Here is a 48,659-nt window from a genome sequence, read left to right on the forward strand (position 1 = left end):
TCAAACTCTCCAATAAAGTTAGTTTGTCTAGCATCTAAAAATAAAAATTGACGTTCACGTTGTTTGTTTCGTTCAGTTTTCAAAGAACTACTTAGTCGCTCATTTGCGACTTCCTTATGTTAACATCTTCATTTTTCGATGTCAACTAAGTTTTTCATTTTTTTTGTCGTTTTCTGCGTTTCTGCATCAGCGACGGTTATTAATATATCATGTAGAAAAATGAAATGCAATAGTTTTTCTAATAAAATTTTTAACTTAGTAAAAAAGCATAAAAACAGCAACTTTCTTCTATATAAGTATAGTTTTTTAATCTGGCATCCACTTAACGAGCAATAATCTCGCTTTCCTTTTAATAGAAGGTTTCCCTCCCCTCAAATAAAGAAATAAAAAAAGCTTTGGAGAAATCTCCAAAGCTTAGTCTTGTTTATGGCGCATAGCTGGGAATAATAGTATGTCACGAATAGATGGTGCGTTTGTTAATAACATAACAAGACGATCAATACCGATTCCTAACCCACCCGTAGGAGGCATACCGTACTCAAGAGCTTCGATATAATCATCATCCATCATGTGAGCTTCGTCATTACCTTGCTCGCGCTCTTTTAGTTGAGCTTCAAAACGTTCTTTTTGATCGATTGGATCATTTAACTCAGTGAATGCATTTGCATGTTCACGTGCAACGATAAATAACTCGAAACGATCTGTGAATCGTGGATCTTCGTCATTCTTTTTCGCAAGTGGCGAAATTTCTACCGGATGACCGTAAATAAATGTTGGTTGGATTAATTTATCTTCTACTTTTTGTTCGAAGAACTCATTAATAATATGACCAACTTCCATTGTATTCTTAATTTCCACATTATGTTCTTTTGCAAGTTCACGTGCTTCTTCTACACTCATTGGATTCCAGAAATCTGCTCCAGAGTGTTGCTTAATTGCATCTACCATATGAAGACGTGTCCATTCTGGCTCTAGATTAATTTCATAATCACCATATTGGATTGTTGTTGTACCCAATACTTTTTTCGCGATATGAGCAACCATATTTTCTGTTAGTTTCATAATATCATTATAATCAGCGTACGCTTCATATAATTCAATCATCGTAAACTCAGGGTTATGACGAGTTGATACACCCTCATTACGGAATACACGGCCGATCTCATAAACCTTTTCTAATCCACCCACAATAAGACGTTTTAAATGAAGTTCAATTGCGATACGCATATATAATTCCATATCTAACGCATTATGGTGTGTAGTGAAAGGACGAGCAGACGCTCCACCTGCAATCGCGTGCATCATAGGCGTTTCCACTTCAAGATAACCGTTGTCATCTAAATATCTTCTCATTTCACGAATGATTTTACTACGGGTAACGAACGTTTCACGGCTTTCCATACTTGTAATTAAGTCCAAGTAACGTTGACGATAGCGTTGTTCAACATCTTTTAATCCATGGTATTTATCCGGTAATGGACGAAGGGATTTCGTTAAAAGTGTAAATCCTATTGCTTTTACTGAAAGTTCTCCAACGTTTGTTTTGAACACTTTACCTTCAATACCTACTAAGTCACCTAAATCTGCTGTCGTAAATAACTCGTACTCTTCATCTCCAACAGTATCTTTACGAACATAAATTTGAACTTGCCCCTGTAAATCTTGAATATGGGCAAATCCCGCTTTTCCTTTACCGCGTTTTGTCATAATACGACCAGCGATCGAAACAGTGATTTCTTTCTCTTCTAATTCCTCTTTAGAGAATTCTCCATATAGACTTACTAAGTCAGTTGTTGAATTTGTGCGTTCAAATCGTTTACCGAACGGATCGATTCCTTGCTCACGTAAATTATGTAGCTTTTCACGACGAACAAGCAATTGGTCGTTTAATTCTTCGTGGTTCATGTTATCCATGATATTAATATCACTCCAGCTCTATTAATTTTTACAATATATACAGTATAGCATTTTCTACTCAACTAGAAAAACTGCCAGCAACTAACTGGCAGTTCTTCTTTCTTTCACGTAATTATAGGAAGTGTATAGAAGAATGTCAATCTCCTATGCCCCCTTATTAACCAACATAAATTGTTTGTTGTTTCGCTTCTACTTCTTCTACAAATGCACCTAATACATTCGCAAGGTCTTCACGTGTGTCGCAAGTATTGATACCATTACGCACACTCGCATTACCACGAACACCTTTTAAATACCAAGCTGCATGCTTTCTCATCTCTCTTACGGCAACATTTTCGTTCTTTAAATCGATAAGACGATCTAGATGCAACATACATACATCAATTTTCTCACGCACTGTTGGTTCCGGCATTAACTCACCTGTCTCTAAATACTTTACCGTACGATAAATCATCCACGGATCTCCAAGAGCAGCGCGACCAATCATAACACCATCTACACCAATTTCATCAAGCATACGCTTTGCATCTTGTGGTGTTTCGACATCACCATTTCCGATAACCGGAATATTTACAGCCTGCTTTACTTGTTTAATAATATTCCAATCCGCTTTACCTTCATACATTTGCACTCGTGTACGCCCATGAACCGCTATCGCTTGTCCACCAGCACGCTCAACAGCTCTAGCATTTTCTATTGCGAAAATATGTTCTTCATCCCAACCAATACGCATTTTAACTGTAACTGGCTTTTCAACAGCATCTACAACCGCCGCTACCATCTCATATATTTTATTTGGGTCTAAAAGCCACTTTGCTCCTGCATCACACTTAGTGATTTTTGGTACCGGGCACCCCATATTAATATCAATAATGTCTGCTGTCGTATATTTATCTACGTATTTCGCAGCATCCACAAGAGTTTCTTTCTCTCCACCAAAAATTTGTAAACTTAATGGCTTTTCTCTCTCATCGATATATAGCATATCTAATGTTCTTTTGTTATTAAGTAATATTGCCTTATCACTTACCATTTCAGCACAAACTAAACCTGCACCAAATTCTTTTACCGTCAAACGGAATGCAGAGTTACACACTCCCGCCATCGGTGCTAGTACAACTGGATTTTTCATCTCAATATTTGCAATCTTTAACACCCGACTTACTCCTTCCTTTACGGTCACTTTGGCATCAATTCGTCTATTGAAACGTTTAATGTTTTAGCGACTTCTACTACAAAATCTTGGGAAGGTGATCTATTGCCCCTCTCAACTTCACCTAAAACCGATACAGATACCCCTAATTCTTTCGCAAAACCTTCTTGCGTATAGCCTTTTAGCTTTCGAAAAGCACGAATGCGTCTTCCCCATTTTTCTGCTTCCATACCGTTACTCCCTCTCGCCTTTTCATTTCTTCTACTTGTGAACGTGAAATGTCTTGTTTTATATCTTGATTGATTTCTAACAACGGAACGATAACAAAAGCTCTTTCGAACATCCGCGGATGCGGAACAATAAGATTCTCTGCTTCAATATTTTCTTGATTATATAGTAAAATGTCAAGGTCGATGGTCCTCGGGCCCCATCTGATTTCCCTTTTTCTTCCTAGGTCATTCTCTACCCTTTGTGTTACTTTCAATAATTCTTGCGGTGATAAATTGGTAGAAATTTTTATAACTAAATTTAAAAAGCAATTTTGGTCAGTATAGCCAACCGGATCAGTTTCATATACAGACGAAACATCATCAACTTGGATATGCTGGTTTTTATTTAAAAACTGAATTGCTTCAGTTAAATAAGTATAACGCTCCCCAATATTGGAACCTAATGCAATGTACGCTATATTATTCATGGACGCTCTCTCGTAATTTCTACCGCTACAGCACGATAATGTCCTGGTATCGGCGGATCCGGTTTAATTACCTTAATTGTACACCGTGAAATACTCTCATATTGTTTCAATATATCTGTAGCGATATTTTCAGCGATACTCTCTACAAGCTTATACGTTCTATCTTCAACCACTTTTCTACATAGTTCGAAAAGCTCCCCGTAATTGACAGAATGCTCTAAGTCGTCACTTTCTCCTGCGCGTTTTAAATCCAACTCCACCGTTAAATCTACTTTAAATCTCTGACCTAATTTATTCTCTTCTGGGAATACACCATGATAACCGTAAAACTCCATATCATGGATATAAATTTTATCCAATTACTTTACCCCCTTACCAATCATCGCGTCCATCATCTTAGCCATACGCGCCATTTCTTTCACATCATGAACACGGATAAACTCACAGCCCTTTTCAACACCAAGACAAACGGTAGCTCCTGTTCCTTCAAGACGTTCCTCCACTGGCAAATCTAACACATGGCCAATAAAGGACTTTCTTGAAGTACCTAAGAGAACTGGGTAACCCAGTACATTTAACTGTTCTAAATTGCGCATCGCTTCTAAATTTTGCTCAGGTGTTTTCGCAAAACCGATACCTGGGTCTAAAATAATATTCTCATCTCGCACACCAGCATCTTTAGCAATTTTAATACTTTCATACAAATCAGCAATCATATCGGCCATTAAATTGCGGTAATTCATATTATCTCGGTTATGCATTAAGATAATGGGCACATCATAATAGGCTGCAACTTCAGCAATCCTCGGTTCCGCCTTCGCTCCCCAAATATCATTAATAATATGAGCACCAGCTTCAATCGCTTGTTTCGCAACCTCAGCTTTATACGTATCAATAGAAATAGGTAGCTTTACTTCTTTTGACACTGCCTGAATCATTGGAACAACTCGCTTTATTTCCTCTTCTACTGAAACTTTAGCGAAACCCGGACGGGTAGATTCGCCGCCAATATCAATAATATGGGCACCTTCACTTTTCATTTCTTTCGCATGTCGCACCGCAGCATCTACTTCGTTGTAACTCCCGCCATCAGAAAATGAATCTGGCGTTACATTTAAAATCCCCATAATTAATGTCTTTTCATTTAAGTTCAATGTATATTCGCCGCAGCGCAAATCATAATCCCACTTCAAACTACACATCTCCTCTTCGCAATTCATTTCTGCTCCACAATTTCTCTCTCTGCACTCCATAAAGATCCATAAGTCTTTTTGTAACCACTCCCACTTTACCCGGGAAATCTTTCTCCTCTATACGATAAAGGGGGACAATCTCTTGAATAGAGTTCGTTACGAACACTTCATCCGCTGAAAGCAATTCATCTTTTGTAAAGAAACCTTCCTTTACTTCTATATCTAGCTCTTCAGCAGCCTTTATAATAAACGCACGAGTGATTCCGTTTAAAATCCCTGTTTCTAATGAAGGAGTATATAAAATATCTCCTTTAACAAAAAAGAGATTCGAAACAATACCCTCTGCAACATAACCTGTTTCGGTAAGAAAAATACCTTCCTTATTCACAACATTTCCAATTTCGCGTTTCCCTAAAATATTATTTAAATAATGATGGGACTTCAAGCGAAATGCACCCTCTGGTGTATTTCTCACTTGCTTTAAAATAACTCCTTCTTTTTCCACTACATTCCCTGGAGCTGCTAAAGGTTTTATAAAAACAATAACAGACGGTTCTTCATATACTTCCGTTTGTAATCCTATTTCATCTATACCCGCCGATACATTTAAGCGCACATATGCATGCTTTAACCCATTCTTAACAAGTAGATTCTTTAAAATAAGCATCACTTCATCTTTTGTCATTGTCCATTTGATTTGCAATATATCGAGCGCATCCATTAAGCGTTCATAATGATCATCCAATAAAAAGAGATGACCATTATAAATACGAAATGTCTCAAAAACCCCAAGTCCATATAGGTAACCGTGGTCATAAGGAGAAATTTTCGCTTCACTCGCTTCTACATACGCGCCATTTACGTAAATTAACACGATGTCACACTTGGGCTATATTTGCGAATGAAATTCTGTAGCAATTCTTTCCCGTGAGAAGTCATAATAGATTCCGGATGGAATTGTACCCCTTCAATCGGCAACGTTTTATGACGAAGCGCCATAATTTCACCTTCTTCAGTCCAAGATGTTATCTCTAAACAATTCGGTAACGTCTCTTTTTTAACGATAAGAGAGTGATAACGTGTCGCGGTAAATGGATTTGGGATATCAGAAAAAATCGTCTGCCCATCATGATGCATTAAAGATGTTTTTCCATGCATCAAACGCTCTGCCCTGACAACATCCCCTCCAAATACTTGTGCAATTGATTGATGTCCAAGACAGACCCCAAAAATCGGAAGCTTACCTGCAAAATATTTAATAACATCCATACTGATTCCCGCCTCATTAGGACTACATGGACCTGGCGAAATCATTAAAAAATCCGGTTTCATATTCTCAATATCCGAAATAGTAACTTCATCATTACGCCTAACAACAAGCTCTTGTCCAAGTTCTCCAAGAAACTGCACTAAATTAAATGTAAAAGAATCATAATTATCAATCATTAATATCATTTCTCTCACCTAACCGTTTCTTCGCTACTTTCTTTTGCACGCCATAAAGCGATTGCTTTTTTTAACGACTCTTTATATTCATTTTTTGGATTTGAATCAATTACAATACCCGCTCCAGCTTGCACATGCGCTTGTCCATCTTTAGCAAGTAGTGTTCGGATTACAATATTCAATTCCGTATCTCCAGAATAACCAATCCAACCAATTGACCCTGTATAAATTCCTCGGCGAACAGGTTCTAATTCTTCAATAATTTCCATCGTACGTATTTTCGGGGCACCGGTAATTGTCCCACCAGGAAATACAGCCTTCACCAAATCGAAAGCATCTTTATCTGCTTCCACCTCACCACGCACATTAGAAACAATATGCATAACGTGTGAGTATTTTTCAATCACCATAAATTCATCTACTTCAACAGTGCCATATTTACAAACCCGGCCCAAGTCATTTCGTTCTAAATCCACAAGCATTACATGCTCTGCTCTTTCCTTTTCATTTTCAATTAATTCTTTCGCTAATTCTTCATCCTCTTGCTCACTTGCTCCTCGAGAGCGCGTACCAGCAATCGGTCTTGTACTCACTTCTTTTCCTTGCTTTTTAATTAGCAATTCAGGCGAAGCACTAACAATTTGAAAATCTCCAAACTCCAAGTAACCCATATATGGAGATGGATTAATTTCACGAAGACTTGTATATATTTCTAGTGGATGTGTTTGTAATGTTCTTTCTTGTCTTGTCGACAAGTTTACTTGAAACACATCACCCGCTCCAATATATTCTTGAATACGTTCAACGGCCTTCATAAAGCCCTCTTCCGTAAAAGCGACTGCTTCATTTTTCTTTTCAGGAGATTCAAACGGCATAGTCACTTCGGGGGCTCCTTTCATCCAAAGACCCTTCCATTCATTTAATCGTTCTTCTGCCTCTTCACACTCATCTACATAATGCGTAATAATCCATAATACTCTCTCCTGTTGATCATACACAAACACGTCATCAAATAACAAAAAGAATATGTCAGGTATATTAATATCATCCTTCGCAAGAGAAGAAAGTTTTTCAATATAACGGATACAATCATAACTAAAGTATCCAATTGCCCCACCCTGAAAAGGTGGGTACTCCGGATTATAATCCGTTTTCCATTTCTCCATATACGCTTGCATTAAATCTAACGGATTCCCTCGCTTTATTGTTTCCTTACCACTTTCACTTATATGTAACGTCTCATTCTTACCCTGAATTACCGCTACTGGATCCAGCCCAACAATATTATAACGACCACCACGTCCACTTTCTAACAAAATATGTTGCGGCTTATCCTGAGAAAGAAATTTATATTGCTTAAAGAAATCTAACTGATATGGAATAGAAAGCGCTAAAGATTTTCTTCGTTGCATATCAACACCCCGTCTTCTGTTATCCCACCCTCTTAAGCCAATCAAATCAAACTACATAAAATTATTTATATAGAGAATGATTATACTTGAGGGCTAGTGAAAATAAATTAATTATACTACTTCTTATTTTACATGAAGTTTTCTAGTCATTCACTCTTTTCCTTTTTCCAATCAAAAAAGAAAAAGCATCCTTTTTTAAGGATGCTTTTCAAATCACATTCACTTATGACTCAAATTGATAAAGTGGTGTACTTAAATAACGTTCACCGTTACTTGGGATAATAACAAGTACCTTTTTCCCTTTACCTAATTTCTTCGCAACTTCTGTCGCTGCATAAACGACTGCTCCCGAAGAGATACCAACTAAAATACCTTCTTCTTTAGCCACTCTTCTCGCATATTCGAACGCTCGCTCCGTTTTCACTTGAATAATTTCATCATATACCTCTACATCCAATGTCTCCGGAACAAACCCCGCTCCAATTCCTTGAATCTTATGTGGTCCTGGCTTTCCACCAGATAATACTGGTGAATCCGCAGGTTCTACCGCGTAAATTTTGATATCTTTATAAGCCTCTTTCAGCACTTCACCGGCACCTGTAATTGTTCCACCTGTACCAATACCTGCGATAAACGCATCTAATTGATCCCCCATCTGTTCAACAATTTCTGGACCTGTTGTTATACGATGGATTTCTGGATTCGCTTGATTTTGGAACTGTTGTGGTATAAAGTACCCATGTTCTTCTGCTAATTCAGTTGCCTTTCGAATTGCTCCGCCCATTCCTTCAGGTCCTGGAGTCAATACTAATTCAGCACCGTAAGCGCGTAATAAATTACGACGCTCAATACTCATTGTTTCTGGCATTACTAAAATTGCCTTATATCCTTTAGCAGCTGCTACCATCGCTAAGCCAATACCTGTGTTACCACTTGTCGGCTCAATGATTGTATCGCCCTCTTTTAATAATCCTTTATTTTCAGCATCTTCAATCATAGCTAACGCGATACGATCTTTAACACTGCTCCCCGGATTCATAAATTCTAATTTTAAGTATACATCTGCGCTGTCTGATTCTACGATGCGGTTCAACTTAACGATCGGCGTTTTCCCGATTAATTCTGAAACTGATTGTGCCACTCGCATTCCTGTCACTCCTAACACCGAGTATTTTTATTGGTTTTATCTATATTTAGATTTTGTCAGAAAATTCCCTGTTTGTCAATCTATTTGGGCGGCTGATTCTCCACCTAAACTTCTTTATTACAGCTTCTCAATTAGACTTGTAATATCTTCTTTAGCGAATTTATGTCGTTCATTACAGAAGTGACAGTGAACTTCCGTCTCTTCTTCTTCTGCACGAATTTGTTCTAACTCCGCTTTACCTAAACTAATTAGTACACTTTCAATACGCTCACGTGAACATGTACAATTAAATTGAACATCCATTGTTTCTAGCACTTTCACTTTATCTTCTCCAAGCACTTCATACAGTAATTCTTCTGGAGAAAGACCTTGTTCGATTAATTGTGATACTGGCGGGATTTGTTGAAGACGCTCTTCAATAAATGAAATTGTTTCTTCCTGCGCACCTGGCATAATTTGAAGAATGAATCCACCCGCCGCTAATACGCTATCATCTCCATTTACAAGAACACCAACACCTACAGAAGAAGGTGTCTGCTCAGAAACCGCGAAATAATATGTGAAATCTTCCCCTAGTTCTCCTGAAACAATGGGAGATTGACCAATAAACGGTTCACGCATACCGATATCTTTAATTACCGTTACAAATCCTTCTGTACCTACCGCTTGATATACACGTAATTTTCCTTGTTCCGTTCCTTCAAAATCAACATGCGGATTCGTTACATAACCACGTACATCCCCATTTGCATGAGCATCGACTAAAATAGGACCAATCGGGCCGTTACCCTCTACTTTAATCGTTAACTTCTGCTCGCCTTTTAACATAGCACCCATCATTGTACCCGCAGTTAAGGAACGACCAAGTGCCGCTGAAGCTGTTCTCCATGTATCATGACGCTTTTGCGCCTCACTTACTGTATTTGTTGTACGTACACTATAAGCACGAACCTCTCCATTAAACGCTAACGCTTTTACTAAATAATCTTTCATACTTATTTATTCACCCTTCTCATGTTGTAAATTTGCATTACGCTCATATAACATATACAAACCTTTTAACGTTAAAAACGGATCTACAATATCAATTACATTTGATTCTTCTGAAATTAATTTTGCTAATCCACCTGTTGCAATAACTTTCGGTTCTTGCTTAGCTTCTTCCTTCATACGCTTAACAATACCTTCCACTTGTCCAACGTATCCATAAAGAATACCTGATTGCATTGCACTTACTGTATTCTTCCCGATAACACTACCCGGTTTTGTAATTTCAATACGAGGAAGCTTTGCTGCCCTGCTATATAAAGCCTCTGCCGAAATCATAATTCCTGGCGTAATGACGCCACCCATATAATGCTTCTCTTCGTTAATATAACAATATGTAGTAGCCGTACCAAAATCAACAATAATAAGCGGACTTCCATATAAGTGGATTCCTGCTACTGCATTTACAATTCGGTCCGCGCCTACTTCACGTGGATTTTCATATTTAATATTCAAGCCAGTTTTTATCCCAGGCCCCACTACAAGCGGTTTAATTTTAAAATACTTTTCACACATACGCTCTAAAGCGAACATAATTGGCGGTACGACTGAAGACACAATAATACCTTTCACATCTTCAAAAGAAAGACCTTCATGCTCAAGTAACTGCTTTACAAGCATCCCATACTCATCTTCTGTTTTATGACGATCTGTTTCCATGCGCCAATGCTGACGAAGTTCTCCCTCTTCAAACACACCTAGTACCGCATTTGTGTTCCCTACATCCAATACAAAAATCATATTCTCACCACTTATCTTATTTAATCTATATTTGCGCAGTATGTATAAAACTTATAAAAACATCATATCACACATACTTATATAATCATTTTTTCTATACTCATCATTGTACAAAAAGATTACTCTCTATTTCAATTTTTAATAATAGTTTCATTCAATTTTTTTTGCCACTTAAATTCATTCCACAAAAAAAAGGAGTGACTATTGTCACTCCTTTTTTCTTACTTATCTTCTGTATCTTCATCGTCTTTCTTCATATTGATGTTTACTTTCACATCATCTGAAGATGTTGGACGCTCAGGTAATCTGCCATAATCATATAAATGATTAATTTGCTCTGCATCTAATGTTTCTACTTCAAGTAACGTTTTCGCGATAATATCAAGCTTATCTCGTTTTTCAGTAAGAATTTGTTTCGCGCGAGCATAACAGTCTTTAATAATTATTTGCATTTCCACATCAATTTCATGCGCGATTGCATCACTGTAGTTTTGTTCTGAATGGAAGTCTCTTCCTAAGAATACCTGACCACCTTGTGAGCTACCAAATTGCATCGGTCCAAGCTTATCACTCATCCCGAATTCTGTAACCATACGTCTTGCAATACCAGTCGCACGTTGGAAGTCGTTGTGAGCACCTGTACTTGCTTCACCAAATACAATCTCCTCAGCTACTCGGCCACCAAGTAAACCAGTGATTTTATCAAGTAACTCTGGTTTTGTCATGAAGTAACGATCTTCCTTCGGAAGCATTACCGCATATCCACCAGCTTGACCACGAGGGACAATTGTTACTTTATGAACGATATCTGCTTCATCAAGGACAACACCAATTACAGTATGGCCAGCCTCATGGAATGCAACGATATTACGTTCTTTTTCAGAGATAACGCGACTTTTCTTAGCTGGACCTGCAATAACACGATCCGTCGCTTCATCGATGTCACTCATATCAATTTTCTTCTTATCTTGACGCGCAGCTACTAAAGCAGCTTCGTTTAATAAGTTTTCAAGATCGGCACCAGAGAATCCTGGTGTACGAGTTGCAATTGCTCTTAAGTTGACATTCTCATCAAGCGGTTTATTACGAGCGTGTACCTTAAGTACAGCTTCACGACCATTTACATCTGGACGATCTACTGTAATTTGACGGTCAAAACGACCTGGACGTAATAACGCTGGATCAAGAATATCAGGACGGTTTGTCGCAGCGATGATAATAATACCTTCATTTGCACCGAATCCATCCATTTCAACAAGCAATTGGTTCAACGTTTGTTCACGCTCATCATGACCACCGCCAAGACCCGCGCCACGTTGACGTCCTACTGCATCAATTTCATCAATGAAAATGATACAAGGAGCATTTTTCTTTGCATTTTCAAATAAATCACGTACACGGGATGCACCGACACCGACGAACATCTCTACGAAGTCAGAACCACTAATAGAGAAGAACGGAACGCCTGCTTCACCTGCAACAGCACGTGCTAGTAAAGTTTTACCTGTACCTGGAGGTCCCACTAATAGAACACCCTTCGGAATACGGGCACCAACTTCAGCGAACTTACGAGGGTCTTTCAAGAATTCAACTACCTCAACAAGTTCTTGTTTCTCTTCATCCGCTCCAGCAACATCTCTGAAACGAATTTTTTTCTTTTCATCATTGTATAGCTTCGCCTTACTTTTCCCGAAGTTCATAACACGGCTACCGCCGCCCTGAGCTTGGTTTAATAAGAAGAAGAATAAAATGAAGATAATGACAAACGGAATGATAGAAGTAAAGAACGTTACCCAAGCACTTGTTTCTTCTGCTGGTTGATACTTAACTTCAGCCCCTTGCGCTTTATCATTAATTTTCTTTTGTAATTCCTCAGTATTTGGTGCATAAGTAACAAATTGTTCTCCTTGGCTAGAAGTCTTGAATTGTCCCTTTACCTCAAACACACCATTTTTCGGTTGAAGCTGCACATTACGCACTTCACCTTTTTCAAGTTGAGTAATGAATTTATCGTAGCTAACTGATGTCGTTTTTTGCGTCGAACCATTAAAATAGCTCACGATTCCAATTACTACTAAGAATATCAGTAAATAAAAGATGGTATTACGGAAGATACGATTCATTCCTAACCTCCTCTCACGGCATAAACACTATAGTAAATCGTAACATAAAAAAAATTTCCTATACAATTGTAACGCCTATATTTAATTAATTTGAGTAAACACTTGGTTTTAATACTCCTACATAAGGAAGATTACGGTACTGCTCTTTATAATCTAATCCATATCCTACAACAAATTCATGAGGAACAGTAAATCCAACATAATCTGCTTTCAGATCAACCTTACGGCCTGTTGGCTTATCTAATAAAGTAACAATTTTTACAGATTTCGCTTTACGATATTTAAACAGATCCACTAAATAGCTTAGTGTAAGACCGCTATCAATAATATCTTCAACGATTAAAATATCGCGACCTTCTACCGAAGTATCAAGATCTTTTAAGATTTTTACTTCGCCTGTCGAAACTGTAGAGTGACCGTAGCTAGATACAGCCATAAAATCCATTTCAAGATATGTATCTGTTCTCTTTAATAAATCTGCCATAAATGGCATTGCACCCTTTAGTACACCAATCGCAAGAGGTACTGTATTTTTGTAATCCTCTGCAATAACTGCACCTAGTTCGTGCACCTTTTCTTGTATTTGTTCTTCAGAAATTAATACTTTTTCGATATCTTGATTCATCATTTCATTATCCTCCCGGAAGACTCCTTGCTTTTGTAGTGAATAATCATGTATTTACCCTTCTTTGCTAGCTCTTTCGAAGTAGCAAACGCAGATCGTTTCAACAAGGGTACCCAAATAATATTTCCACTTGCGTCACAAACGATCGGCCATTCTTCTCTTTTTTCTTTTGGTACTTTTGCTTCGATAAAAACAGCTTTTATCTTTTTTGTACCATCCATACCTTGCATTGACATGCGATCTCCATTTTCCCTAGACCGAATACGAAGTGGATACGATATATCATTATACTTAGCAACAAATACTGTTTCATTCATGTTACTCGGTATATCTTCGCTCACCTCTGTTACAAGTTTATCCCCATTCGGCAATATAATTGTCCCAGGTACTGATAAATCTTGCGAAAAAGGAGAAACAATTTCTTGTTTAAATCCAAAACCACATTCTTCGTATGTGCGAACAATTTTCAAACCACCTGGAAAATCTAGTGAACCTGAAGGTTGTGCCCGCTTAAAAAATTCAATCACCTTGTCAATATGTATAGAAGAAAGCGAAGATGGAATCTTATATTCATAAAGATAGTTTAATATTAGTTGAATCCCTCTTCTTTGTAAAGGCATAGACATGGATTCAAAGGCAGGAATTGATAAGCTAATTTGTTTATCGCTTTTTTTTGTAATTACTTTATTCATTTTCTCAAAAGCTAATTCCTGCAAATAAGCCTCATCCTCTTGCATCTGCACGCTAAATTTTTGAAATTTCTCATGCATTTGTGGATTTTCTTCTTTCAAATAAGGAAGGACATATTTACGTAATCGATTCCTTGTATATACTTCTTTTTTATTACTCGGATCTATACGCGGAATAACTTTTAATTTATTACAGTAATCAACAATTTCTTCCTTAGTTACCCCAAGTAACGGCCTAATTAAATATCCATTATGAAAAGATCGCTTCACTGCAATTCCTGCGTATCCTTTCGGAGTACTCCCTCGTACAAGGCGCATTAAAATTGTCTCTACTTGATCATCTCCATGGTGACCAAGAGCTACATATCTCGCATCATATTTCTTCATTATTCTTTCCAAAAATGCATATCTGCATTCTCTAGCTGCAACTTGTGCATTCATTCCATATTGCTGTTGATATTGCGACACATTAATCCTTAGCGTTTCACAAATAACTCCTAGCTCTTTGCAAAGACCCTGTACAAACTGTAAATCCTCATAAGATTCATTACCTCTAAACATATGGTCCACATGTGCTACTACAATTTCTAGCTGTTTTTCTGCCCTTTTTTCTAACAAATAATATAAAAGAGCCAAAGAGTCAGGACCACCAGAAACCCCTACAACAATTGTTGAATGTTTCTTTAATACATCATGCTTCTTTACAAAGTCATCTACTTTTTCAACAAATGCATCTTTCAACTTCGCAATCACCTTTCATTAAACAAGAACAACAACATTAGTTACCTTGTATATAATGGTACAACTTTTACAAACATTGTGCAAAAAAAAGATGTACAAAATCCATATTTTTATCTTACATCCCTCCTGTATATTTAATAAAGTAATCACATTACCTTTTTAATCAAAAAAACCTAGGCATCTACCTAGGTTTTTTGATTATTTTATTGCGCCTGCATTCCTACTATTGGAATCGTAGCCCACTTCGGCATATTTTTCTTTACTTTCGCCACCACAATAGTCATATCATCATTTATATAACCATCACCAGAGCGAATTACTTCTTCCATAATAATATCAGCGATTTCCTGTGGGTCCTCTGTTTGTAGTTCTTTAATTTTACGTTTTATCCATAATTCGTGATTCTCCACATGTTGCGCTCCCTCAAAGATGCCGTCACTCATCATGATAAGAAGATCACCCGTTTTTAATTGCTCACCAACCACATCAACTTCAACATCTTCAATGATTCCCATCGGCAAATTACTTGCCTCAATTTTCAAAATATTATTTCCGCGTTTAACAAAACTCGGCGTCGATCCAATCTTTAAAAACTTCGCACTCGCATCCCGCAAATCTACCATAGCCAAGTCAAGCGTTGTATACATCTCCTCTGTCGTCCTTAAAGAAAGAATCGAATTGATGGACTTAATCGCTATTTCTTCATCAATACCTGATTGAAGTATCTTTTGTAATAATTTTACCGTTTCCCTACTCTCCATATGAGCCCTTTGTCCATTTCCCATACCATCACTAATCGCAAGTGCATATTTACCAACGCTCAAATCCATCATCGCGTAGGAATCACCTGAAATAAACCCACCACCTTTTGCAGCTGTGGCCAATCCTGTATCAAGAGAATACGTCTTCGCTGAACCAAATGATATTAAACTGTGCCCATTTGGATATGAGGATTTCTCTTCATGCTTAACGACGATATTCTCTTTTAAAATATCTGAAAGCATTGGAGCAACCAACTTCTCACATTCCCCATGTTCATTAGATGCAGCCGGAATCAACATTTCAATATCAATACTTCCTCTATCTAAACAATAAATATCAACATGCTCCACTTCGACACCAAAATCACGAAACGCTTGTAAAATTTGCTCCTCCTGCGCTTGATGGTTCTCTCTTTCTCGTTGTATCTCCTTAGCGAAATCCTCCATCACTTTTGATACACCTAGTAATTGCTCCGCTACAATTCTACGATTTTCCTTCATTTGTTTTCTTAATTTCTGCCCCTCATAGAAGTGATCTAATTCACCCGCTACTAAATCCGTTACTTTCTTCCCTCTCACACAATGCTTGTCCCATTCACGAACTAACTTCCGATTATGCTGCAGCGTTCCTTCTTCTGTTTCACTCATTATTTGTTTCATATAATCGTATGTTTTATCAAAATTAACTACCCAACATTGATCCTTCTTAAAGCATGTTTGACATGTTTTTGCAGTAATTGTACTTAAAAATAAATCAGCTTCTGTTTCTTTATCTTCCTCCTCCACATACCCGTATACAGAAAAGCTATTAGACAAAGCAGCAAATACATTAGCAAATTGATTGATTTTGTTTGCTGTAACATCGCGCACTCTTCTTAAATATTGTTGTTGATCCTGTGAATGTTCCTGTGTACCCGGCATAAATTTAGCAATACGATCCATAACAAGCTTCGGTGTTAATAAGAAGAAAACAATCGCTACACCAGATTCAATTAAAGTTGTTACAATACTTGTTTGCTTGTCTACATATAATGTAATTAAGCTTGTACCAATTAATAAACCTAAACTAACTCCTATACGCTTCCCTTCTTTTAACAATCCCCCAAGCAATCCTGAAAAGGCAAGGAGACTAAGTTGAGACAAGCTCGCCACATTTGCTAAACTTAATATTAACCCAGTGACAACCCCTACCGTGGACCCTGTAGCTGCCCCTGCAATAAAGGCAAATACTAATACTAAATATCTAGTGAAAATATGTTGAATAGAAGCATCATAAACAAACCAATCCGTTGTGCCCGTTAAAACAGATGCTAGTAATATAATTAAACAAACAATTTCTTCTGTTTCTAACGCTTGTTGCTTCCCTTTCCTTTCCACTAAAAGCGGAACACTTTGTAAAAATATCATCGTTAATACGAAGCTAAGCCCCGCTTCGATCGTACTGACGAGCAGATCATACATGGTGACGGTTTGCTGTGCAAAATATACAACAACTAAATGTGCGGTTAATGCGGAGATAAATACTTGGAATGGTACAAGTCCAACAGTTTTACGTGTAAACCGACTAAAGAAGATATTATAAATAAAGAAGGTAAAGATAGATGCAAAAGTAAAAAATAAATTATCTATTGAAACTGAAAGTGCTCCCCCCATTAGGGCTAAGAACGCGAGCGGCATTTTATCTCGCTTCATAACATAAACAGCAGCAAAAAACGGCAATGCAAACGGTAAAATGTTTGTTAATATATATGCTCGTCCCAAAAGAAAACCAATAACAGCAATAATGAATCCCCATCTAAAGAAAACTTTTTCAAACTTCATTCGCAACTTACTCGTCCACTTTATTGTTCCAAGCTGACTTTCATTCATCGCCAATGCACTTGTATTCATAGTATTCCTTCCTGCTTTAGGCATATTTTTAACACCACCTGCATAGTTTAATTACTGTTATTATAAAAGATGATTATTGGTTTTTTTGTCAAAACAACAGTTTTGACTTTTATAATCGTTCGACTTTTTATTCGAAATAAATCTACATATATACATAGTATTTAATTTATTTAAAGAGAGTTGAAAGAATCTTCAGAAAATATAGGGTGATTTTGTAGAAGTATTGTACGTCTTAATTTATATTTAACAAAAAAAGACCATGCAAATTTGCATGATCTTTTTAGATGACCCGTACGGGATTCGAACCCGTGTTACCGCCGTGAAAGGGCGGTGTCTTAACCACTTGACCAACGGGCCGTTAAATTAAATATAGCGGCGGAGGGGATCGAACCCCCGACCTCACGGGTATGAACCGTACGCTCTAGCCAGCTGAGCTACACCGCCATGTCGTCGTATTTAACGGACAATTAGTATATTACATCAGATATATTTTAAAGTCAATACATCTCAAAAACTTTTTTAAAAATATATTCTCTCACATAAAAAAGTACCCGAGTAATTACTCTGGGTACCTCTCTATATGTTAAGAATTAAACGGACTTATTATCCGCGACGTGCGCCACGGCCACCACGTTTAGATTCTGTGTTACGCTTTAAAGAAGTTAAACGATCTTCACTATCTTTTAAAAAGCGTGCCATCTTTTGCTCAAATGTTTCTTTTGGAGCTCGTTCGTTACCGCCACCGCGGTTATCTCTGTTGGAAGAACGATTATTACGTTGTGGACGTCCAGAACGTTGTTGATCACCACCACGTTGGTATTCACCGCGTGGACGATCTCCTTCTGTTTTTTCACGTTCTTTCGCTTTCTTAATAGATAGGCCAATTTTGCCATCTTTTTCAACATTGATAACTTTTACTTCTACTTGGTCGCCTACTTTTAAGTGATCGTTAATATCTTTCACATAATTATCAGCAACTTCACTAATATGAACAAGACCTGTTAAGCCTTCTGGCAGCTCCACAAAAGCCCCAAAATTTGTAATACCTGTTACTTTACCCTGTAACTTGCTGCCTACCTCGATTGACATAAAAAAAATGCTCCTCCTTAGTGGTTAAAAAGTCAAATTTTACTTTATTATATATAATCCTAAAATACAGTGTCAATAAGACATACTCTACTTAGAAACAGGAAAAATTATCTCCCCTTTTCCGGAGAAGAAATAATCCCTTCTAGCAATCTTTAAAACGTACTCTTCATCATTCAACTTTTGAACTTCATCTTTTAGATTCTTTTCTTTTTTCGTTAATGAATCCAGTTCTTTTTTCATGTCCTTAACTTTTGCTTCTTTTGCTTTAATGGAACTGTTTTGTTGATAAAACGTCACACTAATACTAGCAATAATTGTAAAAGCAAAGACAAGAAAAACCGCTAAACGGCGATAAAGTCGCTTCCTGTTCTCATCCGTTTGTATTATATGTTCTTTAACAGGATTTGGACTCTGTTTGTCGATTGTTCTTTGTCTCAGTTCCCTCATTTCCGAGGTCCCCCTAACTTCTTTTTTATACGCACCCATAATTGGAAGATATGTCCCTTCAATTTTGCTACATATTGCAGGAACCCTACATGCTTCATTATAAAAAGTTTAACACGATTAGGGAGAAGTTTCCATATGAGCGAAGCAATAAACCGAACAGGCGAGAAAAAAACTTTCCATATGAAAAGTAATATCCAAATCACCATTTTCCATAACACATGTCCAATTGAAAGCAGTATACGAAATAAGAATAATATAAATGCAATAAATAGCTGTGCTATAATAATAACAGGTTTTATCATGAGTAGCTGTATAATTCGAACAAAAAATTGTGTTGTTTGTACAAAAATATAGATGAGAAAATTTAACATCTTCATGTATAGTGCTTTCAATAAGCTTTGATATGCTGCAAAACCACATAGTAACGCCAAAAATACATATATACGTAGTTCGGCTTCATTTACACGCAGTAATACATAAAAAACGAATAATGCTTGGACAATCCAAAATAGTATATCATGTATAAATACAAGCCAACGTTTACGCTCTTGGCGCTTTAAAAACCGTTGGTATGTATCTAAAGAAGCACCAATCCAAGCACCCATTCCAATCATCGAAAGCATTGTATACAACTGAATTGTTAGGCTCATTTAAACAGCTTACTAAAGAAGCCTTTAGTTTTCTCCCCTTGGTTCTCATCAATATACAGCATTTCATGAACTTTCCCTTTAATTGATACAATACCCTTTTCTACATCTAAATTCTTCATTTGCAAATTTTGACCACGAATTGTTAAAAAACCCATTACAGTCTCGAGTAAAAACTCTTCGCTATCAAAACTCTCTACCTGCTTTACACCGGTAATATCAATTACACGCCTGCCACGCATAATAATATCATGCTCTACCGAAACATTTTGTTGATTAGAAGACATAGGTGAGTAACCATTATTCACGAAAATCCCCCCATAGCTTTATACTAGCTAATAGTAATGTATGAAGGGCTAACCTATTTTAGAACAAGCCTTCTTCCGCTTTCACCTTTTCCTCACGAACGAGACTATACATGTTTGCTGCATCTTCTTTTTTAGTTGTTTCTTTCAATTCATTTACTTTCACAGTTACTATTTTTTGCCCGAAACGAATTGTTAATTCATCCTCTACCTTCACATCTGAACTCGCTTTTGCCACTTGGCCATTAATCGAAATTCTTCCTTGGTCAGACACTTCTTTTGCTAATGTTCTTCTTTTAATTAAACGTGATACTTTCAAAAATTTATCTAGACGCATATCAAATCCCCCTATTAACGCTCTGTTTGTTTTGCCTCTTCCCATAAAATATCTAACTGTTCTAATGATAAATCTTGCATTTCCTTATTCATTTCAGCTACTTTTGCTTCCATGTATAAAAAGCGATCCATAAATTTCTCATTAGTTGAACGTAACGCTTCTTCTGGATCTAATTTATAATGACGAGCTATATTCACAAATGCAAATAGTAAATCACCAAATTCACCTAGCATCTTTTTCTCATCCATGTTTACAACTTCTTGTTGGAATTCTTGCCATTCTTCTAAGGCCTTCTCTATCATCGGCTGCACATCAACCCAATCAAATCCAACCTTTCCAGCTTTCTTCTGAATTTCATAAGCACGCATTAGTTGTGGCAAGCTTTTTGGAATACCCGCTAAAACAGATTCTTTCACGAATCCCTTTTCTTGTTTTTTAATTTCTTCCCAATTTGCAATCACTTCATCAGCATTATTTACATCCGTATCCCCAAACACATGCGGATGACGACGAACCATTTTCTCAGCTAAAGTCCGAATAATATCATCTATAGAGAACCAACCTTCATCCTCTCCAATTTGGGCATGAAGCATAACTTGTAATAATATATCACCTAGTTCTTCTACTAAATGATCATCATCCTCTTCATCAATTGCTTCTAGCACTTCATACGCTTCTTCAATTAAGTATTTCTTTAAAGATTGATGAGTTTGCTTTTTATCCCATGGGCAACCATTCGGTCCACGAAGATCAGCAATAATTGCTCTAAGCACATCAAACTGCTGATATAAGGACGCACGTTCCTTAACTGGCGGTACATACACACTCGTTAAATTATTTAATTCTGTTTCGTGATCTAACATGTATAACGATACCTTTTTCACTTGCTCGAATGAAGTCCCTGCAGCTGTTACGATATACACTTCGTAATCATCTGGCAAAATCTCCATTAACGTTAGCTTCACATCTGAAGCAACGAATGCATCATACACTTGGCAAAAGATTAAATGTTGACGTAATTCTAATTGTCCTCTTTCAAATGATGTAGCATCAATTAATTGGAACCCTTCAATCGGATCAATTTTTAGACTTGCAAACATCGGATCAAGGAAACTTTGTCCACCTTCAATTCGCACTTCAATATTTGCTGCTTCTCCTTTTTCCAAAAGTAGCTGAACTGTTCTTTCTGCTACAAGCGGATGACCTGGAACAGCATAAATAATTTCTGCGCCTTTAGCTTGTTCTAGCAATGTATTCGCAATTGTTTCATATACGATTTCAAATGTATCATGTGCCTCATATACATTATCAAAGGCCGTATACTTTATAGCTTCTTTCTCCAATTCTTCTATAACTGGGTGCTCCTTCGTTCTAACAAACATATGGTCTGCTTCTTTTATCTTTCGATATACACCCATTGTTAACTGATCTAACTCACCAGCACCTAATCCTAAAATAGTAATGATTCCACTCACAACCAGTCACCTCTATCCACTCTTCTTCAATGAACCTTCTTTTTTCTCTTGTTTCATAACGGTTCCTAATTCTTCTTTTGTAAATACACGTAATTTTAAAATTAAAAACATATATGCTAATCCACCGATAGCTACACCTAACAGCGCTTCAAGCGTCGCAATTCCTCTATGTCCTGTATCAATTACTAATCCGGACATTCGTAACATACGCATAAAGATTATTAATACAAACCCCATACCGATACCACTAATAGCTACACCTAACATATTCCGCCTATCAATAAGCGACTCCGATACAGCTCGCATAAGTAACACACTATTTAGCAAGGCAATTACAATAAGCGCAACTAAAGTTGCAATTGCAGCTCCCTTTACACCAAAATACGGCATTAATATATAGTTTAAAACTAACTTCAAACAACCTCCAAATACAACGAATATTGCTGGTTTTAATGTTTGTCCCACTCCTTGCAAAATGGAAGCAGTTGTAATTGACAATGAACTAAATAAAATAGATAAAGATAAAATCGATAACACATCTGATCCATCACTATTTTCAAACAACATAATATTTGTAGGTTGAATAATACAAGTTAATCCAATAGCAGCTGCAGATCCAATAACAAATGTTATTTTCATTGCTAACTTTACCTTTTCTTGAATAAATGAAAGATCTCCTCTTTCTTTCGCCGCTGTAATAATAGGAATAAGTGACAATGAGAAAGAAGTTGTCACAACAGTACCTAATTGCATAAGCGGGATACTTCTATCATAAACACCTTTTAGTACCTTTGCATTTTCAACTTGCTCTCCCGCACGAATAAGCAAAGTATACAAGGAAATAGAATCCGCCATTTGTATAAAAATAAGGACTAAATTACTAACACAAATCGCTAATCCCTGCCAAAAAAGGATTCGAACAATCCCTTTTTTATTTCTAATTTCCTTCCATCTTTTGAAGAAAATAGCATGGAAATCATGACGCATATAAAGTAAAAGTACGATAATCCCAATAAGCCCGCCTGCAATTGAACCTAGCATGGCACCCGCACCAACTGTATATAAATCAAATCCATGAGCAATAAGGAATAGTGATAAAAATACAATAATAGAAACACGAATCGTTTGTTCAATTACTTGCGAAACAGCCGTCGGCATCATATTATTGAAACCTTGAAAATATCCTCTCGCTACAGATAAAAATGGCATTAGTAGGAATGAAAACGAAATAACACGTAATAATTTATCTAAATGTATATCGCCCATAGCCGATGCAATTGTTTCGGCCCCAAAGAATAATGTGAAAAACCCTATAAATCCAATTCCTAATAAAAACCAAAAAGATACACAAATAATTTCTTCTGCTTCTTTTTGTTTTCCTCGTTCTAATCTTTCTGCGACCATTTTTGAAATAATAATGGGAAACCCATAAGTAGCTAAAATCAAACAAAATCCATAAAACGGATAAATTTGTTGGTAAATATAAAAACCAACATCACCCGCTATATTTTGATATGGAATACGGTAAAAAGCGCTTAATACCTTCGTAACAAAACTTGCGATTGTTAATATAATAGCCCCACGCCAAAAGGCTTGGTACTTCTTCGCTTCCATACAAGAAAACTCCTTTTTCTATTCTCACCCCTCGTATTATATCACAAAGAAAAAACTGGCTCTCCTTCATATTCCTTACATTCACTGACTTCTTTCAACAGCAAAAATATTCAATGAAAAAAGGTAGCAAAGCGCTACCTTCGTTCAATATACTTATATCTCCAAGTAGTTAATTTCTCAAATAGAAATATCATAATTAGGAAAGATTGCTACTTATAGAAATTACACTTCGCTACTGCTCCATTTGTTTCGCTAAAAAGCTTGCAGCTGTATTTACTGATTTATGCTCTACTTCACTTATAATAGCCTCTTTAGAGAAGATAACGACAGCTCCGATTGGATCTCCATTTGCAATAATCGAGCCAATTGTATAAGAGCTCACTTTTTCTGTTACTCCATCAATAATTGAAATTTCGCTTTCATCTGTCATAATTACAGACTTACGCTCTTCCATTGTCTTCTCAATTAAATCGCCAACACTTTTATTTAAGTATTCTTTTTTAGATGCGCCTGCTACTGCGATAATAGAATCACGATCGCATACAAGCACATTATGTCCTAAGCTATCGTATAAAGCTTCCGTATATTCCTTTGCAAAATTACCTAGTTCACTAATTGGAGAATATTTTTTCAAAATCACTTCTCCATCGCGATCAACAAATATTTCTAGTGGATCTCCCTCACGAATACGTAAAGTTCTACGAATTTCCTTCGGAATTACTACCCTGCCTAAATCATCAATTCGACGTACGATTCCAGTTGCTTTCATTCTAATGCTGCCTCACTTTCTACTGATGATCAAAGTGGTGAATTTACCTGTTCATGTAAAAATCACCAACTATTAAACATAGTATTTTACACATTAGTTCTTCTATGCACGTCGAATTGTATTTTTTATCTTATATTAGGCATTTATTACTTCTTTTTTTACATCTGGCAAGCCTTTTAATAAATTTTCAGCAATTGTTAACCATTTCGACGTCTCTAATCCATTCGTTTTCATCACAATTTTCAATTGTGACCCCTCCATACCAAGACCGATCATACGGCCAAAACTACTTCCTAGCATGAATAATTTTCCACCATCTATATTTTGGCTCGCTTGTTCAGAAAACAGGAATGTTACTTCAAATTTATTTTGCTTAATTAACTCAATTTTTTCTTTCATCGCCAACACTTTAATGTTTGCAATTTGTAATAAATAACCAACTTCTTGTGGATAATCACCAAATCTGTCGATCATCTCTTCCTGCAACTCTTCAATATCTTCAATTGCAGAAATACCTCTAAATTGTTTATACATCATAATTTTTTGTTTACTATCTGAAATGTACGCATCCGGTAAATACGCATCTACTTCTAAATCAATTTCAACATTAACGGTATTTTCAACTCCGTCTGTTCCTCTACGTTGCTCAATTGCATCTTTTAACATTTGAGAATATAGATCAAATCCGACAGAATCAATAAATCCATGTTGTTCTGCCCCTAACAAATTACCCGCACCACGAATTGATAAGTCTCTCATCGCAATTTTGAAACCAGATCCAAGCTCTGTAAACTCTTTAATTGCTTGCAGACGCCTCTCTGCAACTTCCGATAACACTTTATCACGTTTGTATGCAAAGTATGCATACGCGACGCGATTAGAACGCCCAACACGACCACGAAGCTGATACAACTGCGATAATCCCATACGATCTGCATCAAATACAATTAATGTATTTACATTCGGAATATCTACACCCGTCTCAATAATTGTTGTACTTACAAGAACATCATGCTGCCCTTCTAAAAACGATAGCATAACAGACTCTAATTCACCTTCATTCATTTTCCCATGTGCGTATGTTACACGAGCATCTGGAACTAACATCGAAATTTCATCTGCTTTTCTTTCAATATCCTCCACACGGTTATATAGGAAGTAAATTTGACCGCCTCTTGCTAACTCTCGCTCTATCGCTTCTCGCATTAACGCTGGATTATACTCTACTACATATGTTTGTACTGGGAAACGATTCTCTGGTGGTGTCTCAATAACAGATAAATCGCGCACACCAAGCATAGACATATGAAGTGTACGTGGAATCGGAGTTGCCGTTAATGTTAACACGTCAACATTTGCTTTCAATTGTTTAATTTTTTCTTTATGTGTAACGCCGAATCTTTGTTCTTCATCAATAATAAGAAGTCCTAAATCTTTATAAGTAACATCTTTAGATAAAATACGATGCGTTCCGATTACAATATCCACCGTTCCATCTTTTAAACCTTTAATCGTTTCATTTTGTTGTTTTCGTGTGCGGAATCTACTTAGTAACCCTATATTAATCGGGTAATCTTGAAAACGCTCCCGAATTGTTTCATAGTGTTGTTGTGCAAGGATTGTTGTTGGTACTAAAATCGCAACTTGTTTTTCATCCATAATTGCTTTAAATGCCGCACGAATAGCTACTTCCGTCTTTCCATATCCTACGTCACCACAAAGAAGCCTATCCATCGGACGTCCGCGTTCCATATCTTTCTTAATCTCTTCAATAGAACGTAATTGATCCTCTGTCTCTTGATATGGGAATAAAGATTCAAACTCTTGTTGCTCTGCCGTATCTGGTGTATATGCATAACCTTTCGAAGCTTCACGCTCGGCATATAATTTAATTAGGTCATCTGCAATGTCTTGTACAGATTTTTCAACTTTCGTTTTGACCTTCTTCCAATCATTTCCGCCTAATTTATAAACTTTTGGTTCCTTACCTTCAGACCCTACGTATTTTTGCACTTGATCAATTTGTTCAATTGGAACGTATAACTTATCATTACCTTGATATTTAATATTTAAATAATCTTTATGAACACCATTAATCTCTAATGTCTCAATACCTAAAAATTTACCTATACCATGATTTACATGAACTACATGGTCTCCAACTTTTAATTCCGAATAACTTTTAATACGTTCAGCGTTAGATAACTTTTGCTTACGTTGTGATTTTTTAACCTTCTTATGAAAAAGCTCCTTTTCAGTAATGACAACAAACTTTTGCATCGGCATTTCAAAGCCTGCATGTAAATCACCTACAGCAATTTGTAACCTTCCAGGCAATAAGATATCTGTCGCCTCTACAATGTCTGCATCAATATCATAATCACTTAAAATATGTTGTAGTTTTTTTACACGTTCATCATCTGTTCCAAGCACAACGGTCGTAAAATTACCTTCATTCCATCTATCAATTTCAGTTTTTAACAAATGCATCTGTCCGTGGAAATCTTGCATCGTTTTACATGTCACATTTACAATATTTTGAGGATGTGTGTGTGCTATATGGCGTAAGAATAACGTTAAATATACAAAACTTCTTTTTTTATTATGAAGAAACTCCTCAAACGAGTGGGAGAAAGATAAATCCTGAATAATTGTTCCTTCGCCAAGAAGTGAGATATACCATTCCGCTTCTTCTGTTTCAAGATGTGATGCTGTTTCTTGAATACGGGAAATCTCATCTAAAATTACAACACCATTTTCTGGTAAATGATCTATCAGACTAGCAGGTTCTTTATAGAAAATAGATAAATATTTAAACATTTGTTCTATACTCTGCCCGTTTTTCAACATTTCAATTTCATGACTAACCGTCTCAAGCACAGTAGTCTTTAATTTATCATCGGAAAGCTTTTGCATCGTCTTAGTCAAACCTTCTTCAAGATGCTTAATTCCCGATTTCAATTCTTCCTGTGAAAATAAAAACTCTGTTGCTGGACCGAACTTAACACTTTCCTTTTTATCTTGAGAACGCTGTTCATCCACATCAAACAATCGAATAGAATCGACTTCTGTATCGAAGAATTCAATACGAAACGGTAATTCTTCCGTTAATGGGTAAATATCTAATATTCCCCCGCGTAAACTGAACTCTCCTGGAGCTTCTACCATTGACTTACGCTCGTAGCCAATATGATGTAAAGTATGCAAGAGTGCATCTAAATCAATCTCTTGCCCTAGATTGATTTCAATTTGCCTTTGCTTCCATAATTCTTTTATTGGTAAAAACCTACGCAGCCCTGCAACTGGCGCTACAATAATCCCATTCTCTCCTGCAGCTAAGCGATTTAACACTTCAATACGCTGTGCCTTCAATTCTGGACTTGCAACACCAACCTCCGATGCTATCAATTCATTTACCGGATATAGCCAAACATCTTTTTCACCAAGTAACGCCACTAAATCTTCATGTACTTTTTGTGCCTGGTATAAATTGTGCGTCACGATAAGTTGTGATTGCTTTGTCTTTTTATATAAAGCTGCCATTAATAATGAACGAGAGGATGTTGCCATACCCGATACAAGTTGTTCTTTCAACCCATCTTCTAGCCCATTAATAACCGATTGTATTTCTTCATTTTTATAAAATTGCTCTAATAAACCTATCATTTTCAAAACTCCTCTCAACATAAAGAGCAAGTTACTATATTTTATGCAAATATTTTGGAAAAAGAAAACAGAAAAATGCTTTGGACACGCCAAAGCGACAACATTTTATTGCAGAAATTTTTCATATTCATAATACTCAGGATAAGATGCGAGCGTTTCTTGACACGATTCACAAATCGTTTTTATATATATATTTCCATTCTCATGAAAATGAATCATATCCACTACTTCTTGCTCTGTTAGTTGAAACAAAACGTCGCTATATACTTTTTCTGCGATAATGGAGCCCACATTACTTCCACAATGTCTACAGTAATAATAACCTTCCATACTAGCCTCCTAAATATCCAATTGCTACTAGTATGGGATAAAACAAAATAAAATATTCCAGATTGTGCGCTTAACTATTAAAAGTATTCATGATTTGGAGAAAAGGTTTATTTAACCATTCCTCACATGCATCTGCTGCATTTTCAATGGATTGATTAACGCCAGATATTTCTTCAGATGTAAAACGTCCTAATACGTAATCCACTACTTTTATCCCATTTTTCGGACGATCGATTCCCATGCGGATACGTTGAAATTCTTGTGTTCCTAAATGTGAAATTGTTGATTTCACACCATTATGTCCACCCGCACTACCTTTCATGCGAAGGCGTAATTTACCTACAGGAATATCTAAATCATCGTACATAACAATGAAGTCCTCGACATCAATTTTATAATAATCCATGAGTGGACGGATACTTTCCCCAGATAAATTCATATATGTAAGTGGCTTTAGTAAGATTACTTTTTCCCCATTAACAAAACCTGCGCCAAATACCCCTTTAAACTTTTGTTCATTCAAAGAAATACTCCAACGTTTTGCAAGTTCATCGATTGCCATAAATCCAATATTATGCCTTGTTAATTCATATTCTCTACCTGGGTTCCCAAGTCCTACTATTAATTTCATTCTTGTACCACTACTTTCTTTTTTCGATACGAAAAGACGTAACCAAGCTTGGTTACGTCTCATTCTATCCAATTAATTGAATAATACACTTACAGATTCTTCTTCGTATACACGAATGATTGCTTCTCCGATTAATGGAGCAACTGAAAGTTCATGTACTTTATCAATTTTCTTCTCTTCTGGTAATACGATAGAGTTCGTTACAACTAACTCTTTAATATTCGAATTTTGAATACGCTCAATTGCTGGACCAGATAATACTGGGTGTGTACAGCAAGCATATACTTCAGAAGCACCGTTCTCAACAAGAGCGTTTGCTGCTAATGTAATTGTACCAGCTGTATCAATGATGTCATCAATTAAAATTGCTGTTTTGCCTTCGATGTTACCGATAATGTTCATTACCTCTGATACATTCGGACGAGGACGACGCTTATCAATAATAGCGATTGGCGCTTTTAGGCGATCCGCCATTTTTCTAGCACGCGTTACACCACCGTGATCAGGAGATACGATTACGATATCTTTAAGGCCTTTTGCTTCAAAGTAGTCTGAAAGAATCGGTACACCCATTAAGTGGTCGATCGGGATATCAAAGAATCCTTGAATTTGCGGAGCATGTAAATCTAGAGTGATTACACGAGTTGCACCTGCTGTTTCAAGCAAGTTTGCTACAAGTTTCGATGTAATTGGTTCACGAGAACGCGCTTTACGGTCTTGACGCGCATAACCATAGTAAGGAATAACAATATTAATTGTTTTTGCAGATGCACGTTTTAATGCATCAATCATAATAAGTAATTCCATGATATGTTCGTTTACTGGGAAGCTTGTAGATTGAATAATGAATACATCGCAACCACGGATACTTTCTTCAATGTTAATTTGAACTTCTCCATCACTAAAACGATCAACAGAACATTTTCCTAGTCCTACTCCAATATGCTTTGCGATTTGCTCAGCAAGTTCCTTATTAGAGTTTAAAGAGAATACTTTCAAATTAGAATTTAGATATTGAGTCGACATCTAGATTAACCCTCCACATTATGATTTTTTCTTATTCAGCAATTGATCAACATAGTCTTCTTTGTTAACTTGACGTGCACGTGCTACTGATAATGCTTTTGATGGAACATTCTCTGTTATTGTAGAGCCTGCTGCCACATAAGCACCATCTTCAACTGTTACAGGAGCAACAAGGTTTGAATTACATCCAATAAATACCCCGTTACCAATTACAGTTTTAAATTTATTCTTGCCGTCGTAGTTCACCGTAATTGAACCACAACCAAGATTCACGTCTTCTCCAACTTGTGCATCCCCGATATAACTTAAGTGTGAAGCTTTACTTCTATTACCAAAAACAGTTTTTTTGATTTCTACGAAGTTTCCAACGCGCACTTCATCTCCAATAACTGAATCTGGGCGAATATGTGCAAATGGACCAACTGATACTTCTGTACCAAGTTTGCTGTCATGTACAGTAGATTGACGAATTACCGTACGATCTCCAATTTCACTATCGCGAATTACTGTATGCGGTCCAATTTCACAATCAGAACCAATTACAGTGTTCCCCTCAATAACCGTTCCTGGGTGAAGAACTGTATCACTACCAATAATTGCATCCGCAGAAATGTATGTGTTACTTGGATCAATAATTGTAACACCATTTACCATGTTCTTTCTGTTGATACGATTTTTCATAATAATTTCCGCTTGCGATAGAGCGACTCTGTCGTTAACACCTAACGTTTCATCGAAGTGCTCTGTTTGATAAGCTGATACAATATGACCTTCATTTTTTAAAATTTCAATAACGTCCGGAAGGTAATATTCGCCCTGTACATTATCATTTGAAACTTTAGAAAGTGAAGCAAATAAAGCTTTATTATCAAAACAATACGTACCTGTATTGATTTCTTTAATAGCTAATTCTTTTTCATTTGCATCCTTATGCTCAACAATCTTTTCAACATGACCATTCTCATTACGAACGATACGGCCATATCCAGCAGGCTCTTCTATGTACGCTGTTAGTACCGTCGCCATTGCTCCCGCTTCTTCGTGTTGCTGAAGCAATGCTTCCATCGTTTCAGCAGTTATTAGAGGTGTATCACCACAAATAACTAAAGTTGTTCCCTCTTCATTTGCAAGTACACTTGCAGCTTGATCGACAGCATGAGCTGTACCAAGTTGTTCTGCTTGTAATGCAAACTCACTTACGTTTCCTAGCTGTTCTTGTACCTTTTCAGCACCATGTCCAACGACTGTTACAAGTTTCTGCAATCCTAATTGAGATACTTCATTGACTACATGTTGTACCATTGGTTTTCCACATACAGGATGCAGCACTTTGTATAGCTTGGACTTCATACGTGTGCCTTTACCTGCAGCTAGAATCACTGCAAATCTGTTTGACATATAGACCCTCCATCGCAACCTATTTATCCATTAACGATATTATCCTAAATCATCATATATTTCAAGAAACACATTATAACTATTAAATTTTACCATAATTCTTATAAGATGTTTTACTCTTTAGTATCTTTTTTAAGGAATAAGCTATACTATTTTAAATGATTTTGAAAAAATTAGAAGTTTTTCATCTTTATTTTTTCAAAATATGAATTTTTATAATTAGAAACGTGTATTATTCAAAAAAAAAAACAAACTCCTGTAAATGCTTACAGGAGTTTGCTACAAAATTATAAGACTTTCTTTCAAAAGCCCTTTTCATTCGAATTTTACGAAGCGCCTGCTTCTTCAAACTCAACCTCTTCTAACTCGCCTAAACGATGATACTCTGTTAAAACCGCATCTTGAATTTTAGAGCGTGTATTAGAATTAATTGGATGTGCAATGTCACGGAATTCTCCATCTGGAGTACGTTTACTTGGCATTGCTACAAATAATCCATTATTACCATCAATTACACGAATATCATGAACAACAAATTCATGGTCTAGAGTAATAGAGGCAATTGCTCTCATGCGGCCTTCTGTGTTTACGCGGCGTAATCTTACGTCAGTCACTTCCATCTTGTGTTCACCACCCTTTTCTAAATAAGCGATATATTTGTATAAATTCCACAAAATTTCTATTTTCCCTTTAATTTTTTAAAAATTTTTAAGATAAAAATTTTTATTGTAGTTGAATATAAGGATTAGTAGAGGTTATCACTTACAAAGAGTTACTTAACTAGGGCAATTACTTCGATTTCAACAGAAACATCTTTCGGTAATTTTGCTACTTGTACACAAGAACGCGCTGGTTTATGAGTAGAGAAATAAGAACCGTATACTTCATTAACAGCATTAAAATCATCCATATCCTTCAAGAATACTGTTGTTTTTACCACTGTATCAAATGAAGCACCTGCTTCTGCTAATACCGCTTGTAAATTTTCAAATACTTGCTCTGTTTGTACTGTTACATCTCCTGTTACAAGTTCTCCACTTGCCGTTAACGGAATTTGTCCTGAACTATAGAACATATTATTTACAATAATCCCTTGTGAATATGGTCCGATTGCCTGTGGTGCTTTGCTTGTTTGAACAACTTTCATACTTTTCACCCTTTTATTATTTATTTTTACTCTTTAAAAATAGTGTACCAAAGGCAGTTTGTCCATCTATTTTGTAATTTATAAATAGGAATAAAAAAAGGTAAAGCTATCTGCTTTACCTTTTTACTCAGCCTCTACAAGCCCTTTATCAAATGGTGCAAGTGCATAATTCCCCTTTTCCACTTGAATCGCTTTTTCTTTCACATCAACTTCTGACAGACGAATTAATGATACAAAGTTATTAATAAGTCTTTCTTCAATATCCGTAGACTCTACTAATACGCCAATCCCAACAACATTAGCTTTAAACTCTTCTAGCATGCTCATCATACCTTGAATGGTTCCGCCAGCTTTCATAAAGTCATCAATAATTAAAACATTGGACCCTTCTGGAAGGCTACGCTTTGCTAAAGTCATCGTTTGGATTCGCTTAGAGGAACCTGATACATAGTTAATACTAACAGTGGGTCCTTCTGTTACCTTATTATCTTTTCTCGCAATTACTACCGGTACATCTAAGTAGTTCGCTACTGCATAAGCAAGCGGAATTCCTTTTGTCGCTACCGTCATAACCGCATCAATTGGTTGCCTAGCAAAAACAGAAGCAAATAAACGACCTGCGCCATTAATCTGGCGAGGATTACTTAAAAGATCCGTCATATATAAGTAACCGCCAGGCAAAATACGGTCTGGGTTTTCAAATAAGCTACAAAGCTCGTTAATAATCAGATTTGCCTCTTCTTCACTTATATAAGGAATATATTTCACTCCTCCTGCTGCTCCTGGTACCGTTTGCAATGTGCCGACACCTTGTTGTTCAAACGTTTGCTTAATAATAACTAAATCTTCACTAATGGAAGATTTAGCCGATTGATACCTTTCAGCAAAAAAAGTGAGAGAAACTAGCTGACGAGGATTTTGTAACAAGTAATACGTCAGATCGACCAATCTTGTACTTCGTCTAATTTTCATACTCTCACCTCAAATCACGAATATTCTAAACAAATCATAACGTATTATACGTCTTTATTCAAGCGTTTCTCGCTCTCCTAATAAACGCACTGCATATACTTGCTCGCAAAATCCTTTTAACCCGTTATATATGCGGTGCATTCGCGAATCATGGTGTACAAGACCAAATACAGTTGGGCCACTTCCACTCATTAATACGGCATCTGCTCCAAAGCGTTTCATCTGTGATTTAATACGTGCAACCTCGGGATGCATCGCAAACGTCACATCTTCTAAAACGTTACCAACAGTATCACAAATTCCTTTATAATCGCCATGGTTAATGACTTCAACCATTTTATCTACATTTGGATGAGTAACACGATTTAATTTTAAATTTCCGTACACGTCAGCAGTAGATACACCAATGTGGGGCTTTGCTAAAACAACCCAACAAGAAGGCGGAGTCTTTATATGTTCAATTTCTTCTCCTCTTCCAGTGGCAATAGCAGTTCCACCATATACACAGAACGATACATCTGATCCAATTTCTGCGCCAAGCTTTGCTAATTCATCGATTGTTAGCCCTAAATTCCATAACTTATTAAGGCCACGTAATGTCGCTGCTGCATCACTACTTCCACCTGCTAATCCAGCGGCTACTGGAATCGTTTTTTCAATAGTAATAGACACACCTTTTTTTACATTAAACTTCACTTTTAATAATTTCGCTGCTTGATAAGCTAAATTGCGTTGGTCGTCTGGGACATACCGATTATGAGACAAAATTTCAATACGGTCTTCTGCTAATTCCGTTAGCTCTAAACGATCTGCCAAGTCGATTGTTGTCATAATCATTTTCACTTCATGATATCCATCTTGTCTTTTTCCCAGTACATCTAACGACAGATTAATCTTTGCTGGTGCTTTCACTAGTAGCTTCAATCTATTCACCCACTCTATGTACTCAATCTTTTATCGTTTATTTTACCATAAATTTATAGTAAGACGATGACACTTCCCTAATTATATCGAAAAGCATTCAGAATGAAACTACTTATGTCAAATGATGGCACCTTTTAGCGTGCAAAAAGCCGAGGAATCTCTCCTCGGCTACCGTAGCATAGAAAGTATCTTACAACTACTGGTTTCGTTTCATTAATTGCTGTTCTGCAATTTCTATAGCACGTTTCACCATATTACCAGCATCTTTCGCACGAATTCCGCCCCATCCTTCTTTCTGAACAACATCATAAAATCCAAGCTCTTTTGCAAGCTCTTCTTTAAATTGATTTGACATGACTCCTCTTCGTCTACTCAATGCAGAGTCCCTCCTTATTTTGCTACGGTATAATTAGTATGCAAAATAATATAGCTTTTCATTTATGGGAATATATGTAACAAAAAATACATTAATTATAAAATACTTCATTTTGAGATTCATCGTAAAATGTTAGCTCTACTGTCTCTGTTAAAACATCTGCATAACTATAAGATACACGTTGCAATGCATCTTCTTGCTGGTCTAATTGTACAACAAACACAGAACGATACGTTTCTGCAAGTACACCTGATTGCTCCACAGTTTTTCTTCTCCCACTATTTGCCTTTAACATAAGTCGCTGTCCAAGATGGTGATCTAATTCGCTTTTAATTTCATCTAAACGTTTTGACATATACTTTGCTACACCTCGCTGTAATTTAGATTGAACACTTAAAACACGATATATCTATCCCAATTATTAACCGCAATTCACAGACAATATCATTATAAAAGCATCATGCGTTCAAATAGATAGAAGAAATACTATATTCTAAAAGTATCATTGTATAGTCTGCACGTTCTTGCCGCTTTTTATCCAGACTCATTTAAATCATTTCCACATAAAAAAGCAAGATACGTATGTACCTTGCTCATTCGTCATAATGTTGAAAGGGCAATCCTGTTCGTAAAATCCCTCTTGTTTCAATTCCGCCTAGTCCCTTTTCGCCAGTAATTGTATTACGCACAACGTCCCATACATTTACTCTTTCCATAAATGAAGTGAAACTAATTTTGCCAACTACATATACAGGATCTAGAGCATGAATATTAATTCTAGACGGTGAACTAGCAAAATTAGCACCTGCCCGAATCAACGCCTCAAAGTGTGATTGACAAGCCCCAGCAAAAATAACGAGTTGATCTAACGATGGATACTTTTTCCGCACTTCTCGAACGGCCTGTACAAAATGTCTAGAATGTCTATATGCTGCTAAATCTCCCATAACTCCTTTTGACTTTGTATATGCATCATGTCCTGTAATAACTAAAATGTCTGGGCGAAAATGATCTATTAAGTCTACTACCTTTTCATGCATCTCCGTTTCCTTACAATGAATACCTTGAACAGGAACGCCTATTTTATTATATAAATCTAAGCACTTGCGCAAATATAAAGGATCTCCATCTATATGCAATACACGTCCTGGCATTTGAAAATAATTCACTTCACTTGTATATCCACCAGTTGAATTATGTTCATGTCTTTGTTTCATCAACACGTAATCTTGCTGAAACAACCGGTAAGTACGCTCCATCGTTTCTTTTTCACGCTTCACTCTATTTTTATGTTCTCGTTGATCTATACTAACTAAATCTGCAAGTGGTGCATCCGCCACAAGTCTAATTTCCTCTCCAAATAATATTGCCATATCGCCTTTTATTTCTATAATACGAAAAAGAATATCCCTATTATGAGAATATCGTTCAACTAATTCTCCAACATGTAAATCCATTCTCCTACCTCCAAACTCCAAACTCGTTAGGCCATCTTACCTGTTTTTAAAGTATGAATTTAGGAAAGGAAAGGTGACAAAAGGGACAGCTCAAGTTGAACTGTCCCTTTCATATTCTTATGACAATTTATGAAGAATTAATGCATTACTTAATGTTGCAAACTCTTCGATAGATAGCGTTTCGCCTCTTCGCTTCGGATCAATTCCTACTTCTGTCAAAATTCGATCCAACAGCTCTTTATCTTTCGGGAAACCATTTAAATTATTTGATAAATTATTCATTAAAGTTTTACGACGCTGTGCGAAACTCGCTCGTACTACTTCAAAGAAGAAAGTTTCATCTGTCACTTCTACAACTGGTTTAGGACGCTTTAGAAGACGGATAATCGCAGAATCAACATTTGGTTGTGGCACAAACACTGTACGCGGTACAGTCATAACTGTTTCTACCTCTGTATAATACTGAATGGCAATTGATAAAGAACCATACTCTTTCGTTCCTGGTTTAGCAGCTAAACGATCCCCAACTTCTTTTTGCATCATAACAACAAATCCACGAACCGGTAATTTTTCTTCAAGCAATTTAAATAAAATTGGCGTTGTAATATAGTATGGTAAGTTAGCTACTACCATTACATCTTGTCCTTCTTCAAATTGCTCACTAAACACTTCATGTACATCTGCTTTTAGTACATCTTTATTTATAACTGTAACGTTGCTATATGGAGCTAACGTCTCGTCTAAAATTGGTAATAATCTCTGATCAATTTCAAAAGCCACTACTTTTTTAGCACGCTTCGCCAATTGCTCTGTTAACGCACCGATACCTGGTCCAATTTCAATTGCGCCACTTTCTGAACCGATTTCTGCGTGATCAACGATACGATTTAATACATTCGTATCAATTAAAAAATTTTGTCCTAAACTTTTTTTGAATGAAAATCCATACTTTTCAACAATGTCTTTCGTACGATTTGGTGTTGCGATATCCTTCATTTTTTTTCCTCCTGTATTACTTGCTTATAAGCTTCTGCAAATGATTCCTTTGAAACCTGAAACATTTGTAAACGTTTATGTAACTGTTTTGCGTTTGTATAACCAATCTTTAATAGCTTACCCACTCTTTCTCTGCGACTCTTTGCCATTTCTCCGCCCACTAAGCCCGCATCGACTAGATCACTCCAACTAATTTCACTTGTGTAAGCTTCCATTTCTTCATGTATATTCTCTAAAGCACGGCGAATCGACTCATTAGAAGCATGTTCGATTCCAACACCTTTTTTCCTTTTAGCAAGTGCTTCTTCCTTCGTTAAAAAAGCATGCTTACATCCAGGAACCTTGTCAGAAATAATTTTTCGAATACGCTCTCCAGGATAATCCGGATCTGTGAAAATAATAACGCCTCGTTTTTGCTGCGCTAATTTAACTTGCTCAATAACGTGATCACCGATTGCTGAACCGTTCGTTTCGATTGTATCCGCATCAACAGCACGTTTAATCGCAACTGTATCATCTTTACCTTCTACAACGATAATCTCTTTAATTTTCATGCTTGCCTCCACACTCTTTTCATCTCTACTTAGTAAAACAAAAAAATGACGACTTTTCCATTATTATTTTCCCAATCGTACATTTTAAAAAGTAGAAGAGAAAAATCTTTGTTCACTATCCTTATTGTAACACTTCTATCTCCATCTTAATTTATCCGCAATATTTCTACACTTATGTTATGAGTAAATAGTGGGTTCTTATCACTTCTACTATCTCTCTTCTCAAAAAACAAAAAAAGAATGGGACTCCCCATTCTTTTTTATTCAACACCAAATAAGGATTTGGCATTCTTTGTTGTTACTTCTGCTACTTCGTCATAAGAAATTCCTTTTAAATTCGCAATTTCTTCTGCTACCAGTTTTACATAACTAGGTTCATTTCGTTTCCCTCGAAATGGGTGTGGTGTTAAATACGGGCAATCTGTCTCTATCAATAATTTTTCTAACGGAATCTCCATAGCAACTTCTTTCGGTTTCTTGGCATTTTTAAATGTTACTGGCCCACCTAATGAAATTAAAAAGTTCATATCGACACATCGCTGCGCTACTTCTACACTACCGCTAAAGCAATGCATAATGCCCCCTACTTCAGCTGCATTCTCTTCCTCTAGGATATCAACAATATCTTGAGTTGCATCGCGGTTATGTATAATAATCGGTAATTTCACCTTTTTCGCTAATGCAATTTGTTTACGGAATACTTCCTTCTGTATTTCTTTTGGAGACTTATCCCAGTGATAATCTAATCCCATTTCCCCAATTGCAACTACTTTAGGATGAGCCGCTAATTCTTCTAACCAAGCTAAATGTTCTTCTTTCATATCGATTGCATCAACAGGATGCCATCCAACTGCAGCGTAAATAAAATCATAAGCCTCTGCTAATTCAATTGCTTTCTTTATCGTTACTTCATCAAATCCAACAACAACTGTATATGTAACTCCCGCTTCTTTCATTCTCGCGATAACTTCTTGCAAATCTTCTTCAAATTGCTCTGCATTTAAATGTGAATGTGTATCAAACAACATAATAAATAACTCCTTTTATATTGAAATCAATTCTCTCATAGAAAAACTACACTCTTTCTAACTTAACGATAACAATACTTCAATTTTAATGCAAAAAATGGAATGTAAAAAGAAAAAAGACGCTTCACCAATGTTACACGTGAAACATCTCTTTTCTTGTCTCAATTACTTGATTTTTGTACCACTTGGTAAATTCTGGTCAATTGATGCTAATGACAATACGCCATTCTCTTCACCTGCTAAAATCATACCTTGTGATAATTCACCACGTAATTTTACAGGTTTTAAATTCGTTACACAAATAACCTTTTTACCTTTTAGTTCTTCTGGGGAATAGAATTTAGCAATCCCAGAAACCACTTGGCGCTTCTCTGTACCTAAATCAAGCTGAATTTTTAACAACTTATCTGCTTTTTTCACAGGTTCAGCGGATATTACTTCAGCTACTCGTAATTCTACTTTAAAGAAATCATCAATTGTAATTTCTTCTGCCTTTGGTTCTTCTGCTTTTTTCTCTTCTACTTTAGGAGCAGAACCTTGCATTTGTTCTTTAATATACCCCACTTCTACTTCCATTTCCAAACGAGGGAAGATTGGGTTTCCTTTTTCTACTCTTGTTCCAGCTGGAATACATCCAATTGTAGATAGGCTTTCCCAAGATTTATGCGCCTCTTCAGTAAGTCCAAGTTGAGCAAACATCTTACTTGGTGCTACTGTTAGGAATGGCATAAGCATAATACCTGTTTGACGAAGTACCTCAGCTAAGTGGGCCATTACAGACGCAAGTTTTTCGCGATCATTCTCATCCTTCGCTAATACCCACGGCTGCGTTTCATCAATATATTTGTTCGTACGGCTAACTAATTGCCAAATGGAACTTAGCGCTACAGAGAATTCCATATTCTCCATTGCCTCTTCTACTTTTTTCAATGTATCTTTGGCAAATGTCACTAACGTTTCATCGAACTCAGTTACATTTGCTTTAAATGCAGGGATTTCTCCGTTAAAGTATTTATCAATCATAGCTACTGTACGATTTAATAAGTTACCTAAATCATTCGCTAAATCAAAGTTGATTCGTTCAACAAATCCTTCTGGTGTGAATACTCCATCAGATCCAAATGGAACTTCGCGAAGTAAGTAGTAACGCAATGCATCTAATCCGTAACGATCAATTAGTGTAACTGGATCTACTACGTTTCCTTTTGACTTACTCATTTTTCCATCCTTCATTAAAATCCAGCCATGAGCAAAGACTTTCTTCGGAAGTGGTAAATCTAAAGCCATTAAAATAATTGGCCAATAAATTGTGTGGAAACGAACGATTTCTTTCCCAACTAAATGGACATCTGCTGGCCAGAATTTTTTATACTTCTCTTCATTTTCTGTTCCATATCCTAATGCAGTAATGTAATTAGACAACGCATCTACCCATACGTAAATAACGTGTTTTGGGTTACCTGGAACACGAACTCCCCAGTCAAATGAAGTACGAGAAACAGCTAAATCTTCTAATCCTGGTTTAATGAAGTTATTAATCATTTCATTTTTACGGGACTCCGGCTGAATGAAATGTGGGTTATCTTCATAGAACTTTAATAGTCGGTCTACATATTTACCCATTCTAAAGAAATAAGACTCTTCGCGAACAAGTTCTACAGCGTGACCACTATCTGGGCTTTTTCCACCAACTACTTTGTCACCTTCCATAATTGGATCTACTAATTGATGCGCTGTATAGAATGTTTCATCTTGTACAGAATACCAACCTTCATATTCATCAAGATAAATATCGCCTTGATCTACTAGCTGCTTGAAGATTTTCTCAACAACATCTTTATGACGATCTTCAGTTGTACGAATAAAATCATCATAAGAGATATCCATCTTCTCCCAAAGTTCTTTAATCCCTGATACAATGTTATCCACATATGCCTGTGGTGTAACATTTAGTTCTTCTGCTTTCTTTTGGATCTTCTGTCCATGCTCATCAGTTCCTGTTAAATAATGAACATTGTATCCTTGCATACGCTTATATCGTGCCATCGCATCTCCTGCTACTGTCGTATAAGCATGTCCAATGTGTAACTTTCCACTTGGATAATAAATTGGGGTAGTAATATAAAAGGACTTATTTTCCTCTTTCATCGTTTTGGACCTCCCGAATAACCTCATATGTATTTATAAACAGTATATCAAAAACTCATATATAAAGTGAAACTTTAATCCGTGGGGAGGGTTCATCCCCCATGGATTATTAGCCCACACCAATCGGGCTTTTACGAGCAGCCCGACTCCCACTTAACTTCTTTGCTCCGGCTAAATTTTAAAGTGGGAGTCTTACTGCTCGTTAATGCGGGATAAAAACGAGTTAATGCTCGATATCTTTATCATCTATTACTCATATTCAAAAAAAATATACAATATATTTCCCGAAAAGTATAAACATTACAAAAAAATAATACAAAACAATTGTAGAAATGACTTACATTCTATCATATATAAGAAGTATAAAAATCTATAAATCTTTTTTAAAAATATAGAATTTAATAATTGACGGAAATGTAAATGATTGGTATCATATGTCCATAGGGTATTTTGTCGAAAAATGACGAATCAAAAAAATAGACTCGAAACTTATAAACTATTTATTTAGGAGGAAAAGAATTATGAAATCTACTGGTATCGTTCGTAAAGTTGATGAATTAGGTCGTGTAGTAATTCCAATCGAATTACGCCGTACTTTAGGTATTGCAGAAAAGGATGCTCTTGAAATCTACGTTGATGATGAAAAAATCATCTTAAAGAAATATAAACCAAACATGACTTGCCAAGTAACTGGTGAAGTATCTGATGGTAACCTATCTTTAGCTGAAGGTAAAATTATCTTAAGTAAAGAAGGCGCTGAACAAGTCTTAAACGAACTTCAAGATTATATCGAAACAGCAAAATAAGCTTCTCAATTATGAGAAGCTTATTTTTTATCCACATGATAGATTTGATATACGTCTCGTTTCGACAAATCTCGATCTTTAGCGACTGTTTTTATCGCTTCTTTTGAATTCATACCTTTTTCATTTATATAATGTTCAATATGATTATATACTGAAATAGCTTCCCACCATTGTTCTTCTGGAGTAGGTTCTTCTGTTGAACCTGCTACTAAAATACAAAACTCACCACGAACTTCATTTTGCTTCGTCCACTCAATCGCTTCTTCAATTGTTCCACGAATAAACTCTTCAAATTTTTTCGTTAGCTCACGACATAATACGATTTCCCTATTTCCTAATACTTCTTGCATAGAGATTAAAGTATCATCTAAACGATGTGGCGCCTCATAAAACATCATTGTAGTTGGAATATAGCGTAGTTTTTCTAATTCAAGCTTACGTCCCTTTTTATTTCTTTGCAGGAAACCATAGAAATAAAAATGTTTTGTCTCAAGTCCTGATGCAATCAATGCTGTAAGGGCTGCATTTGCCCCAGGAAGCGGGATAACATGATATTGTTCTGCTACAGCCTCTACAACGATATCATAACCAGGATCTGAAATACATGGCATACCAGCATCGCTCACAATGGCTACAGTCTTACCTTCTTCTAACTTATCTAAAATTTTCCGTCCACTTACTCCTTTATTATGCTCATGATAACTCATAACTGGTGTTTCAATTTCAAAGTAATTACAAAGTTTCTTCGTTTGCCTTGTATCTTCCGCTGCAATAATGTCTGCCTCTTTTAAAATTCGGATTGCACGAAATGTCATATCCTCTAAATTTCCGATTGGAGTCGGTACTAAATATAAAACTCCCTTTTCATTTTGCTGAAAGCTTTTTTGCTGCCACATAGCGTTCTCCTTTTTGCATATATTCTTCTTTTTTTTTCCTCGTTAACTGCTTAAAGTGATACTCAGCTTGCATAGCCGTTCGTTTATCCTCGTGATCCTCTACATATTTTAAAACAACTGGAAGTCTAGCGCGTGTATATCTAGCACCTTTTCCACTATTATGGGTCTGAATCCGTTTTTCTATATGATTCGTGTATCCAGCATAATAACTTCCATCAGAACACTCCACCACATAAAAACAATGCTTATTCTTCTCCATATAAAATTGAACGAAGCTCCTTTGTATATTCATTGTTTTCTTCATATACAAAAAGAGGTGGTAAGATTTTTAAATCAGCATTCCCATCCTTAATTCCTTCAATTAACAATGTATTCGCTTCTTTACCAGCCTTAGGATAAACAAATCGCACACGTTTCGGTTCAATTTTGTATTTACGCATTAATGTGACGATGTCGAGCAAACGACCTGGACGATGTACAAATGCTACTTTCCCACCCTGTTTCACTAGCTGGCTACTTGCGTATACAACATCTTCTAGTGTGCACATAATTTCATGACGAGCTATCGCTAAATGTTCATTCATATTCTTCTCAGAAGTTTGTGGTGTTTGAAAATAAGGAGGATTACATGTTACAACATCATATTGATGACGTCCAAGTTTCTCCGGCATATCTTTCAAATCTCCATGGATTAAATGAATTCTTTCTGCTAAATTATTGTATTGAACGCTTCTTATTCCCATATCATATAAGCGCTCTTGAATTTCTACACCTGTAATTTTCCCTTTTGTCCTTGTACTTAATAAAAGAGGGATAACTGCGTTACCTGTACACAAATCAAGTAAATTACCTTTTTGAATTGGCACCCAAGCAAAATCTGCAAGTAAAACAGCATCCAAAGAAAAATTAAATACTGATGGACTTTGTACAATCTTCATATCTTGCGCTAATAAGTAATCTAAACGCTCATCTTCATATAAATTCATATATTGCTCCCTTTCTTACACTTAACCTACCCTATTTCATCTTCTATTAATGTAAAAATAAATTTCATTCTACTCTCATGTATAAAAAATTACCTTTCCAATTATATTGGAAAGGTAATCTCACTTTTTATTTAAAAATGACAGACAGAATAAACAATCTCCCTCTTTACGTACACTTCCATAATGTAGATTGCAAATATGAAAACCTTCTTGATATAGTCTCGCTAGATTATCGTAGCCTTCACCAATATCTGTCTTCGCCTTCATTTCTTTGCGTTTTTGAGTTTTTTGCTTTTCCTTGTTCTGCACTTCTTCAAAACGATGTCGCAAATTTTCATTTTCCATTTTTATATGTTGGTTTTCTTCCAATAATTCTGCAAGATGTTGTTTTAATTCTCCCAACTGTTTGTATAAATGTCCAATTTGCTCTTCCATACTAGAAACCGATGCAAAAATATCCTTTTTCTCCACAAGCACCCACCTCATTAATCTGTGGTTTGACTCGAAACGACCCCTTTATTCATTAATTCATCTAACGTATATTCTACTATCCGTTCCTTGTCTACTAGTTCCACTTGAATTAATCTTTCTAAAATATTTAATCCGATAACACGGCCAGTACCGTGCGGTGTTTGTATACGTTGATCTAAATCAGGAAGTTGTTCCTTTGCTGCCTCATATTCATCATTCTCATATTTTAAGCAACACATTAAGCGACCACATAAACCAGAGATTTTTGCAGGATTTAATGATAAATTTTGATCCTTTGCCATTTTAATGGATACAGGTTCAAAATCTCCTAAAAAAGTAGAACAACAAAGCATACGACCACATGGACCAATACCACCAAGCATTTTTGCTTCGTCACGAACGCCGATCTGTCTCAGCTCAATTCTTGTCCTAAAAATTGCCGCTAAGTCTTTCACTAGTTCCCGGAAATCAATCCGACCATCCGCAGTAAAGTAAAAAATAATCTTATTACGATCGAACGTATACTCTACATCTACAAGCTTCATATCAAGATTATGTTCTCCTACCTTTTGTTGACAAACTTGATATGCTTCTTTCGCAGCATGCCTATTCTCTTCAACAATGGTACGATCATTTTCATTTGCAATACGAATAACTTTTTTTAGCGGTAATACAACGTCATTTTCATCAACTTGCTTTTTGGTAATAACTACTTTTCCGTACTCAATACCTCTTACCGTTTCTACAATTACAAACTCATTTTCTGAGATATCGAACTGATTTGGATCAAAGTAATATACCTTTCCGGCCTTCTTAAAGCGAACACCTACTACATCATACAAAACGGTCATCCCTCCTGCAACCGCAACACTAACTGTTCGAACACAAGCTGCGCATTTACATTAGCGTTGATTCTATTTTTTGCCTCTAATATATTAAAGAGAGCTGATACAATGCGCTTCTGAGCATAAGAAAAAGATTCAAACATCTCTTTCTGCTCATGAAAAACAAGACGATCTTCTTCTCCAAGTTGAACATATAATAAATCCTTATAAATAAGGAGTAACATATCTAAGCCTTGCTGTAATTGTTCTTTCTCTCCAAAGTGCTTCCCCCATTTTTCTTGTACAAAAAAAATAGAGGCCTTATCTTTTTCGAGCGCTTCACATAATTTTATCACTAAAGCTCTCGCTTGTGCAAACCATTCATCATTACACATTAATAAAGCTTCTTCAAAACTATTTGTAAGCTGCGCAGCAAGTGTAGATAAAGAAACTGTAATACCTTCTTCCTCTAACCTCTTAATTAAAGATTCTGTAGGCAACGGCCTAAACGTAACAACTTGACAACGAGATAAGATTGTATTTAAAATCTGATGACTTTGTTCAGTAAGTAAAATAGCTGTTGTATCACTACTTGGTTCTTCTAAAAACTTTAAGAGCGTATTCGCTGCATTTGCTGTCATACGATCTGCATGCTCAATAATATATACTTTTTTATTTGCTTCTAATCCTGTTTTTGAAAACTCTTCTTGTAAATCATGAATTTGCTGTTTTTTAATAGATAATCCATCTGGTTTTACAATATGTAAGTTTGGGTAGTTACCTGAATCAATTCGGCGACAATTCGTACATACATGACAAGGCTCTACACCATTTCTTTGTGAACAGAGAAAACTTTTTGCCATTTGAATTGCTGTGGCGAACTTCCCAGTCCCTTTCCCTCCCTCTAACAAGTAAGCGTGGGATATACGCTCTTTTGCAATGCTATTCATCAACATTTTGACACCGATGGGCTGTATAGCAGAAAGCTGCTCCCACGTATTTATCATACTGCATACCTCACTTATTTCATTCTTTCCTTCTATTATAACAATTTATCTTCTATAATCTGAACAACTTCTTCTATAAGTTTTTTCATTGGTTGATCAGCATTTACTAATACAATGCGATTAGAGAAACGCTCTACAACTTGTAAATACCCTTCACGCACACGTTTATGGAAAGAGATATCTTCCATATCTAGTCGATTTACTTCACGTCCTGCATCTTTTCCAATTCGTGCTAAACCTACCTCTGGCTCAATATCTAAATAGATTGTTAAACTAGGCATACAATCTTCCGTTGCGAAACGATTAATTTCAAATACTTTATCCATACCTAAGCCTCTTGCATATCCTTGATATGCTAAAGAGCTATCTATAAAACGATCACATAGTACAAGATAGTTTTCCTCAAGTGCTGGCATAACTTTTTCCACTAAATGTTGTCTACGTGCAGCAGCATATAAGAGCGCCTCTGTACGTGCTTCCATCATCGTATACTCTTGTTTATGTAAAATTGTTCTAATATCTTCAGAAATTGCAATACCACCCGGTTCTCTGGTCGCCATTACCTTTTGTTCCTTTTGCTCAAAATATGGTAATAAACTTTTAATTAATGTTGTTTTACCCGAACCTTCTGGCCCTTCAATTGTTACAAATAATCCCTTCATCCTAAAACCTACTTTCTATATCATACACGTTCATATATTTCGTACTACCTTGAAAACGAGCCCCTGTTTTCTCTAAATGAGTAATTTGCTTTGTATGTTCTTGAGTAATTCTCTCTCCATACATGATCAATGGAATTCCAGGTGGATACGGAATCACCATTTCTGCAGCTATCATACCAACGGCTTCTTCTATAGATACTAACTTCGTTTCGTATCTCTCTAATTGTTTATACGTATACGGTAAAGGGGAAATCTCCCCTTTATAAGTATAACGAATTGATACTGTCTTGTCTTTTACCTTATATTGCTGCATAGCTAATCGAATGATCTCTATAGCTTTCATATACCCCTCATTTACTTGTAACGGTAATATAAATAGGACGTTATATGGATCTGCCATTTCCGTATATATACCGACTTTTTCAAATACAGACTGTAATTCATACCCCGATAACTGACAGCGAGTTTGCACCGTAACTTTTAATTCATCTTGCGATGGATATTGCAAAATGGCTATTTGTGGGATAGATCGCAATCCTTCTTTAAATCGGCGTAAAAACTCAACGATTTCATCATGACCCTCTTCCTTTATAACTGCTATTGCAAAACGTGCTATATCAAGAGAAGCCATAATTGGATACGATGGGCTACTAGATTGTAGCATACTTAAATAGGAGGAAACTTTTTCTTCGCTCACCAAACGGCTATTTATATGTAAATAAGATCCCATTGTCATCGCAGGTAATGTTTTATGTGCGGAATGAACCACAATATCCGCACCATAAACTAATGCTGACTTCGGGAAGGGGTCCCCTATACAAAAATGCGCCCCATGGGCTTCATCTACTAGAACAGGAATTTTATGTGCATGTGCGTAAGCGATACTTGCCTCTAAATCAATTCCCATACCATAGTAATTAGGATGTGTTAAAATAAGTGCTTTTGCATTTGGATACTTTGTAATTGCCTCCTTAATAATTTCATCATGAACACCTACTGGTACGTTATGTACTTCATCAATCCATGGATTTAAAAAGACCGGATTAGCCCCTGCTAATTTCAAACCATTAATGATCGATTTATGACAATTTCTTTGTACGAGGACAATATCATGTTCGCCGCAGCAAGACAAAATCATTGCTAAATTTCCAACTGTTGAACCATTAATTAAAAAATAACTTTTGTGCACGCCATATACTTCAGCTAATAATTGCTGTGCTTCATCTATACATTCAAACGGGCTATGTAAATCATCTAATCCTGTTAACTCTGTTACATCAATTGATAATATGTCCTTAAACCCCCCTGAAGCTTTCTGAGGGAAGTTTAAACCATTCTTATGACCTGGAACATGAAAAGATAGTAGTCGCCTTTCTTTAAATTCCATTAGCGCCTCATATAAAGGCATACGATTTTGATTCATATATATCTCTTCCTTATTATTCATTCTGTATCTATTATACAGATATTAGGGCAAAAAAAATAATAGGCATAATGCCTATTTAAAAATATGATACTTCTAATTTTCGCAGTTGTTTTAAATAATGTATATACTTCGGGTCAGTTGTCTCAGTATTCACCAGATTTCTTTCGCACTCGTAACATATTAAATTATTATATACATATATTCCTTCCCCTCTTTTTGTCTCACAAACGATGCAAATTTCACTTGGTAATTTCATAATCTTTCCTCCCTTTTTAAATAAACATATTATATACCTCTATTCCTTAACAAATTTCTGGAAAATATACATCAATTTCTTATATAATATGATTTATTCTTGGGCAACGTGTTTGTATTACTTATGTATTCCATTTACTTCTTTCATGTACTGTTTAAAAACAAAAAAACACAAGTCAAAAGACTTGTGTTTTTATCTTGCTTGGCGACGTCCTACTCTCACAGGGACAAGGTCCCAACTACCATCGGCGCTAGAGAGCTTAACTTCCGTGTTCGGTATGGGAACGGGTGTGACCTCTCTGCCATCATCACCAAACTATGAAGGTATATTCCTTCAAAACTAGATAACATTTGCTTCATATTATATGGTTAAGTCCTCGATCTATTAGTATTCGTCAGCTCCACATG

50 protein-coding genes, 2 tRNA genes and 1 rRNA gene are annotated in these 48,659 nt (G+C 36.3%); 1 reads left to right on the plus strand and 52 read right to left on the minus strand.

Annotated elements, in window-relative coordinates:
• Window positions 1-414: 414 nt before the first annotated feature.
• The 42 genes from lysS to metG all read right to left on the minus strand — a co-directional run bounded on the left by lysS (window position 415) and on the right by metG (window position 40,918).
• On the minus strand, window positions 415-1,914 hold the full coding sequence (gene lysS, locus CQ058_RS26400; protein ID WP_105590061.1) for a lysine--tRNA ligase: 1,500 nt from the start codon (window positions 1,912-1,914) through the stop codon (window positions 415-417).
• Window positions 1,915-2,074: 160 nt separating this feature from the next.
• On the minus strand, window positions 2,075-3,073 hold the full coding sequence (gene dusB, locus CQ058_RS26405; protein WP_002009708.1) for a tRNA dihydrouridine synthase DusB: 999 nt from the start codon (window positions 3,071-3,073) through the stop codon (window positions 2,075-2,077).
• Window positions 3,074-3,096: 23 nt separating this feature from the next.
• Window positions 3,097-3,300 (minus strand): helix-turn-helix domain-containing protein, encoded by a 204-nt coding sequence (locus CQ058_RS26410; RefSeq protein WP_002009706.1) that lies wholly within the window; start codon window positions 3,298-3,300, stop codon window positions 3,097-3,099.
• The gene (folK, locus tag CQ058_RS26415) at window positions 3,252-3,767 is read right to left on the minus strand and encodes a 2-amino-4-hydroxy-6-hydroxymethyldihydropteridine diphosphokinase (RefSeq protein ID WP_002138868.1); all 516 of its coding nucleotides are present in this window, start codon (window positions 3,765-3,767) and stop codon (window positions 3,252-3,254) included. The genes CQ058_RS26410 and folK overlap by 49 nt, the downstream gene beginning before the upstream one ends.
• Entirely contained in the window at window positions 3,764-4,126 is a 363-nt protein-coding gene (folB, locus tag CQ058_RS26420) for a dihydroneopterin aldolase (protein ID WP_000358063.1), read from the minus strand. The genes folK and folB overlap by 4 nt, the downstream gene beginning before the upstream one ends.
• Window positions 4,127-4,987: a dihydropteroate synthase gene (folP, locus tag CQ058_RS26425; RefSeq protein ID WP_002191388.1), complete on the minus strand. Its 861-nt coding sequence runs from the start codon at window positions 4,985-4,987 to the stop codon at window positions 4,127-4,129.
• Window positions 4,962-5,834 (minus strand): aminodeoxychorismate lyase, encoded by an 873-nt coding sequence (gene pabC, locus CQ058_RS26430; protein WP_002091560.1) that lies wholly within the window; start codon window positions 5,832-5,834, stop codon window positions 4,962-4,964. The genes folP and pabC overlap by 26 nt, the downstream gene beginning before the upstream one ends.
• Window positions 5,828-6,415, minus strand: coding sequence for an aminodeoxychorismate/anthranilate synthase component II (gene pabA, locus CQ058_RS26435; protein ID WP_002029312.1), 588 nt, complete (start codon window positions 6,413-6,415; stop codon window positions 5,828-5,830). Before pabA ends, pabC begins: the two co-directional genes overlap by 7 nt.
• Window positions 6,416-6,420: 5 nt before the next feature.
• Entirely contained in the window at window positions 6,421-7,818 is a 1,398-nt protein-coding gene (trpE, locus tag CQ058_RS26440) for an anthranilate synthase component I (RefSeq protein ID WP_002009697.1), read from the minus strand.
• A gap of 223 nt (window positions 7,819-8,041) precedes the next feature.
• A complete protein-coding gene (cysK, locus tag CQ058_RS26445) occupies window positions 8,042-8,965 on the minus strand; it encodes a cysteine synthase A (RefSeq protein WP_002191387.1) in 924 nt (307 codons plus the stop codon).
• A 117-nt stretch (window positions 8,966-9,082) separates the two neighbouring features.
• Window positions 9,083-9,958 carry a redox-regulated molecular chaperone HslO gene (gene hslO, locus CQ058_RS26450; RefSeq protein WP_002009693.1) on the minus strand — a complete coding sequence of 292 codons (876 nt, stop codon included), beginning with the start codon at window positions 9,956-9,958 and terminating at the stop codon, window positions 9,083-9,085.
• Between the two features lie 6 nt (window positions 9,959-9,964).
• Window positions 9,965-10,753, minus strand: coding sequence for a type III pantothenate kinase (locus CQ058_RS26455; protein WP_002009692.1), 789 nt, complete (start codon window positions 10,751-10,753; stop codon window positions 9,965-9,967).
• 221 nt (window positions 10,754-10,974) lie between these two features.
• Window positions 10,975-12,876 (minus strand): ATP-dependent zinc metalloprotease FtsH, encoded by a 1,902-nt coding sequence (ftsH, locus tag CQ058_RS26460; protein ID WP_002091565.1) that lies wholly within the window; start codon window positions 12,874-12,876, stop codon window positions 10,975-10,977.
• Between the two features lie 85 nt (window positions 12,877-12,961).
• On the minus strand, window positions 12,962-13,504 hold the full coding sequence (gene hpt, locus CQ058_RS26465; RefSeq protein ID WP_002124550.1) for a hypoxanthine phosphoribosyltransferase: 543 nt from the start codon (window positions 13,502-13,504) through the stop codon (window positions 12,962-12,964).
• Window positions 13,501-14,931: a tRNA lysidine(34) synthetase TilS gene (tilS, locus tag CQ058_RS26470; protein ID WP_002191385.1), complete on the minus strand. Its 1,431-nt coding sequence runs from the start codon at window positions 14,929-14,931 to the stop codon at window positions 13,501-13,503. Before tilS ends, hpt begins: the two co-directional genes overlap by 4 nt.
• Window positions 14,932-15,134: 203 nt before the next feature.
• Entirely contained in the window at window positions 15,135-17,606 is a 2,472-nt protein-coding gene (gene spoIIE, locus CQ058_RS26475; RefSeq protein ID WP_002091571.1) for a stage II sporulation protein E, read from the minus strand.
• Between the two features lie 261 nt (window positions 17,607-17,867).
• Window positions 17,868-17,939, minus strand: a tRNA-Glu gene (locus tag CQ058_RS26480).
• A gap of 13 nt (window positions 17,940-17,952) precedes the next feature.
• Window positions 17,953-18,026: transfer RNA gene (locus CQ058_RS26485), tRNA-Met, on the minus strand.
• Window positions 18,027-18,185: 159 nt separating this feature from the next.
• Window positions 18,186-18,671 (minus strand): S1 domain-containing RNA-binding protein, encoded by a 486-nt coding sequence (locus tag CQ058_RS26490; protein ID WP_002009683.1) that lies wholly within the window; start codon window positions 18,669-18,671, stop codon window positions 18,186-18,188.
• 87 nt (window positions 18,672-18,758) lie between these two features.
• Window positions 18,759-19,118, minus strand: a complete 360-nt coding sequence (gene divIC / locus CQ058_RS26495) for a cell division protein DivIC (RefSeq protein ID WP_002091572.1) — start codon at window positions 19,116-19,118, stop codon at window positions 18,759-18,761.
• On the minus strand, window positions 19,115-19,768 hold the full coding sequence (yabQ, locus tag CQ058_RS26500; RefSeq protein WP_002091573.1) for a spore cortex biosynthesis protein YabQ: 654 nt from the start codon (window positions 19,766-19,768) through the stop codon (window positions 19,115-19,117). The genes divIC and yabQ overlap by 4 nt, the downstream gene beginning before the upstream one ends.
• Window positions 19,765-20,052 (minus strand): sporulation protein YabP, encoded by a 288-nt coding sequence (gene yabP / locus CQ058_RS26505; protein WP_003186823.1) that lies wholly within the window; start codon window positions 20,050-20,052, stop codon window positions 19,765-19,767. Before yabP ends, yabQ begins: the two co-directional genes overlap by 4 nt.
• 79 nt (window positions 20,053-20,131) lie before the next feature.
• Window positions 20,132-20,407 (minus strand): RNA-binding S4 domain-containing protein, encoded by a 276-nt coding sequence (locus CQ058_RS26510; RefSeq protein WP_002009677.1) that lies wholly within the window; start codon window positions 20,405-20,407, stop codon window positions 20,132-20,134.
• A 14-nt stretch (window positions 20,408-20,421) separates the two neighbouring features.
• A complete protein-coding gene (yabN, locus tag CQ058_RS26515; RefSeq protein WP_002009675.1) occupies window positions 20,422-21,882 on the minus strand; it encodes a bifunctional methyltransferase/pyrophosphohydrolase YabN in 1,461 nt (486 codons plus the stop codon).
• A gap of 12 nt (window positions 21,883-21,894) precedes the next feature.
• Window positions 21,895-23,496, minus strand: coding sequence for a putative polysaccharide biosynthesis protein (locus tag CQ058_RS26520; RefSeq protein ID WP_002191384.1), 1,602 nt, complete (start codon window positions 23,494-23,496; stop codon window positions 21,895-21,897).
• 232 nt (window positions 23,497-23,728) lie between these two features.
• Window positions 23,729-24,265, minus strand: coding sequence for a stage V sporulation protein T (gene spoVT / locus CQ058_RS26525; RefSeq protein ID WP_002009670.1), 537 nt, complete (start codon window positions 24,263-24,265; stop codon window positions 23,729-23,731).
• 135 nt (window positions 24,266-24,400) lie between these two features.
• A complete protein-coding gene (mfd, locus tag CQ058_RS26530) occupies window positions 24,401-27,931 on the minus strand; it encodes a transcription-repair coupling factor (protein WP_002191383.1) in 3,531 nt (1,176 codons plus the stop codon).
• A 105-nt stretch (window positions 27,932-28,036) separates the two neighbouring features.
• The gene (locus CQ058_RS26535) at window positions 28,037-28,261 is read right to left on the minus strand and encodes an anti-sigma-F factor Fin family protein (RefSeq protein WP_002091576.1); all 225 of its coding nucleotides are present in this window, start codon (window positions 28,259-28,261) and stop codon (window positions 28,037-28,039) included.
• Between the two features lie 70 nt (window positions 28,262-28,331).
• Complete coding sequence (gene pth, locus CQ058_RS26540; protein WP_087943057.1) at window positions 28,332-28,892, minus strand: aminoacyl-tRNA hydrolase; 561 nt, start codon at window positions 28,890-28,892, stop codon at window positions 28,332-28,334.
• A gap of 72 nt (window positions 28,893-28,964) precedes the next feature.
• Complete coding sequence (locus tag CQ058_RS26545; RefSeq protein WP_002091580.1) at window positions 28,965-29,918, minus strand: ribose-phosphate diphosphokinase; 954 nt, start codon at window positions 29,916-29,918, stop codon at window positions 28,965-28,967.
• An 18-nt stretch (window positions 29,919-29,936) separates the two neighbouring features.
• Complete coding sequence (gene glmU, locus CQ058_RS26550) at window positions 29,937-31,316, minus strand: bifunctional UDP-N-acetylglucosamine diphosphorylase/glucosamine-1-phosphate N-acetyltransferase GlmU (protein ID WP_002091584.1); 1,380 nt, start codon at window positions 31,314-31,316, stop codon at window positions 29,937-29,939.
• Window positions 31,317-31,642: 326 nt separating this feature from the next.
• The gene (gene spoVG / locus CQ058_RS26555; protein WP_000454042.1) at window positions 31,643-31,936 is read right to left on the minus strand and encodes a septation regulator SpoVG; all 294 of its coding nucleotides are present in this window, start codon (window positions 31,934-31,936) and stop codon (window positions 31,643-31,645) included.
• A 152-nt stretch (window positions 31,937-32,088) separates the two neighbouring features.
• Window positions 32,089-32,463, minus strand: a complete 375-nt coding sequence (locus tag CQ058_RS26560; RefSeq protein WP_000869819.1) for a RidA family protein — start codon at window positions 32,461-32,463, stop codon at window positions 32,089-32,091.
• 123 nt (window positions 32,464-32,586) lie between these two features.
• A complete protein-coding gene (purR, locus tag CQ058_RS26570) occupies window positions 32,587-33,435 on the minus strand; it encodes a pur operon repressor (protein ID WP_002091587.1) in 849 nt (282 codons plus the stop codon).
• 54 nt (window positions 33,436-33,489) lie between these two features.
• Window positions 33,490-34,359 carry a 4-(cytidine 5'-diphospho)-2-C-methyl-D-erythritol kinase gene (gene ispE / locus CQ058_RS26575; protein ID WP_012260164.1) on the minus strand — a complete coding sequence of 290 codons (870 nt, stop codon included), beginning with the start codon at window positions 34,357-34,359 and terminating at the stop codon, window positions 33,490-33,492.
• 196 nt (window positions 34,360-34,555) lie between these two features.
• Window positions 34,556-34,735 carry an acid-soluble spore protein SspF gene (gene sspF / locus CQ058_RS26580; protein WP_002094215.1) on the minus strand — a complete coding sequence of 60 codons (180 nt, stop codon included), beginning with the start codon at window positions 34,733-34,735 and terminating at the stop codon, window positions 34,556-34,558.
• Between the two features lie 91 nt (window positions 34,736-34,826).
• Window positions 34,827-35,090, minus strand: coding sequence for a biofilm formation stimulator Veg (gene veg, locus CQ058_RS26585; protein ID WP_002009653.1), 264 nt, complete (start codon window positions 35,088-35,090; stop codon window positions 34,827-34,829).
• Between the two features lie 238 nt (window positions 35,091-35,328).
• Complete coding sequence (gene yabG, locus CQ058_RS26590) at window positions 35,329-36,192, minus strand: sporulation peptidase YabG (protein WP_002009651.1); 864 nt, start codon at window positions 36,190-36,192, stop codon at window positions 35,329-35,331.
• Between the two features lie 117 nt (window positions 36,193-36,309).
• Entirely contained in the window at window positions 36,310-37,188 is an 879-nt protein-coding gene (gene rsmA, locus CQ058_RS26595; protein ID WP_002091590.1) for a 16S rRNA (adenine(1518)-N(6)/adenine(1519)-N(6))-dimethyltransferase RsmA, read from the minus strand.
• On the minus strand, window positions 37,185-37,742 hold the full coding sequence (gene rnmV / locus CQ058_RS26600; RefSeq protein WP_002029323.1) for a ribonuclease M5: 558 nt from the start codon (window positions 37,740-37,742) through the stop codon (window positions 37,185-37,187). Before rnmV ends, rsmA begins: the two co-directional genes overlap by 4 nt.
• Before the next feature lie 260 nt (window positions 37,743-38,002).
• The gene (locus CQ058_RS26605) at window positions 38,003-38,770 is read right to left on the minus strand and encodes a TatD family hydrolase (RefSeq protein WP_002191382.1); all 768 of its coding nucleotides are present in this window, start codon (window positions 38,768-38,770) and stop codon (window positions 38,003-38,005) included.
• Between the two features lie 165 nt (window positions 38,771-38,935).
• Window positions 38,936-40,918, minus strand: a complete 1,983-nt coding sequence (gene metG / locus CQ058_RS26610) for a methionine--tRNA ligase (RefSeq protein WP_002191381.1) — start codon at window positions 40,916-40,918, stop codon at window positions 38,936-38,938.
• Between the two features lie 521 nt (window positions 40,919-41,439).
• Between metG and CQ058_RS26615 the strand changes: the two genes are divergently transcribed.
• Window positions 41,440-41,724, plus strand: coding sequence for a transition state genes transcriptional regulator AbrB (locus tag CQ058_RS26615; protein ID WP_000843037.1), 285 nt, complete (start codon window positions 41,440-41,442; stop codon window positions 41,722-41,724).
• Between the two features lie 20 nt (window positions 41,725-41,744).
• Here CQ058_RS26615 and rsmI read toward each other — a convergent pair whose 3' ends face one another.
• The 10 genes from rsmI to rrf all read right to left on the minus strand — a co-directional run bounded on the left by rsmI (window position 41,745) and on the right by rrf (window position 48,567).
• Window positions 41,745-42,620, minus strand: coding sequence for a 16S rRNA (cytidine(1402)-2'-O)-methyltransferase (rsmI, locus tag CQ058_RS26620; RefSeq protein WP_002143972.1), 876 nt, complete (start codon window positions 42,618-42,620; stop codon window positions 41,745-41,747).
• Window positions 42,589-42,879: a GIY-YIG nuclease family protein gene (locus CQ058_RS26625; protein ID WP_002130207.1), complete on the minus strand. Its 291-nt coding sequence runs from the start codon at window positions 42,877-42,879 to the stop codon at window positions 42,589-42,591. The genes rsmI and CQ058_RS26625 overlap by 32 nt, the downstream gene beginning before the upstream one ends.
• A complete protein-coding gene (locus CQ058_RS26630) occupies window positions 42,866-43,606 on the minus strand; it encodes a tRNA1(Val) (adenine(37)-N6)-methyltransferase (RefSeq protein WP_002029328.1) in 741 nt (246 codons plus the stop codon). The genes CQ058_RS26625 and CQ058_RS26630 overlap by 14 nt, the downstream gene beginning before the upstream one ends.
• 120 nt (window positions 43,607-43,726) lie before the next feature.
• On the minus strand, window positions 43,727-44,077 hold the full coding sequence (gene yabA, locus CQ058_RS26635) for a DNA replication initiation control protein YabA (RefSeq protein ID WP_002009639.1): 351 nt from the start codon (window positions 44,075-44,077) through the stop codon (window positions 43,727-43,729).
• Between the two features lie 14 nt (window positions 44,078-44,091).
• On the minus strand, window positions 44,092-44,919 hold the full coding sequence (locus tag CQ058_RS26640) for a PSP1 domain-containing protein (RefSeq protein WP_002009637.1): 828 nt from the start codon (window positions 44,917-44,919) through the stop codon (window positions 44,092-44,094).
• A gap of 5 nt (window positions 44,920-44,924) precedes the next feature.
• Window positions 44,925-45,908: a DNA polymerase III subunit delta' gene (gene holB / locus CQ058_RS26645; protein ID WP_002009636.1), complete on the minus strand. Its 984-nt coding sequence runs from the start codon at window positions 45,906-45,908 to the stop codon at window positions 44,925-44,927.
• Between the two features lie 35 nt (window positions 45,909-45,943).
• Window positions 45,944-46,570, minus strand: a complete 627-nt coding sequence (gene tmk / locus CQ058_RS26650) for a dTMP kinase (protein ID WP_002009634.1) — start codon at window positions 46,568-46,570, stop codon at window positions 45,944-45,946.
• Window position 46,571: 1 nt separating this feature from the next.
• Window positions 46,572-47,993 carry an aminotransferase class I/II-fold pyridoxal phosphate-dependent enzyme gene (locus CQ058_RS26655; RefSeq protein ID WP_002191380.1) on the minus strand — a complete coding sequence of 474 codons (1,422 nt, stop codon included), beginning with the start codon at window positions 47,991-47,993 and terminating at the stop codon, window positions 46,572-46,574.
• Window positions 47,994-48,072: 79 nt separating this feature from the next.
• The gene (locus CQ058_RS26660) at window positions 48,073-48,252 is read right to left on the minus strand and encodes a sigma factor G inhibitor Gin (RefSeq protein WP_002130199.1); all 180 of its coding nucleotides are present in this window, start codon (window positions 48,250-48,252) and stop codon (window positions 48,073-48,075) included.
• Window positions 48,253-48,451: 199 nt separating this feature from the next.
• Window positions 48,452-48,567: ribosomal RNA gene (gene rrf / locus CQ058_RS26665) — 5S ribosomal RNA — on the minus strand.
• Window positions 48,568-48,659 lie beyond the last annotated feature (92 nt).

The sequence above is a fragment of the Bacillus sp. MYb56 genome, assembly GCF_002976445.1.
Classification (GTDB): domain Bacteria; phylum Bacillota; class Bacilli; order Bacillales; family Bacillaceae_G; genus Bacillus_A; species Bacillus_A mycoides.

What these genes read in the sequence shown, in the direction of transcription:
- cysK (WP_002191387.1), bottom strand. Translation starts at nt 8,965, where the DNA reads ATGCGAGTGGCACAATCAGTTTCAGAATTAATCGGGAAAACGCCGATC.
- yabP (WP_003186823.1), bottom strand. Translation starts at nt 20,052, where the DNA reads ATGTCTTCTAATCAACAAAATGTTTCGGTAGAGCATGATATTATTATG.
- CQ058_RS26545 (WP_002091580.1), bottom strand. Translation starts at nt 29,918, where the DNA reads ATGTCGACTCAATATCTAAATTCTAATTTGAAAGTATTCTCTTTAAAC.
- CQ058_RS26520 (WP_002191384.1), bottom strand. Translation starts at nt 23,496, where the DNA reads ATGGAAGCGAAGAAGTACCAAGCCTTTTGGCGTGGGGCTATTATATTA.
- CQ058_RS26605 (WP_002191382.1), bottom strand. Translation starts at nt 38,770, where the DNA reads ATGTTGTTTGATACACATTCACATTTAAATGCAGAGCAATTTGAAGAA.
- CQ058_RS26625 (WP_002130207.1), bottom strand. Translation starts at nt 42,879, where the DNA reads ATGGAGAAGAATAAGCATTGTTTTTATGTGGTGGAGTGTTCTGATGGA.
- CQ058_RS26510 (WP_002009677.1), bottom strand. Translation starts at nt 20,407, where the DNA reads ATGCGTCTAGATAAATTTTTGAAAGTATCACGTTTAATTAAAAGAAGA.
- spoIIE (WP_002091571.1), bottom strand. Translation starts at nt 17,606, where the DNA reads ATGCCTAAAGCAGGAAGGAATACTATGAATACAAGTGCATTGGCGATG.
- glmU (WP_002091584.1), bottom strand. Translation starts at nt 31,316, where the DNA reads ATGTCAAACAGATTTGCAGTGATTCTAGCTGCAGGTAAAGGCACACGT.
- tmk (WP_002009634.1), bottom strand. Translation starts at nt 46,570, where the DNA reads ATGAAGGGATTATTTGTAACAATTGAAGGGCCAGAAGGTTCGGGTAAA.
- CQ058_RS26455 (WP_002009692.1), bottom strand. Translation starts at nt 10,753, where the DNA reads ATGATTTTTGTATTGGATGTAGGGAACACAAATGCGGTACTAGGTGTG.
- pabA (WP_002029312.1), bottom strand. Translation starts at nt 6,415, where the DNA reads ATGATATTAATGATTGATAATTATGATTCTTTTACATTTAATTTAGTG.
- holB (WP_002009636.1), bottom strand. Translation starts at nt 45,908, where the DNA reads ATGATAAATACGTGGGAGCAGCTTTCTGCTATACAGCCCATCGGTGTC.
- folK (WP_002138868.1), bottom strand. Translation starts at nt 3,767, where the DNA reads ATGAATAATATAGCGTACATTGCATTAGGTTCCAATATTGGGGAGCGT.
- metG (WP_002191381.1), bottom strand. Translation starts at nt 40,918, where the DNA reads ATGAAAGAGGAAAATAAGTCCTTTTATATTACTACCCCAATTTATTAT.
- spoVG (WP_000454042.1), bottom strand. Translation starts at nt 31,936, where the DNA reads ATGGAAGTGACTGACGTAAGATTACGCCGCGTAAACACAGAAGGCCGC.
- pth (WP_087943057.1), bottom strand. Translation starts at nt 28,892, where the DNA reads ATGAAATTAATAGTAGGACTTGGGAACCCAGGTAGAGAATATGAATTA.
- divIC (WP_002091572.1), bottom strand. Translation starts at nt 19,118, where the DNA reads ATGAGGGAACTGAGACAAAGAACAATCGACAAACAGAGTCCAAATCCT.
- mfd (WP_002191383.1), bottom strand. Translation starts at nt 27,931, where the DNA reads ATGATAGGTTTATTAGAGCAATTTTATAAAAATGAAGAAATACAATCG.
- rsmI (WP_002143972.1), bottom strand. Translation starts at nt 42,620, where the DNA reads ATGTGGCAGCAAAAAAGCTTTCAGCAAAATGAAAAGGGAGTTTTATAT.
- CQ058_RS26560 (WP_000869819.1), bottom strand. Translation starts at nt 32,463, where the DNA reads ATGAAAGTTGTTCAAACAAGCAAAGCACCACAGGCAATCGGACCATAT.
- CQ058_RS26490 (WP_002009683.1), bottom strand. Translation starts at nt 18,671, where the DNA reads ATGTCAATCGAGGTAGGCAGCAAGTTACAGGGTAAAGTAACAGGTATT.
- folP (WP_002191388.1), bottom strand. Translation starts at nt 4,987, where the DNA reads ATGAATTGCGAAGAGGAGATGTGTAGTTTGAAGTGGGATTATGATTTG.
- CQ058_RS26660 (WP_002130199.1), bottom strand. Translation starts at nt 48,252, where the DNA reads ATGAAATTACCAAGTGAAATTTGCATCGTTTGTGAGACAAAAAGAGGG.
- yabG (WP_002009651.1), bottom strand. Translation starts at nt 36,192, where the DNA reads ATGGATTTACATGTTGGAGAATTAGTTGAACGATATTCTCATAATAGG.
- hslO (WP_002009693.1), bottom strand. Translation starts at nt 9,958, where the DNA reads ATGAAAGATTATTTAGTAAAAGCGTTAGCGTTTAATGGAGAGGTTCGT.
- CQ058_RS26615 (WP_000843037.1), top strand. Translation starts at nt 41,440, where the DNA reads ATGAAATCTACTGGTATCGTTCGTAAAGTTGATGAATTAGGTCGTGTA.
- purR (WP_002091587.1), bottom strand. Translation starts at nt 33,435, where the DNA reads ATGAAAATTAGACGAAGTACAAGATTGGTCGATCTGACGTATTACTTG.
- hpt (WP_002124550.1), bottom strand. Translation starts at nt 13,504, where the DNA reads ATGATGAATCAAGATATCGAAAAAGTATTAATTTCTGAAGAACAAATA.
- rsmA (WP_002091590.1), bottom strand. Translation starts at nt 37,188, where the DNA reads ATGAAGGATATCGCAACACCAAATCGTACGAAAGACATTGTTGAAAAG.
- CQ058_RS26535 (WP_002091576.1), bottom strand. Translation starts at nt 28,261, where the DNA reads ATGGAAGGTTATTATTACTGTAGACATTGTGGAAGTAATGTGGGCTCC.
- yabQ (WP_002091573.1), bottom strand. Translation starts at nt 19,768, where the DNA reads ATGAGCCTAACAATTCAGTTGTATACAATGCTTTCGATGATTGGAATG.
- rnmV (WP_002029323.1), bottom strand. Translation starts at nt 37,742, where the DNA reads ATGAAAATTAAAGAGATTATCGTTGTAGAAGGTAAAGATGATACAGTT.
- ftsH (WP_002091565.1), bottom strand. Translation starts at nt 12,876, where the DNA reads ATGAATCGTATCTTCCGTAATACCATCTTTTATTTACTGATATTCTTA.
- CQ058_RS26410 (WP_002009706.1), bottom strand. Translation starts at nt 3,300, where the DNA reads ATGGAAGCAGAAAAATGGGGAAGACGCATTCGTGCTTTTCGAAAGCTA.
- trpE (WP_002009697.1), bottom strand. Translation starts at nt 7,818, where the DNA reads ATGCAACGAAGAAAATCTTTAGCGCTTTCTATTCCATATCAGTTAGAT.
- CQ058_RS26630 (WP_002029328.1), bottom strand. Translation starts at nt 43,606, where the DNA reads ATGAATTTATATGAAGATGAGCGTTTAGATTACTTATTAGCGCAAGAT.
- CQ058_RS26655 (WP_002191380.1), bottom strand. Translation starts at nt 47,993, where the DNA reads ATGAATCAAAATCGTATGCCTTTATATGAGGCGCTAATGGAATTTAAA.
- spoVT (WP_002009670.1), bottom strand. Translation starts at nt 24,265, where the DNA reads ATGAAAGCAACTGGAATCGTACGTCGAATTGATGATTTAGGCAGGGTA.
- lysS (WP_105590061.1), bottom strand. Translation starts at nt 1,914, where the DNA reads ATGGATAACATGAACCACGAAGAATTAAACGACCAATTGCTTGTTCGT.
- veg (WP_002009653.1), bottom strand. Translation starts at nt 35,090, where the DNA reads ATGTCAAAACGTTTAGATGAAATTAAAAGCGAATTAGATCACCATCTT.